Source organism: Bradyrhizobium sp. IC4059 (genome assembly GCF_020193615.1).
Classification (GTDB): Bacteria; Pseudomonadota; Alphaproteobacteria; order Rhizobiales; family Xanthobacteraceae; genus Bradyrhizobium; species Bradyrhizobium yuanmingense.
Map to the genome: position 1 here is coordinate 222690 of NZ_JADYVH010000009.1, position 56377 is coordinate 279066.

At 65.1% G+C, this 56377-nt stretch carries 53 protein-coding genes (1 of these 53 running past the window's edge); 26 read left to right on the top strand and 27 right to left on the bottom strand.

What is annotated here, in order from left to right:
- Positions 1-80: 80 nt before the first annotated feature.
- From I6F12_RS26655 to I6F12_RS26690, 8 genes are all read right to left on the bottom strand, one after another.
- Complete coding sequence (locus tag I6F12_RS26655) at positions 81-848, bottom strand: helix-turn-helix transcriptional regulator (RefSeq protein ID WP_225128460.1); 768 nt, start codon at positions 846-848, stop codon at positions 81-83.
- Positions 849-1080: 232 nt separating this feature from the next.
- Positions 1081-1794: an ABC transporter ATP-binding protein gene (locus I6F12_RS26660; protein WP_036001768.1), complete on the bottom strand. Its 714-nt coding sequence runs from the start codon at positions 1792-1794 to the stop codon at positions 1081-1083.
- Positions 1787-2554 carry an ABC transporter ATP-binding protein gene (locus I6F12_RS26665; protein WP_036001772.1) on the bottom strand — a complete coding sequence of 256 codons (768 nt, stop codon included), beginning with the start codon at positions 2552-2554 and terminating at the stop codon, positions 1787-1789. Before I6F12_RS26665 ends, I6F12_RS26660 begins: the two co-directional genes overlap by 8 nt.
- Positions 2547-3491 (bottom strand): branched-chain amino acid ABC transporter permease, encoded by a 945-nt coding sequence (locus I6F12_RS26670; RefSeq protein ID WP_109142170.1) that lies wholly within the window; start codon positions 3489-3491, stop codon positions 2547-2549. Before I6F12_RS26670 ends, I6F12_RS26665 begins: the two co-directional genes overlap by 8 nt.
- Positions 3488-4405 (bottom strand): branched-chain amino acid ABC transporter permease, encoded by a 918-nt coding sequence (locus I6F12_RS26675; RefSeq protein ID WP_036001780.1) that lies wholly within the window; start codon positions 4403-4405, stop codon positions 3488-3490. Before I6F12_RS26675 ends, I6F12_RS26670 begins: the two co-directional genes overlap by 4 nt.
- A 303-nt stretch (positions 4406-4708) precedes the next feature.
- A complete protein-coding gene (locus tag I6F12_RS26680) occupies positions 4709-4927 on the bottom strand; it encodes a hypothetical protein (RefSeq protein ID WP_036001783.1) in 219 nt (72 codons plus the stop codon).
- Position 4928: 1 nt separating this feature from the next.
- On the bottom strand, positions 4929-5588 hold the full coding sequence (locus I6F12_RS26685) for an acyl-homoserine-lactone synthase (RefSeq protein WP_225157580.1): 660 nt from the start codon (positions 5586-5588) through the stop codon (positions 4929-4931).
- Positions 5589-5671: 83 nt separating this feature from the next.
- Positions 5672-6400 carry a LuxR family transcriptional regulator gene (locus tag I6F12_RS26690; RefSeq protein ID WP_036001794.1) on the bottom strand — a complete coding sequence of 243 codons (729 nt, stop codon included), beginning with the start codon at positions 6398-6400 and terminating at the stop codon, positions 5672-5674.
- Between the two features lie 165 nt (positions 6401-6565).
- Between I6F12_RS26690 and I6F12_RS26695 the strand changes: the two genes are divergently transcribed.
- The 10 genes from I6F12_RS26695 to I6F12_RS26740 all read left to right on the top strand — a co-directional run bounded on the left by I6F12_RS26695 (position 6566) and on the right by I6F12_RS26740 (position 16647).
- Positions 6566-6742 carry a hypothetical protein gene (locus tag I6F12_RS26695; RefSeq protein WP_036001797.1) on the top strand — a complete coding sequence of 59 codons (177 nt, stop codon included), beginning with the start codon at positions 6566-6568 and terminating at the stop codon, positions 6740-6742.
- A gap of 368 nt (positions 6743-7110) precedes the next feature.
- Entirely contained in the window at positions 7111-8049 is a 939-nt protein-coding gene (locus tag I6F12_RS26700) for a LysR family transcriptional regulator (RefSeq protein WP_036001799.1), read from the top strand.
- Positions 8050-8180: 131 nt separating this feature from the next.
- Positions 8181-9056, top strand: a complete 876-nt coding sequence (locus tag I6F12_RS26705) for a shikimate dehydrogenase (RefSeq protein ID WP_225157581.1) — start codon at positions 8181-8183, stop codon at positions 9054-9056.
- 56 nt (positions 9057-9112) lie between these two features.
- Complete coding sequence (locus I6F12_RS26710; RefSeq protein ID WP_225157582.1) at positions 9113-10243, top strand: ABC transporter substrate-binding protein; 1131 nt, start codon at positions 9113-9115, stop codon at positions 10241-10243.
- A gap of 123 nt (positions 10244-10366) precedes the next feature.
- Complete coding sequence (locus I6F12_RS26715; RefSeq protein ID WP_036042799.1) at positions 10367-11242, top strand: branched-chain amino acid ABC transporter permease; 876 nt, start codon at positions 10367-10369, stop codon at positions 11240-11242.
- Positions 11239-12237, top strand: a complete 999-nt coding sequence (locus I6F12_RS26720; protein ID WP_225157583.1) for a branched-chain amino acid ABC transporter permease — start codon at positions 11239-11241, stop codon at positions 12235-12237. Before I6F12_RS26715 ends, I6F12_RS26720 begins: the two co-directional genes overlap by 4 nt.
- Positions 12234-12977, top strand: a complete 744-nt coding sequence (locus I6F12_RS26725; RefSeq protein ID WP_036001814.1) for an ABC transporter ATP-binding protein — start codon at positions 12234-12236, stop codon at positions 12975-12977. The genes I6F12_RS26720 and I6F12_RS26725 overlap by 4 nt, the downstream gene beginning before the upstream one ends.
- A 9-nt stretch (positions 12978-12986) precedes the next feature.
- Positions 12987-13724, top strand: coding sequence for an ABC transporter ATP-binding protein (locus tag I6F12_RS26730; protein ID WP_036020339.1), 738 nt, complete (start codon positions 12987-12989; stop codon positions 13722-13724).
- On the top strand, positions 13721-14779 hold the full coding sequence (locus I6F12_RS26735; protein ID WP_225157584.1) for a Gfo/Idh/MocA family oxidoreductase: 1059 nt from the start codon (positions 13721-13723) through the stop codon (positions 14777-14779). The genes I6F12_RS26730 and I6F12_RS26735 overlap by 4 nt, the downstream gene beginning before the upstream one ends.
- Positions 14776-16647 (top strand): sugar phosphate isomerase/epimerase and 4-hydroxyphenylpyruvate domain-containing protein, encoded by a 1872-nt coding sequence (locus I6F12_RS26740; RefSeq protein WP_225157585.1) that lies wholly within the window; start codon positions 14776-14778, stop codon positions 16645-16647. The genes I6F12_RS26735 and I6F12_RS26740 overlap by 4 nt, the downstream gene beginning before the upstream one ends.
- Before the next feature lie 170 nt (positions 16648-16817).
- Here the strand turns inward: I6F12_RS26740 and I6F12_RS26745 are convergent, their stop codons facing one another.
- Complete coding sequence (locus I6F12_RS26745; RefSeq protein WP_036001824.1) at positions 16818-17990, bottom strand: ABC transporter substrate-binding protein; 1173 nt, start codon at positions 17988-17990, stop codon at positions 16818-16820.
- 321 nt (positions 17991-18311) lie between these two features.
- On the opposite strand from I6F12_RS26745, the gene I6F12_RS26750 reads away from it, so the two are divergent.
- A complete protein-coding gene (locus I6F12_RS26750) occupies positions 18312-19574 on the top strand; it encodes an NAD(P)/FAD-dependent oxidoreductase (RefSeq protein WP_036001827.1) in 1263 nt (420 codons plus the stop codon).
- 220 nt (positions 19575-19794) lie between these two features.
- Here the strand turns inward: I6F12_RS26750 and I6F12_RS26755 are convergent, their stop codons facing one another.
- Genes I6F12_RS26755 through I6F12_RS26765 form a run of 3 tightly spaced genes read right to left on the bottom strand, consistent with a single transcriptional unit; the run spans position 19795 to position 22598 of the window.
- Positions 19795-21006, bottom strand: coding sequence for an ABC transporter substrate-binding protein (locus I6F12_RS26755; protein WP_225157618.1), 1212 nt, complete (start codon positions 21004-21006; stop codon positions 19795-19797).
- Positions 21007-21054: 48 nt separating this feature from the next.
- A complete protein-coding gene (locus I6F12_RS26760) occupies positions 21055-21378 on the bottom strand; it encodes a 2Fe-2S iron-sulfur cluster-binding protein (protein WP_057028474.1) in 324 nt (107 codons plus the stop codon).
- Positions 21379-21389: 11 nt separating this feature from the next.
- Positions 21390-22598 (bottom strand): cytochrome P450, encoded by a 1209-nt coding sequence (locus tag I6F12_RS26765; RefSeq protein WP_225157586.1) that lies wholly within the window; start codon positions 22596-22598, stop codon positions 21390-21392.
- Positions 22599-22681: 83 nt separating this feature from the next.
- Here I6F12_RS26765 and I6F12_RS26770 point away from each other — a divergent pair, with 83 nt between their 5' ends.
- On the top strand, positions 22682-23188 hold the full coding sequence (locus I6F12_RS26770; RefSeq protein WP_225157587.1) for a MarR family transcriptional regulator: 507 nt from the start codon (positions 22682-22684) through the stop codon (positions 23186-23188).
- A 344-nt stretch (positions 23189-23532) separates the two neighbouring features.
- On the opposite strand, the gene I6F12_RS26775 is transcribed toward I6F12_RS26770, so the two are convergent.
- Positions 23533-25380, bottom strand: a complete 1848-nt coding sequence (locus I6F12_RS26775; RefSeq protein WP_225157588.1) for a feruloyl-CoA synthase — start codon at positions 25378-25380, stop codon at positions 23533-23535.
- Between the two features lie 152 nt (positions 25381-25532).
- On the opposite strand from I6F12_RS26775, the gene I6F12_RS26780 reads away from it, so the two are divergent.
- On the top strand, positions 25533-26039 hold the full coding sequence (locus I6F12_RS26780) for a MarR family winged helix-turn-helix transcriptional regulator (RefSeq protein WP_225157589.1): 507 nt from the start codon (positions 25533-25535) through the stop codon (positions 26037-26039).
- A 185-nt stretch (positions 26040-26224) separates the two neighbouring features.
- Complete coding sequence (gene atzF, locus I6F12_RS26785) at positions 26225-28033, top strand: allophanate hydrolase (protein WP_225157590.1); 1809 nt, start codon at positions 26225-26227, stop codon at positions 28031-28033.
- Between the two features lie 15 nt (positions 28034-28048).
- On the opposite strand, the gene I6F12_RS26790 is transcribed toward atzF, so the two are convergent.
- From I6F12_RS26790 to ugpB, 11 genes are all read right to left on the bottom strand, one after another.
- The gene (locus I6F12_RS26790; RefSeq protein ID WP_225113424.1) at positions 28049-28264 is read right to left on the bottom strand and encodes a hypothetical protein; all 216 of its coding nucleotides are present in this window, start codon (positions 28262-28264) and stop codon (positions 28049-28051) included.
- A 100-nt stretch (positions 28265-28364) separates the two neighbouring features.
- Positions 28365-29087, bottom strand: a complete 723-nt coding sequence (locus tag I6F12_RS26795) for a GntR family transcriptional regulator (protein WP_225128439.1) — start codon at positions 29085-29087, stop codon at positions 28365-28367.
- Positions 29084-29479 carry an oxalurate catabolism protein HpxZ gene (gene hpxZ / locus I6F12_RS26800; RefSeq protein WP_225157591.1) on the bottom strand — a complete coding sequence of 132 codons (396 nt, stop codon included), beginning with the start codon at positions 29477-29479 and terminating at the stop codon, positions 29084-29086. The genes I6F12_RS26795 and hpxZ overlap by 4 nt, the downstream gene beginning before the upstream one ends.
- Position 29480: 1 nt before the next feature.
- Positions 29481-30875, bottom strand: a complete 1395-nt coding sequence (locus I6F12_RS26805; RefSeq protein WP_225157592.1) for an AtzE family amidohydrolase — start codon at positions 30873-30875, stop codon at positions 29481-29483.
- 4 nt (positions 30876-30879) lie between these two features.
- Complete coding sequence (locus I6F12_RS26810; protein WP_036001861.1) at positions 30880-31059, bottom strand: DUF4089 domain-containing protein; 180 nt, start codon at positions 31057-31059, stop codon at positions 30880-30882.
- 26 nt (positions 31060-31085) lie between these two features.
- Positions 31086-32915 carry an ABC transporter ATP-binding protein gene (locus tag I6F12_RS26815; protein ID WP_225157593.1) on the bottom strand — a complete coding sequence of 610 codons (1830 nt, stop codon included), beginning with the start codon at positions 32913-32915 and terminating at the stop codon, positions 31086-31088.
- Between the two features lie 94 nt (positions 32916-33009).
- Complete coding sequence (locus I6F12_RS26820) at positions 33010-33909, bottom strand: ABC transporter permease (protein WP_036001868.1); 900 nt, start codon at positions 33907-33909, stop codon at positions 33010-33012.
- A gap of 3 nt (positions 33910-33912) precedes the next feature.
- The gene (locus I6F12_RS26825; protein ID WP_225134372.1) at positions 33913-34926 is read right to left on the bottom strand and encodes an ABC transporter permease; all 1014 of its coding nucleotides are present in this window, start codon (positions 34924-34926) and stop codon (positions 33913-33915) included.
- A 111-nt stretch (positions 34927-35037) separates the two neighbouring features.
- Positions 35038-36657 (bottom strand): ABC transporter substrate-binding protein, encoded by a 1620-nt coding sequence (locus I6F12_RS26830; protein WP_225141183.1) that lies wholly within the window; start codon positions 36655-36657, stop codon positions 35038-35040.
- Positions 36658-37026: 369 nt separating this feature from the next.
- The gene (locus I6F12_RS26835) at positions 37027-37983 is read right to left on the bottom strand and encodes an aminoglycoside 3'-phosphotransferase/choline kinase family protein (protein ID WP_225157619.1); all 957 of its coding nucleotides are present in this window, start codon (positions 37981-37983) and stop codon (positions 37027-37029) included.
- Between the two features lie 249 nt (positions 37984-38232).
- Complete coding sequence (gene ugpB / locus I6F12_RS26840) at positions 38233-39555, bottom strand: sn-glycerol-3-phosphate ABC transporter substrate-binding protein UgpB (RefSeq protein WP_225140624.1); 1323 nt, start codon at positions 39553-39555, stop codon at positions 38233-38235.
- A 296-nt stretch (positions 39556-39851) separates the two neighbouring features.
- Here ugpB and I6F12_RS26845 point away from each other — a divergent pair, with 296 nt between their 5' ends.
- The 10 genes from I6F12_RS26845 to I6F12_RS26890 all read left to right on the top strand — a co-directional run bounded on the left by I6F12_RS26845 (position 39852) and on the right by I6F12_RS26890 (position 51422).
- Complete coding sequence (locus I6F12_RS26845; RefSeq protein ID WP_345944189.1) at positions 39852-40862, top strand: TRAP transporter substrate-binding protein; 1011 nt, start codon at positions 39852-39854, stop codon at positions 40860-40862.
- Between the two features lie 54 nt (positions 40863-40916).
- The gene (locus tag I6F12_RS26850; protein ID WP_225128589.1) at positions 40917-42947 is read left to right on the top strand and encodes an ATP-binding protein; all 2031 of its coding nucleotides are present in this window, start codon (positions 40917-40919) and stop codon (positions 42945-42947) included.
- Complete coding sequence (locus tag I6F12_RS26855; RefSeq protein WP_109142153.1) at positions 42917-44662, top strand: DUF3369 domain-containing protein; 1746 nt, start codon at positions 42917-42919, stop codon at positions 44660-44662. The genes I6F12_RS26850 and I6F12_RS26855 overlap by 31 nt, the downstream gene beginning before the upstream one ends.
- A 40-nt stretch (positions 44663-44702) precedes the next feature.
- Positions 44703-45434, top strand: coding sequence for a response regulator (locus I6F12_RS26860; RefSeq protein WP_036020286.1), 732 nt, complete (start codon positions 44703-44705; stop codon positions 45432-45434).
- A gap of 407 nt (positions 45435-45841) precedes the next feature.
- Complete coding sequence (locus I6F12_RS26865) at positions 45842-46453, top strand: sigma-70 family RNA polymerase sigma factor (protein WP_036020284.1); 612 nt, start codon at positions 45842-45844, stop codon at positions 46451-46453.
- A gap of 485 nt (positions 46454-46938) precedes the next feature.
- Entirely contained in the window at positions 46939-47637 is a 699-nt protein-coding gene (locus I6F12_RS26870) for a cytochrome c biogenesis CcdA family protein (RefSeq protein ID WP_225157595.1), read from the top strand.
- A 30-nt stretch (positions 47638-47667) separates the two neighbouring features.
- On the top strand, positions 47668-48231 hold the full coding sequence (locus I6F12_RS26875) for a thioredoxin family protein (RefSeq protein ID WP_225157596.1): 564 nt from the start codon (positions 47668-47670) through the stop codon (positions 48229-48231).
- Positions 48232-48332: 101 nt separating this feature from the next.
- Complete coding sequence (locus tag I6F12_RS26880; RefSeq protein ID WP_225157597.1) at positions 48333-49304, top strand: hypothetical protein; 972 nt, start codon at positions 48333-48335, stop codon at positions 49302-49304.
- A gap of 356 nt (positions 49305-49660) precedes the next feature.
- Positions 49661-50254, top strand: coding sequence for a L,D-transpeptidase (locus I6F12_RS26885; protein WP_036020272.1), 594 nt, complete (start codon positions 49661-49663; stop codon positions 50252-50254).
- Between the two features lie 130 nt (positions 50255-50384).
- Complete coding sequence (locus I6F12_RS26890; RefSeq protein ID WP_036001959.1) at positions 50385-51422, top strand: amino acid ABC transporter substrate-binding protein; 1038 nt, start codon at positions 50385-50387, stop codon at positions 51420-51422.
- A gap of 169 nt (positions 51423-51591) precedes the next feature.
- Here I6F12_RS26890 and I6F12_RS26895 read toward each other — a convergent pair whose 3' ends face one another.
- Both I6F12_RS26895 and I6F12_RS26900 read right to left on the bottom strand, forming a co-directional pair.
- The gene (locus I6F12_RS26895) at positions 51592-52731 is read right to left on the bottom strand and encodes an acyl-CoA dehydrogenase family protein (RefSeq protein ID WP_225157598.1); all 1140 of its coding nucleotides are present in this window, start codon (positions 52729-52731) and stop codon (positions 51592-51594) included.
- Positions 52732-52876: 145 nt separating this feature from the next.
- Positions 52877-54091: an acyl-CoA dehydrogenase family protein gene (locus tag I6F12_RS26900; protein ID WP_225157599.1), complete on the bottom strand. Its 1215-nt coding sequence runs from the start codon at positions 54089-54091 to the stop codon at positions 52877-52879.
- A 127-nt stretch (positions 54092-54218) separates the two neighbouring features.
- Here I6F12_RS26900 and I6F12_RS26905 point away from each other — a divergent pair, with 127 nt between their 5' ends.
- On the top strand, positions 54219-54764 hold the full coding sequence (locus tag I6F12_RS26905) for a carboxymuconolactone decarboxylase family protein (RefSeq protein WP_057028492.1): 546 nt from the start codon (positions 54219-54221) through the stop codon (positions 54762-54764).
- An 89-nt stretch (positions 54765-54853) separates the two neighbouring features.
- Positions 54854-55348, top strand: coding sequence for a VOC family protein (locus I6F12_RS26910; protein WP_225140618.1), 495 nt, complete (start codon positions 54854-54856; stop codon positions 55346-55348).
- Positions 55349-55399: 51 nt separating this feature from the next.
- Here I6F12_RS26910 and I6F12_RS26915 read toward each other — a convergent pair whose 3' ends face one another.
- Positions 55400-56377 carry the 3' portion of an MFS transporter gene (locus I6F12_RS26915; protein ID WP_036020259.1) on the bottom strand. Its footprint extends 351 nt past the window's final position, so the window shows 978 of its 1329 coding nt (coding positions 352-1329); the start codon falls outside the window, past its right edge; it ends in the stop codon at positions 55400-55402.

Genomic DNA, 56377 nt, shown 5'->3' on the forward strand with positions numbered 1-56377 from the left:
TTGCGACTGCGCAAATCGCCTTTGAGTCCACGTGGAGGCTTTCAAGACTGAGGCGTGAGGCGGCGCATCGCCTGCTGCCGTTACTCGCAGCGACTGGGCGAATGACCGAAGCGCCTGCGAAAGGCCGTCGCGAAGTTCGCCGGATGAGTATAGCCGACCCGATAGGCCGCCTCGGTGACCGACAGGCGCTGGTGAATCAGAAGGGCTCGTGCAGTATCGAGCCGGCGCGCCCTCAGATAGTCGATGGCGCTCTCGCCATAGGCGATCTGGAATTTCTGATTGAAAGATCGCCGGCTCAGGCCTGCGTTCCGCGCCAGCTCGTCGATGCTCCAGGGATAGCCGAGGTCGGCATCCATCCGCTCCTTGACCGATTGCAGGCGCATGCGCTGGAGGTCTGTTGCCGGATCGACCGCGATCCGGCTGCACTCGCCGAACAAGGCATGGACGACGATCTCGGCGGCATGCGCCGACATCAGCAATCGCGCCGCGTTTCCGGCGACCGGCGGCGAGAACATTTCCGCCGCGACGGCCCGCACGCGCGCTGATGCGGCCAGCGAGAGGACGACGGCGCCAGATCCTTCGTCCTTGAACAGCGCCCGAAACGCGGCGCCAAGTCCGAGCTGATCGATGGATGCTCCGGGCAACGCAAGGCCGATGGCGCACCGCATTGAGCGCTTCACGGCGAGGGACTCGCGCACCGCGATCACCCCCATCCGCCTCTCGCCGATCGAGCGCGTCAGAGTGCCGGGGCCAGCACCGGCTTCATCGAACGCCACCGAGATGAACAAGCCCGGCGCTGCGATTGCAGGCCCCTCGGCGTCGGCTCGGAACTCACCTTGGACGACCACGCAGCCCGGATAATCCAGCCATTGGGCTGCCCCTCGCTGTGCGGAACCGACGTCGTCCTCAGGCAACCCGACAATTTGCTCGTAAAAGTCCCGCATCGAATCCACAACGCCGCGTCTTGTTTGACGGCTGACGGCGGCACGCTCAAGAGCTCAGCGCGCTGTTTGGAGGATTTCGAATTTGGATTTGCTCGAAGAGTAGCTCGCATTGCCGCGGCGAAGGGGACGAACGCGTTTAAATTCCCAGATATTTGTGCTGCAGGTCCGGCGCGGCCATCAGCTCGTCGGAGGTGCCGCTCCACACCGTCTTGCCGCGCTCGATGATGTAGTGTCGATCGCAGATGCGGGCGAGATGGTCGACGTTCTTGTCGACGACCAGGATCGACTGTCCGCGGCTCTTGAGTAGCGACAGGCAATTCCAGATCTCCTGCCGGATCAGCGGCGCGAGGCCTTCGGTCGCCTCGTCCAGGATCAGGAGCTTTGGATTCGTCATCAGCGCGCGGCCGATCGCGAGCATCTGCTGCTCGCCACCGGAAAGCTGGTTGCCCATGTTGGACGCGCGTTCGGCGAGGCGCGGAAACATCACGTAGATCGCGGCGAGCGTCCAGGGATTATCGCTGTTGAAGCGATCCGCCGCGGCCGCGACCAGGTTTTCGCGCACGGTGAGGTTCGGAAAGATCTGCCGGCCCTCGGGCACGAGACCAACACCGAGTTTCGCAATCCGGTAGGACGGAAGCTGCCGCACCTCCGCGCCCGCGAAGCGAATGGTGCCCGCGCGCGCCGGCGTCAGGCCCATGATGGAGCGGATGGTGGTGGTCTTGCCCATGCCGTTGCGGCCCATCAGCGAGACCATCTCGCCCGGCTTGATCGACAGCGACAGGCCGAACAGCACCTGGGACAGGCCGTAGCAGGTCTCGATGCCGTCGACCTCGAGCAGCGTGTCAGCCATGATGCGTCACCACATGCTGATCGCCGAGATAGGCGCGCTTGACGTCCTCATTGGCCCGGATCGCGGCCGGGTCGCCGGAGGCGATGACGCGGCCATAGACCAGCACCGTGATGCGGTCGGCCAGCGCGAACACCGCCGGCATGTCGTGCTCGACCAGCACGATCGAGACCTCTTTCCGCAGCTCCTGGAGCAGCTTCACCATGCGCTGGGATTCGGTCACGCCGAGGCCGGCCATCGGCTCGTCGAGCAGCAACAGCTTCGGCTTGCTGGCGAGCGCGACCGCGAGCTCCAGCTCGCGGCGTTCGCCGTGGCTGAGCCTGGAGACCACGATATCGGCGCGATGGCCGAGGCCGACGCGATCGAGCGCCGCCTGGGCGGCATCGCGCAGACCCTTCTCTTTCCGCGCATTGGCGAAGAATCGGAACGAGGTGCCGGCATGCGCCTGCGCCGCCAGCGCGACATTGTCCGCGGCGGTGAAGTCGAGCAGCAGCGAGGTGATCTGGAACGAACGCGCCAGGCCCAACGCGCAGCGGCGATAGGCCGGCAGATAGGTGATGTCGCGCCCCGCCAGCGAGACGCTGCCGGAATGCGGTTCGAGATGCCCGGTGAGCTGGCTGATCAGCGTGGTCTTGCCGGCGCCGTTCGGGCCGATGATGGCGTGCAGCTCGCCGGATGCGACGTCGAGCGAGACGTTGTCGGTCGCGATGATTCCGCCGAAGCGGCGCACCAGCTTTTCGACGCGGAGCAAGGGTTCAGCCACGGCCAGCCCTCCCGAGTGCGCCCATGATGCCGCCGCGGCCGAACAGGACGATGAGCAGCAGCAGCGGGCCCAGGATCAGCGCCCAATATTCGGTGATCTGCGACAGCAGTTCTTCCAGCAGCAGGAACACCACCGCACCCATGACCGGGCCGAACAGCGTGCCCATGCCGCCCAGGATCACCATCACCATGAGGTCGCCGGAACGGGTCCAGTACATCACGGCCGGGCTTACGAAATCGGTGTTGTTGGCGAGCAGCGCGCCGGCAAGGCCGCACATCGTGCCTGATATGACGAAGCAGACCAGTTGGTAACGCTTGGCCGGGAAGCCGATGGCCTGCATGCGCTGCTCGTTGGAACGCAGGCCCTGCACGACAAGACCGAAGCGCGAGTTGACGATGCGCCATATCAGGAGCATGACGCCGAAAAGGCAGGCGAGGCAGAGATAATAGAACTGCGTGCGGTTGCCGAGATCGATCAGGCCCGAGAAGTCGCTGCGCGTGTAGATCGTGAGGCCGTCGTCGCCGCCGTAACGGGCCAGGCCCGAGGCGACATAGTAGGCCATCTGGGCGAAGGCCAGCGTGATCATGATGAAGTAGACGCCACGGGTGCGCAGCGACAGCGCGCCGATCACCAGCGCATAGATCGCCGACGCCGCAATCGCGACCGGAAACTGGATGAAGCCGGACCCAACGCCTTCCTGCGCGAGCATGCCGACGGCATAGCCGCCGATGCCGAGATACGCGGCATGGCCAAAGCTCATCAGGCCCGCAAATCCCATGATGAGGTTGAGGCTCGCAGCCGCCAGCGCCAGGATGATGATGCGGGTGAACAGCGTCAGGATGAAGATGTTGCCGGTCAGATGCGAGTAGAGCGGCAGCAGCACGAGGCCCGCCAGCATCAGGGCCGTGACGGCCTTGCTCACGCTCAAACTCTTCATCGACGGTTGGCCGGAAACAGCCCCTCCGGCCGCACCACCAGCACGATCGCCATCAGCAGATAGATCAGCATGGAGGACAGCGCGGGCGCGGCGGTGGATGCGGCGGCGCCGCTCAGCACCTGGCGGAGCAGGTTCGGAAGGAAGGCGCGGCCGAGCGTGTCGATCATGCCGACGAAGATCGCAGCGAGGAAAGCGCCGCGGATCGAACCGATGCCGCCGATCACGATGATGACGAAAGCGAGGATCAGGATGTTCTCGCCCATGCCGATCTGCACGGTCAGGATCGGCGCCTGCATCAGCCCGGCAAGGCCCGCGAGTGCGGCGCCCAGGCCGAACACCAGCGTGTAGAGCAGCTTGATGTTGATGCCAAGTGCGCCGATCATCTCGCGGTTGGAGGCGCCGGCGCGGATCAGCATGCCGATGCGGGTGCGCATCACGCCGAGATAGAGCAGCAGCGCGACCAGCAGCGCTACCCCAATGATGGCGAGGCGATAGGCGGGATAGTGAATGCCGGGCAGGATCGGCACCGGCACGGTGAGCCAGGCCGGCAGCGGCAGCGCCAGGCCCGCCGGGCCCCAGATCAGCCGCACGGCTTCGTTGAAGAACAGGATCAGGCCGAAGGTCGCGAGCACGTGGTCGAGATGGTCGCGGCCATAGAGATGCCGCAGCGCGCTCACCTCCAGCACGATGCCGAGCACCAGCGTCGCGCCCAACGCCATCAGCGCGCCGAGCAGGAAGCTGCCGGTCCACGCCGCGAAGGTGGCGGCGAAATAGGCGCCCATCATATAGAGCGAGCCGTGCGCGAGGTTGACGAGATCCATGATCCCGAACACCAGCGTCAGGCCCGCGGCGAGCAGGAACAGCAGCAGACCGAACTGCAACCCATTCAAGAATTGTTCGACGACGAGCAGCATCAGGACTCTTTCAGGCGCATACAGACGCGCGCCGATGTTCGAACACTGTCGCCATCAGTGAAAGAGCTCCCCCTGCCTCTTCAAGGCCGAAAAATGGGTAATGGCAGTATCGTTCCGAGGCAAGAGCGATTCGACATCAAACATGCACTTTGTTGCATCTCGGCACGTGCGGCCGGGACGCGCCCCGCAATGCAAAAAAGCTGCCGCGCGGCATGAGGCAACCTGCCGCAGCGAAACGGCATCACCCTCTCACCGGCTGGCGGTGAGAGGGTACGATCGTCGTAAAATCGAGCAGGGCTGCGTCTAGTGCGACGTCATCTGCCGGGGGAGCTCGTCCGGCTCGGCGAGAACGCTGTTGGCCGTCGACGCCTCCAGGGCCGCCATCCGAAACAGATAAGCGAGCGTCGTCAATCCGGTGTCCTCCGCCATTTGCGCCAGTTCGAGCGCCATGTCGGACATGTAGCCGAGATCCTCGTCTTTCATTTGCGCCATGATCTGGCTGTCCCGCATCACGTTCGACATCTCAGGCGCTCTTTCGTTGCGCGGCAACATGACCGCAGAGGTTGGCACGTGCGACGGCATCGAGACGAGGGCCGTCCTGCTGCACGACCGAAGCCGTGCCGATCCGACGATGCAGGGCATCGAGCGTCTCCCGACGAATGTCGATGATCGCCGCCATGGTCCATGCGTTCTCGACCAGAGCCGGTAGGCCGAGCGGCGTCACGACGAAGCCGGCTTCGTGGAAGCGCGGCAGCCACCAGGTCTCCATGATCGCGCTGACCTGCGCGATTCCCTGGTCGAGGCAGAACTCCTGCACCGCAGCCATCAGTTGCAGGTTGAGCGCGCCGTCGCGGCGATCGCGCACGACGAAGTAGCGCGACCATTCCCACACTAGCGGATCGGCGGGCCAGCCGCGAACCGCCGCCAGATGCGGAAACACCTCACTCATCATCGAGGGCTTGGTGGTCGGATAGAGCCGATGACCGCCCACAACGCGGCGGCCCTCCAGCGCCAGCAGGTAGACGGTGTCCTCGTCGTCGTAGGAATCGATCTCACGGCCATCCGGCCTGCGCAGCGTCTCCCAGCGCCGCTCCTCGACGAAGATGTCGTGACGCAGCCGGAAATGCTGCTCGATTACGTCTTCATAAAGGTGACGATTTACCGCGGAAACTGCGTGAATCATGAAAACCCCCATTCATCCTCAATGGGGGGAGATTCTGCGAAAAGACGCAGCTTCGGTATTGGGAAATTTCCCAGTAAGGCGGCTTAAGGATTGATGATCTTGTTCCGAATCGCCAGCGCGACCGCATGCGTACGGTTGACCGCGCCGAGCTTGCGCGCAGCAGTTGCAAGATGCTCTTCGGCGGTGCGCTGGGTGATGTGGAGGATCTCGCCGATTTCCCAGGCCGACTTCCCCTGCGAAGCCCAGGCGATCACCTCGCGTTCGCGCGGGGTGAGGCGCGTCGACGGATGCGGCATCGGCTCGAGCAGACGGCGAATGTGGTCGAAGCCATACATCGCCATCAGATGCAGCGCCGGCTTGCTGCGGGCATTGAGGTCGAGATGGACACCGCCGAGCGAGACCGCCGCCTCGTAGCCGGTGAGGCCGTGGATCGGCACGATGAAGCCGCGCGACATGCGGAACTCGCTGGCACGGTTCATCACCTCGGCCGCATTCGGCTCGAGTTCCGCATCATAGGGCGCTTCCGACCACTCGAACGGATTGACCGACTGCCGGCACAACCGCACCACGGGATCGAAACGATCGTAGTTTTTCTCGGTGTAGAGGCTGAACCATCCCGCAGGCCAGCGTTTGGCGAGCACCATCTGCGCAAACTGCTGATCGGGATTGGGCAACCCCGTCACGATGATGGTTTCGAAGCCGAAGCGACCGAACGCCGCTTCGAGCGCGTTCATGGCCTCTGGTACCTTGCGGTAGGTCTGCAGACCTTCGATGAAGTCGAGCGCCTCCCGGCCATAGTCTACGGCGGACATCGTACGTTTCCTGACCCTCGCGCTTCCGTATAGCACGTATTCACAGACCGCCTCAATTCGCTGTGGCCGTAGTTTCCCGGTGCTCATGCGCTCTGAGGATTTAACTACTTGTGGCAGAATTGACGCCACGATACACCTGAGAACATCCGAAGCGGGAAGCCAACGATGGAAGACGAGGACATCGCCCTCAACAGCGTGCTCGGCCTGGAATTGAACCGCGTGTTTTTTGCCGTCCGCGAAACGGCGAACAAGCAGAAGATCATCGAGTTTGCGCGCGAGGTGCTGCAGAGCGAGCGCGCGGAGCTGGCCGAGAGCGTGTCGCCGGAAGGGCCGGCGAGCTAGAACGCCGTTGCAAAGACGACGCCGGAGCAACAGATCGCGTCACGAGGACGCCTCTCCATCTGACCGCGCGGGTTTTAGTCGAAACACTCTGACTGCGAATTTTGGCTTCCCTTCTCCCCTTGTGGGAGAAGGTGGCGCGAAGCGCCGGATGAGGGGTCTCTCTCCGCGAATCCAACTCCCATTTGAAGTCGCGGAGAGAGACCCCTCACCCGTCTCGCCGCTCTGCGGCGATCCACCCTCTCCCACAAGGGGAGAGGGAAAGCGCCAGCCTCCGGTCACATCGGCGCACACTTGCCGCTGGATGACAGCGCATCTCTCGTGAGATGATCGCCGCGATCTCTTGTCGATGCCAGGAACGGTTCAAGGCCATGATGACGCTGCGCCAGGTCGAAGTGATCCGTGCCGTGATGGTGACGGGCACCATCGGCGGTGCGGCGAAGCTGCTCAACGTCTCGGCGCCGGGGATCAGCCGCCTCGTCAAATACACCGAGCGCTCGCTCGGCATCCGCTTCTTCCAGCGCCAGAACGGGCGCTACTTCCCGACGCCGGAAGCGGAGAACATCTTCGAGCAGATCAACGGCGTCTACAAGAAGGTCGACGACCTCTCCGAGATCATCTCCAAGATCGGCCGCGGCGGCCTGTCGGAGCTGCGCATCGGCTCGGTGCCGAGCATCTCGCAGGTGATGGTGCCGCGTGCGATCGAGCGCGTCCGCCGCCGCTATCCCGATCTCGGCATCGACATCAACATCCTCAAGCTCGAGGAAGCCATCGACTACCTGATGCTCGGCCGCGGCGAATGCGTGGCGATGAGCTATCGGCTCGAGCATTCCGGGCTCGACTTCATGCCGCTCGCTTCGGGCGAGCTCTATTGCATCGTGCCGCCCGGCCACGAGCTCTCCGGCCGCAAGCAGGTCTCCGCCGCCGAGATCACGCGCTATCCGCTGATCGGCATCGATCCCAACGACCCCTACGGCCGGATCATGGCCGGGATCTTCGCGCGCCACCGGCTCGACTACAACATCACGATCCGCGCGCGCTTCGGCACCACCGTCTGCGCGCTAGTGAAGGCGGGACTCGGCATCGCCATCATCGACCAGTTCACCGTCGCCCATGGCGGCTATCCCGGGATCGAGCTTCTGAAGATCGCCGAGCCGACGCGGTTCGACACCTACATCGCAGTCAAGCGCGGCACGCCGCTGTCGCTGCATGCCGAGTATTTCATCGAGGCCCTGCGCGCCGAGATGCGCGCGGTCGAGCCCTCCCGCGGCAGTGGCAAGACCGCCCCTGCCCGCGGGCGGAGGAAATAACATGATGTTAGGTTTGCCAGATAAAAGGGTAATTGTGTTAGGCGGGGGAAAGGCTATCGTCGCAGCTGGAATTGCACGGATTTCCCCGCTAATGGCCGGGGCCGGACGCTCCCTTGAGACGATAGCGAACCATGTCGAAACGCGGATACGCCGCCAGCAAGAAGCTCCTCACGGGCCTGATCGGCGCCCCGATCGCGCATTCCGCCTCGCCCGCCATGCATGAGCGCGCCGCCGAAGCGCTCGGCCTGCGCGGCCATTACCAGCTTATCGAGGTCGCCGGGGCCGATGCGGCCGGACTGCGCATGATGCTCGAGGGCGTCCGGCGGCTCGGCTTTGCCGGCGTCAATGTCACCTACCCCTACAAGGAAGCGGTGGTGCCGCTGCTCGACGCGCTGGCGCCGGGCGCAGCCAGCATGGGCGCGGTCAACACCGTCGTGGTCAGGGACGGCCGGCTGACCGGCCACAACACCGACACCACGGGCTTCGCGCGGGCGGTGACGCCGTTGCTGGCGCCCTCCGGCAACGCCATCGCCCTGATCGGCGCCGGCGGCGTCGGCAAGGCCATCGCGTTTGCGCTGGCGAGCCAAGAGGTGGCTGACATCCGCATTTTCGACAGCGAGCCGGCGCGCGCCGAGAAGCTGGCCACCATGCTCGCCCCGCGCGGCGCCCGCGTCGCCGCCAGCGTCGAGGATGCGCTCGAGGGTGCGACCGGTCTCGTCAACGGCACGCCGGTCGGCATGCTGCCGAACCGTGACACGCCGGTGCCGGCGAGACTGCTCAGGGCGGACCTTTGGGTCGCCGACGCCGTCTACTCGCCGCTGATCACGCCGCTGCTGGCCGCAGCGCGAGAGAAGGGCGCGAAGATCATGACCGGCCGCGACCTCGCGATCTACCAGGCCGCCGACGCCTTCGAACTGTTCACAGGCCTTGCCCCATCCACCGAGATCATGGGAGAGGCTTTCGACGCCGTGATGGCAGCGCGCAGCGCCGCCTATCAGGCAGCTTGAGGCGAAGCGGCCGGATACAAGGCTGCTTGCAAGATTTGAAACGGGAGGAGAGGACGATGAAATCAACGCTAGTGGTGGGCGCATTGCTCACCGTCATGACTGCAACGGGCGCCTTTGCCCAGGCAATCAAGCTCGCCAACGTCGCGGAGCTCTCGGGCGGCGGCGCCACCGTCGGCACGAACTGGAAGAACGGCATCGACCTCGCGATCGAGGAGATCAATGCCAAGGGCGGCGTGCTCGGCCGCAAGCTCGAGGTCAGCCACGCCGACTCGCAGTCCAACCCCGGGGTGGCGCGCGCCCAGGTGCAGAAGGCGCTCGACGCTGAGCCCTATGTGCTGCTCGGGCCCGGCTATTCCGGCTCGGTGAAGGTGACCGCGCCGCTCGCGGCCGAAGCCGGCATCGCGCAGATCATGGGCGGCGAAGCCGCCGAGCTGACGCAGACAGGAAACAAGTTCCTGTTTCGCACCTCCTTCGGCCAGCAATCCTCGATGCCGAAGGTCGCCAAGTACATCCACGACGAGATGAAGGCGAAGACGGTCGCGGTGGTCTGGGTCAACAACGACTTCGGCCGCGGCGGGCGCGACGTCATCGTCAAGGAGCTCGACCGGCTCGGCTCGAAGGTTGTTGCCGATCTGTCGACCGAAGCGGGCCAGGCCGACTTCGCCGCCGACGTCGGCAAGATCAAGGCCGCCAATCCCGACGCCGTGTTCGTCTATCTGAACGAGGAAGAGAGCGCGCGCATCCTCAAAGAGCTGAAGCGCCAGGGCGTCACCGCGCCGCTGATGGGCGAGACCACGCTGATCGGCCAGAAGGTGATCGAGCTGGCCGGCGATGCCGCCAACGGCGCGCGCGGCCATGTCGGCCTCACCACCGACGCGCCGGTCGACCTGGTCAAGGCGTTCCGCGAGAAGTTCTCCAAGAAGTACAATTACGTCCCTGACCATAACGGCCTGAAAGGCTACCTCGCCGTCTACATGGTGAAGGCCACCACGGAAAAGATGGGCAAGGTCGACCCGAAGAAGTTCGCCGACACGCTGCACGGCCTCACCATCAAGACCGCGGACGAGCCGGGCATTTTGATGGACGTCACCTTCAGCGACACCGGCGACATCGACCGCCAGAGCTTCCTGGTCGAGGTCGTCGAAGGCAAGCAGGTGGTGAAGCAGGTGCTGCCCAAGGTGAAGTGAAGCGTGGCCCTTCTCCCTCGCCCCGCTCTACGCGGGGAGAGATCTTTCGTCTCCCTCTCCCCGCCCCTTCGCGGGGAGAGGGAGAAGAAAGAGAGCGGGGAGAGGGAGAGGAAAGAGGGGAACATGTCCAACCTATTCGATCTACTGGTCGCGGGGCTCGCCACCGGCGCCATCTACGCGCTGGTCGCGGTCGGCTTCACGCTGCTGTGGCAGACCTCGCAGACTATCAATTTCGCGCAAGGCGAGTTCGTGATGCTGCCGGCGTTCCTGATGCTGGCCGCGATGCATGTGGGCGCGCCGTTCTGGCTCGCGATCATCCTCGGCATCCTGCTCTCGCTGATCCTGCTCGGGCTCGCCTTCAAGATGCTGCTGGTGGACCCGATGATGCGTCACGGTGTGCTACCGCTGGCGATCGCGACCATGGCGCTCGCGATCGGCATCAAGGAATCGGTCAAGCAGTTCTACAGCGCGGAGGCTTCGCCCTTCCCCTCGATCGTGCCGACCGGCGACATCTCCATCCTCGGCCATGCTGTGTCGCTGCAGAGCATCGGCGTGCTCACTGTTGCCATCCTCGCCGTTCTCGGCCTGACCACGCTGCTGAGCCGTACCTCGCTCGGCCACCAGATGCAGGCGGCGGCGCAGAACCCGACGGTGGCCCGCATCATCGGCGTCCCGGTCGAGCGCATGATCCTGCTGACCTTCCTGATCAACGCCTTCCTGGTGGCGCTGGCCTCGCTGCTGATCACACCGATCTACCTCGCAAAATTCTCGTCCGGCGAGGTGCTGGGCCAGGCCGCCTTCATCGCCGCGATCGTCGGCGGCTTCAACCAGGTGCGCGGCGCCATCGCCGGCGGCCTGCTGATCGGCGTACTCGACAATCTCGCGGCGGCCTATGTCTCGACGCAGTATCGCGCCGCCGTGCCGATGATGTTCCTGATCGCCGTCATCCTGTTCCGGCCGCAGGGCTTGCTCGGCCGTGCCGAGGAGCGCACCGTATGAGCGGCATCGCCAAACCCCTGAAGATCGCGCTCGGCCTTGCCATCATCGCCGCGCTGATCATCGTCCCCATGAACTTCAACCGCTACGGCCTGTTCATCCTGAGCCAATGGGCGGTGATGAGCATCGCCGCCATGGGGCTCAATCTCACGCTCGGCTATGCCGGCCAGGTCTCGCTGGCGCAAGGCGCCTTCGTCGGCATCGGCGCCTATGCGGCCGCGATCATGACCACACATGGCTGGCCGCTGCCGGCGGCGATCCTGGTGGCGATCGTCTTGAGCTTTGCGATCGGCTGGGTGCTCGGCTATCCCGCACTGCGCGTGCAGCACCATTACCTCGCCTTCGTCACCCTCGCCTTTTCTACCCTCGCCTTCCTGGTGTTCCGCAACGAGAGCTGGCTGACCGGCGGCATCTACGGCATCTCCAACATTCCGCGTCCGCACATCTTCGGCATCGCGACCAACAAACCGCTGCCGTTCTACTATGTCTGCCTCGGCTCGCTCGCGATCGTCTCGCTTGCGGTGTGGTGGCTGATCCGATCGCCCTGGGGCCGTGCCTTCATGGCGCTGCGCGAGAATCCGTTGCGCGCGCAATCCCTCGGCGTCGATACCCGCCGCTACACGCTGATGGCCTTCGCGATCGGCTCGGCACTCGGCGGCGTCGCCGGAGCGCTCTATGCGCCGCTGACGCAATATATCGATCCCGTGCCGTTCAACCTGTCGCTCTCGCTCGACCTCCTGCTGATGGTGATCGTCGGCGGCGCCGGCTTCTATTTCGGTCCGTTCCTGGGAGCGATGATCGCGGTGCTGCTGCCGGAATGGTTGCGCTTCACGGAAGGCTACTACCTGATGCTCTACGCCGTCGCCGTGATGCTGCTGCTGATCTGGTCGCCGACCGGCATTCTCGGAATCCTCGATCGATATCTCGCCGAGCGCCGCACCAAGGCGGCGTCCGCGCTGCGCGCCATCGCAAAGTCGCGCCTGGAGACGGCGCAATGAGCGCGGTCCTCGAAGTCACCGACATCAAGAAGAGCTTTGGCGGCATCCACGCCGTCAACGGGGTCTCGTTCGACGTGCGCGAGGGCGAGATCCTCGGCCTGATCGGGCCGAACGGCTGCGGCAAGTCCACGCTGTTCAACTGCATCCTCGGCCAGCTCACGCCGACCGGCGGCGAAGTCAAGCTCGACGGACAGGTCGTCACGGGCCTGCGTCCCTCCGAGCTCAACAAGCTCGGGGTCAGCCGCACCTTCCAGCTGTTGCAGGTGTTCCCAAAGCTCTCGGTGCGCGAGAACCTGATCCTCGCCGGACAGGAGCACCAGGGCAACATGGCCTCGCGCCTGGTCGGCCGCTCCGATGCCGGGCTGACCGAGGCCGCGAACCAGATGATCGGCTTCTTCAAGCTCGACCATCTCGCCGACGAGCCGGCTGGGGGTCTCTCTTATGGTCAGCAAAAACTGCTCGATGCCGCCATGGCCTTCATGGGCGGCTCGCGCCTGGTGCTGCTCGACGAGCCAGCCGGCGGCGTCAACCCGTCGATGCTGGCGGACCTCAAGGAGCGCCTGGTCGCGATCAACCGCGAGAAGAACGCCACCTTCGTCGTGATCGAGCACAACATGGAGTTCGTGATGTCGCTGTGCTCGCGCGTGATGGTGATGGCGGAAGGCAAGGTGCTGGCGATGGGCCGGCCCGACGAGGTCCGCAAGAACCCCGCCGTGATCGAAGCCTATCTCGGACATTAGGAGCGCGTAATGAGCGATCCCATTCTCTCGGTCCACAATCTCGTCGGCGGCTACGGCAAGATGACGATCTTGAACGGCACGACGTTTGCCGTGCCGTCAGCCACGATCACGACGATCATCGGCCCGAACGGCGCCGGCAAATCGACGGTATTCAAGGCCATCTTCGGCCTGCTCAAGCTGCGCGAAGGCAAGATCAGCTTCGCGGGCCGCGACGTCACCAATTTGAGCCAGCGCGCGCTGCTCAACGCCGGCATCTGCTACGTGCCGCAGGGCCGCAACATCTTTCCCGAGCTGTCGGTGCGCCACAATATCGAGCTCGGCGGCGTCGCCGCCGACAAGGGCCTCGACCTGCCCAAGCGGATCGAGGCGGCGCTCGACCTGTTTCCGGCATTGCGGCGCAAGTCCGCGCAGCAGGCCTCGACGCTATCAGGCGGCGAGCAGAAGCAGCTCGAGATCGCCCGCTCGCTGCTGCTCGAGCCGAAGCTGGTGCTGGTCGACGAGCCCTCGATCGGTCTGTCGCCGCTGATGGTGCAGCAGACCTTCGACATCCTCAAGAGCTTGCGCGATCGCGGCGTCACCATCCTGATGATCGAGCAGAACGCGCGCTCGGCGCTGGAGATCTCCGACATCGGCATCGTGCTGGAGCTTGGCCAGACCCGCATGGTCGATGACGCCAGGCGCATTCTGAACGATCCGCGCATCGGGCAGCTCTTCCTCGGCGGCGCCATGGAGGAGAGCGCGGCATGAGCGCGAGAATGCGGATCGCCGTGGCCGGCGCCGGCCTGATCGGCCGCCGCCATATCGAGTTGATCGAGTCCGCCCAGGATTGCGTGCTCGCCGGCATCGCAGACCCCTCGCCCGCCGCGAAGGAATATGCGCGGGCGCATGGCGTGCCCTGCTATGCGGACCATCGCGCGCTGCTGGCCGAAGAGAAGCCCGACGGCCTCATCATTGCGTCGCCCAACACGTTGCACTTGCCGATGGCGCTCGACTGCGCCGAAGCCGGCGTGCCGGCTTTGATCGAGAAGCCGGTGACCGAGACGGTTGCCACCGCGCAACGCCTGTGCGCGGCGGTGAGACGCACCGGCGTGCCGATGCTGGTCGGCCACCACCGGCGGCACAATCCCGTCATCAAGTCGGCCCGCGAGGCCGTGACGAACGGAAAGCTCGGCCAGCTCACGGCCGTGGTCGGGCTGTGGCTCCTCAAGAAGCCCGACGATTATTTCGAGGTCGCCTGGCGGCGTGAGGCAGGCGGCGGGCCACTGCTGATCAATCTCATCCACGACATCGACAATCTCCGCTTCATCTGCGGCGAGATCGTCGAGGTGCAGGCGCTGACCTCGAACAAGGTGCGCGGCTTCGCGGTCGAGGACACCGCCGCGCTGCTGCTGCGCTTCGCCAACGGCGCGCTGGGCACGGTAACCGTGTCGGATGCGACGCCGGCGCCGTGGAGCTGGGAGCTCTCCTCAGGCGAGAACCCGGCCTATCCCAGGCAGGACCAGCCCTGCTACATCTTCGCAGGGACGGCGGGTTCGCTCTCCGTGCCGAACATGGAGCTGTGGTCATACACGGAGCAGCCCGGCTGGTACGCGCCGCTGGCGCGCGGGACCATCGCGCCGCCCGCGTTCGATCCGCTGGTCGAGCAGCTCCGGCATTTCTGCGCAATGATTGCCGGCCGTGAACAGCCGCTGATATCGGTCGAGGACGCGATGGGGACGCTCGCCGTCGTCGAAGCCGTCAGCGCGGCCGCGCGTACCGGGCAAACGATCTCGCCGGGGCGGATCATGGAGCAGGCCGCATGAACAAGCGCTCGATCGCCACCGTCTCCCTCTCAGGCAGCCTCGACGAAAAGCTCCGCGCCATCGCCGCCGCGGGCTTCGATGCGGTCGAAATCTTCGAGAACGACCTGCTGTCGTTCGGCGCCGGCCCACGCGATATCGCGAAGATGTGCACGGACCTCAATCTCGAGATCTGTGCGTTCCAGCCGTTCCGCGATTTCGAGGGCATGCCGGAGCCGCAGCGTGCGCGCAACTTCGCCCGCGCGGAGCGGAAGTTCGATCTGATGCAGGAGCTCGGCACCGATCTGTTGCTGATCTGCTCCAACGTCTCACCCGCCGCGCTCGGCGGCATCGACCGCGCGGCTGACGATTTTCGCGAGCTTGGCGATCGCGCCGCGAAACGTCGTTTGCGCGTCGGCTATGAGGCGCTGGCCTGGGGCCGCCACGTCAACGATTATCGCGACGCCTGGGAGATCGTGCGCCGCGCCGATCATCCCGCGATTGGCGTCATCCTCGACAGCTTTCATGCGCTGGCACCTGGCTTTCCGACCCGCGCCATGGCCTCGATCCCCGGCGACAAGATCTTTCTGGTGCAGCTCTCCGACGCGCCAAGGCTCGAGCTCGACATCCTGTCATTGAGCCGGCACTTCCGCTCCTTCCCCGGCCAGGGCGACCTGCCGGTCGGCGCGTTCATGGCGGCGATCGCAGCGACCGGCTATGCCGGACCGCTGTCGCTGGAAATCTTCAACGACCAGTTCCGCGCCGGCTCGGCCGCACAGACCGCGGTCGACGGCCTGCGCTCGCTGATTCTGCTGGAGGACCAGCTCGCACCGGACTGGCCGAATTTCGCCGGCAAGGCGCTGGCCCCGAAGGCGAAGAGCCGCGGCACCGGCTTCATCGAATTTGCCGTCAACGAGAGCAAGGCCGCCGAGCTTGGCCGCCTGTTCTCGCAGCTCGGTTTTCGCAAGACGGGCCAGCACCGCAGCAAGGCGGTGGAGCGCTGGTCGCAGGGCAAGGTCGAGCTCGTCATCAATTGCGAGACCGACGGCTTTGCGCATTCGCACTATGTCACCCACGGGCCCGGCGTCTGCGCCATCGCGCTCGACGTCGACGATGCCGGCCGCGCCATGCAGCGCGCCGAGACGCTGAAGGCGCGCACCTTCTACCAGCCGGTCGGACCGGGTGAACTCGAGATTCCCGCGATCCATGGCGTCGGCGGCAGCCTGCTCTATTTTCTCGACCAGGCCGGCAAGAACTGGGACACCGATTTCGAGCCTGTTGCAAGCGATTCAAGCGCCGATGCGCTGGTCGCGGTCGACCACATCGCGCAGTCGATGCCCTATGACGAGATGCTGACCTGGCTGTTGTTCTACACCGGCATTCTCGACCTGAAACGCCTGCCGCAGATGGAGATCGCCGACCCCAGAGGCCTCGTGCAGAGCCAGGCCGTCATCAACGCCGACCAGAGCCTGCGCTTCGTGCTCAATGGCTCCTCCGCCAACCGCACCCTGCCGGCGCGCTTCATCTCCGAGTTCTTCGGCTCGGGCGTGCAGCATGTCGCCTTCGCGTGTCAGGATATTTTTGCGACCGTCGCCGCGATGCGCCGGCGCGGCGCGGGCTTCCTGGACATCCCCGACAATTACTACGACGACATCGAAGCCAAATACGATCTTTCACCCGAACTGATGGCGCAGCTGCGCGCCAACCACATCCTCTACGACCGCGAAGGCGACGGCGAGTTCTTCCAGGTCTACACCCACATCTTCGACGAGCGCTTCTTCTTCGAGATCGTCGAGCGCAGGAACTATCAGGGTTTTGGCGCGGCCAACGCCGCCATCAGGCTCGCAGCGCAAGCGCGCGAGGTGCGCCCGGCAAGCATGCCGAGGGTGTAGGCAATTCTGCTTCCCCTCTCCCCTTGCGGGAGAGGGTGGCTCGCCGCAAAGCGGCGAGACGGGTGAGGGGTCTCTCTCCTCACGGACAATCTTGCAAGGGGAGAGAACCCCTCATCCGGCGCTTCGCGCCACCTTCTCCCACAAGGGGAGAAGGGGCTACGTCGCTTGGCTCACTTCATCTTGCACTTCTCGTGGAAGCGATCCTGATCGTTCTCGACGATGGTGGCGACGGTCTTCAAGGCGAGCTGGCCTTCGGAATCCTTGACCACGTCCTGCAGATAGAAGTTCTGGATCGGGATGTGGTTGTTGCCGAACTTGAACGCGCCGCGCACCGACTTGAAGTTGGCCTTCTCCATCTCGGCCTTCATCTCGTCCTTCTTGGAGGTGTCTCCCTTCACGGCGACGACGGCGCTGTTGATCAGGTTCGCGGCGTCATAGGACTGCGCGCCGTAGAAGGTCGGGCGCAGGCCGGGGTACTTCTTGCGGTAGTCGGCGACGAAGCGCTTGTTCTGCTCGTTGGGGAGGTCGTTGACCCATTGCTGCGCGCCGGGCACCCCGAGCGCGTTCTCCTTCTGGAGCGGCAGCGAGAGCTCGTCGATGGTGAAGGCGGTGTAGAGCGGCATCGTGCTCTTCAGCCCGGCCTGTGCATATTGGTTCAGGAATTGCACGCCAGCAGCACCCGGGTAGAACACGAAGATCGACTCGGCGCCGGAGGCACGCGCCTTGGAGAGCTCGGCGGAGAAGTCGAGCTGGCTCGGCCACACCGTATATTCCTCACCCACGACCTGACCCTTGAAGGTGCTCTTGACGCCGGCCAGCATGTCCTTGCCGGCGGCATAGTTCGGGCCGATCAGGAACACCGACTTGACACCCTTCTGGTTCATATAGGTGCCGACCGCCTGCGGGGTCTGGTCGTTCTGCCAGGAGGTCGAGAACACGTAAGGCGAGCACAGCTCGCCCGCGAGCTGCGACGGCCCGGCATTGGCCGAGATCAGGAAGGTCTTCGAATCGACCGCGGTCTTGAGCGAGGCGAGCAGCACGTTCGACCAGATATAGCCGACGATGAAGTCGACCTTGTCGGACTGCACCAGCTTCTCGGTCTTCTGCTTGCCGACGTCGGGCTTCTGCCCGTCGTCCTCGTAGAGCACCTCGACCGGCTTGCCGGCCATCTTGCGGCCGAGATGATCGAGCGCGAGCTCGAAGGAATTGCGCATGTCGTTGCCGATCACGGCGGTCGGGCCGCTGAAGGTCGAGACGAAACCGATCTTGATGGTGTCTCCGGCGAATGCCTGATTTGCCAGCACCAGCGCCGCTGCGCCCGCCAGCCAGAATGCCGTCCTCATAACACTCCCTCCTTAATTATCGGTCCTGGAAGCGGGGTGATCGCCGCTCCAGGCCTGTCTCTATTGAACGCAAAATATGTCGCGCCGCCAATGGCTCAGCGCCCGCCCTGCACCATATTTCGCCCCGATCTGAGATGGCAAGAATTATAATTCTACTCACTTCGGCCGAGGCCGGCCCAGGGCCGGTCCGGGAGGCTGCGGCGCTTTTTCGCGCCGGATCGATACATCAGGCCTATGCGACGATTGATGACCTCTATTGGACCGCGGCGCCCAATCCGCACTTAAATGAAGGCGAGCAGCAGCGAGATCGAGGGTTAAATCATGGCCGCAAATCCCCATCGCGTCGTCATCGTCGGCGCCGGCTTCGGCGGGCTGGAGGCGACTTACCGGCTTGCGGGCGCTCCCGTCGAGATCACGCTGATCGACCGCCGCAATCATCATCTGTTCCAGCCCCTGCTTTACCAGGTCGCGACCGCCTCGCTCGCAACCAGCGAGATCGCCTGGCCGATCCGTCATCTCATGCGCGACCGGCGCGAGGTGACGACGCTGTTCGCCACCGTGAGCGGCGTCGATGCCGAACGACGCTGCGTGCTGATCGACGACGGCAGCGAGGTGCCCTACGACACGCTGGTGCTGGCCACGGGCGCGCGGCACGCCTATTTCGGCCACGATGAATGGGAGCAGTTCGCGCCCGGCCTGAAGACGCTGGAGGATGCGACCACCTTGCGCCGGCACATCCTGGTGGCGTTCGAGCGCGCCGAGCGCGAGATCGATCCAAAGCGGCGCGCGGCACGGCTGACCTTCGTGATCGTCGGCGCCGGCCCGACCGGCGTCGAGCTCGCCGGCACCATCGCCGAGATGGCGCATCACACCCTGCCCGCCGATTTCCGCAACATCGACACGCACAAGGCCCGCGTCGTGCTGATCGAGGCCGGCCAGCGCGTGCTCGCCGGCTTTCCCGACGAGCTATCAGCCTATGCGCAGGCCTCGCTGGAAAAGATCGGCGTCGAGGTCGTGCTCGGGCAGGCCGTCACCGAGATCAATCGCGAGGGCGTCGTGTTCGGCGGCAAACTGCTCGAGGCCAAGACACGGATCTGGGCCGCCGGCGTGCGCGCCTCGCCCGCTGCCGAATGGCTCGGCGCAGCGCACGATCGCGCCGGGCGCGTGCTGGTCGAGGCCGACCTCACCATATCAGGCCATCCCGAGATCTTCGCGATCGGGGATACCGTCAGCATCAACGCCTGGGACGGCAAGCCGGTGCCCGGCATCGCGCCGGCCGCCAAGCAGCAGGGCCGTCACGTCGCGGAGACCATCAAAGCGCGCCTGCGCGGCGCTGCAGCGGGTCCGTTCCGCTATAAGCATTCCGGTAACCTCGCGCAGATCGGCAAGCGGCTCGCAATCATCGATTTCGGCAAGATCAAGCTGCGCGGCACCATCGCGTGGTGGATCTGGGGCATCGCCCACATCTACTTCCTGATCGGCCTGCGCCACCGGCTCAGCGTCGCGCTGAGCTGGCTGTGGATCTACGCGCGAGACCAGCGCGCAGCGCGGTTGATCACGCAGGGGTCGAGCAAGGTGGTGTAGTCTTACTTCCTTCTCCCCTTGTGGGAGAAGGTGGCATAGGCGGCCTTCGGCCGCCGTTCTTAAGAACGCCGAAGCAGAGCTTCGGCTACGGCGCCGGATGAGGGGTTCTCTCAACTCTCGCGATTGTTCGTGAGGAGAGAGACCCCTCACCCGGCTTCGCTTCGCGAAGCCACCCTCTCCCACAAGGGGAGAGGGTGCAATTGCGCCGCGCTCGCGGCCGCTACTTCACCAGCTCGCACCCGCCTTCCGCGAGCGGGCGGAACGCCTGGTCTGCCGGAATCGTCGCGACCAGCTTGTAATAGTCGTACGGATATTTCGACTCCTCCGGCTTCTTCACCTCGAACAGGTACATCGGATGCACGACGCGACCGTCCTGACGGATCGCGGTGTCGCCGAACAGCTTGTCCTTGCCCTTGAACTTCTTCATCTCGGGCACGACCTGCTTGGCATTGTCGCTGCCGGTGGCGGCGACGGCGTTGAGATAAGCGAGCGTGGAAGCATAGACTCCGGCCTGATTGCCGCTCGGCATCTTGCCGTTCATGCCGGGCCGTGCAGCAAAACGCTTGGCGAACGCGCGGGTATCATCGTTCATGTCCCAGTAGAAGGCTTCCATGAGCTGGAGGCCCTGCGCGACCTTGATGCCCATGCCGTGAACGTCGTTGATGAAGAGCAGGAAGGCGACGAGCTTCTGCCCACTCTGCTGGATGCCGAATTCGGCGGCCTGTTTCACCGCATTGATGGTGTCGCCGCCTGCATTGGCGAGCCCGATGACCTGCGCCTTCGAGCTTTGCGCCTGCAGCAGGAAGGACGCGAAATCGGAGGTGCCGAGCGGATGCTTGGACGAGCCGATCACCTTGCCGCCGTGCCCCTCGATGTATTTCTGCGCCTCCGCCTCGATGCCCTTGCCGAGCGCGTAATCGACCGTGAGGAAATACCAATCCTTGCCGCCGCGCGACACCATGGCGGCTGCGGTGGTGTTGCCGGTCGCCCAGGCGTCGTTGACCCATTGGATCGTGTTGGGCGAGCAGGCCTTGCCGGTGAGGTCCGAGCTTGCGGTCGAGGACGCCAGGAAGGTCATGCGGCTGTCGCGCAGAAGCGCGTTGATGGAAAGACCGACGGCCGAGTTCGGCACGTCGACGATCGCGTCGACGCCTTCGACGTCGAGCCATTTGCGCGCGATCGCATTGCCGACATCCGCCTTGTTCTGGTGATCGGCATAGACGATCTCCACCTTGATGCCCTTGCCGCCGCCGCTGAAATCCTCCGCCGCCATGCGCGCGGCCTCGACCGAGCCCATGCCATTGGTGTCCTGGAAGATGCCGGAGATGTCGTTGAGCACGCCGATGCGCACGACGTTGTCCGATATTTCGGCGTTGGCCGCGCCGGTCACCAAGCTCGCAGCCACCGCGAGCGTCCACTTCAGATGTTTCATCATTCCCTCCCTGTTTGATATTTTGCGAAGATCCGACGGCTTGGCAGATCAGACCTGCCGCTCTGGCAACTTCAGGACGAGCCCATCGAGATCGGGCGTGATCGTGATCTGGCAGGACAGTCGGCTCGTCGGTCGCCGCTCAGCGGCGGTGCCGTCGAGCAGCGCATCCTCGTCGTCGGCCATCGCAGGCAGGCGCGCGAGCCAGCTCTCGTCGACATAGACATGGCAGGTCGCGCACATCGCGTTGCCGCCGCATTCGGCCAGAATGCCGTCGAGGCCGTGACGGGTCGCGGCCTGCATGGCGCTCTCGCCGCCTGCGGTCTCGACGCGATCGGACTTGCCGTCGGGATGGATGAAGGTAATGGCAGGCATCAAGCTCCTCGTCAGGCCGGGGTGATCGTCACAGGCAGGCTGTCGAGCCCGCGCAGCGTGTTGTTGAAACGGCGCTTCGGCTCGCCCGTGATCTCGAGCTTTGCGATGCGCCGGGCCAGCGCGGTCAGCATCACTTCGCCTTCCAAGCGGGCGACGAGCTGGCCGACGCACATGTGGATGCCGGAGCCGAAGCCGACATGGCCGGAGGTGCGGCGGGTGATGTCGTAGCGGTCGGGGTCGTCCCAGCGCCTTGGATCGCGGTTGGCGGCGGCAAGGAACATCAGCACCTTCTCGCCCTCACCGATTCGCGCACCGGAGAGCTCGACCTCACGGGTGGTGGTGCGGAAGAAGGTCTGCACCGGGCTCTCGAAGCGCACGGCCTCCTCGAAGGCACCGCGCGCGAGCGTGAGGTCGTCGCGCAGCCGCTGCCATTGATCGGGAAAGCGCGCGAGGCAATACACCGCAGCGCCGATGCCGTTGACCGTCGTGTCGAGTCCGGCCGACAGCAGCGAGCGCACCAGCAGCGGCGCTTCGGTGGGCGTGATGGCGCCCTCGTCGACCTGTGCATGGATGCAGGCGCCGAAGCCGCCGGGCGCCAGATTCTCGCGCTGGCACTGCTCGGCGACATAGGCCTGATGCGGCGCCGATCGTTCGATCGCCTGCTGGCGCAACTGGTTGGGTGGGCCGAACGCGTTGAATACCACGCTTGCGTAGGGAATCAGATGCTCGCGCCCTTCCGGTTTCAGACCCAGCGCATCTGGAAAGATCGACAGAGGATAGGCCTCGGCGAGATCCGCGATCGCATCGAAGCTGCGCATCTGCAGCAGGGCATCGACACGCGCCTCGGCCGCCTCGGCAAAGCGGTCACGGACCTGCTTCATCACGGTCGGCGACAACACTTTTGACAGGACGGCGCGGGTGCGGGTGTGCGCCGGCGGATCGGCCTCGAGGATCAGGCTCGGCGGTCGCCACGGCGCCTCCTTCTTGAAGTCGGAAAGGCCGACGCCGCGGCTGGAGCAGAAGGTTGCGGGATCGTTCAGCACAGCGTGGACCTCGGCATAGCGCGCCACGCCATAGACGTTCCACTTGTCGAGATAGACCACGGGGCCGGCTTCCCGCAGCAGCTCATGCGCCGGATAGGGGTCGGCAAAAAAGCTCATGTCGAAGGGGTCGACGTCGAGATGCGGGACACCCGATCCCGCGCAGCCGGATGCGGTCATGGAAGACCTCCCTCATTTTGATCTTGTGAAAGGACGACGCATGCCCTTAGGTCTTTGGGCCCGCCGCGAGTCAGAAACCCGATATGCCGCCGTCCTCGACTAAAGCCCGCCACAAGCCCGCGCCCCATGATGCAGGGCCGACGCTCGATCTCGACCGTTACGTCCCGGCGTTCATCACCTTCATCGCCAACAAGCTCTCGAACAGCGCGACCGCGTTCTATCAGCGCGAGTTCGGTGTCAACGTCACCGAATGGCGGATCATGTCGCTGTTGGCGATCGAACCCGGCATCCCGGCCTCGCGCATCTGCCACGTCATCGGCTTCGACAAGGGGCCGGTGAGCCGGACGCTTGCCGGCCTCGAAAAGCGCGGGCTGGTGTCGATCCGCACCGACCCGAACGACGGCCGCACCCACTCGATCTCGTTGACGGCAAGGGGCCGCGCCACCCATGACAAGGTGATCGTCGCTGCGTTCGAACGCGAGCGACGGCTGTTGTCCTGCCTCAGCAAGGACGAACGCGAGGTGCTGATCGATCTCTTGCGCCGGCTGCACGAAAATCTCGGCGCGGTGACCGGCAGCATCGACACCTGACGGGTCGCGCGCGGCGCGCAAGCTCCCGTCACTCCCGATCATGCGCCGGCATTTGCCGACGGCACCCCTTCTGCCGCGCATTGCTTCCTCCAGAAAGAACGCGGCGGTTCGCCCGCCGTCATCTCTGTCTGGAACGGTTCGCACAGATTAGTTGCTTAGGCAACAAAAGAATCAGCAGAATATTGCGACAGGGTTGTTGGCGTACCCCACTCGTCATTCCGGGGCGCGCGTAGCGCGAACCCGGAATCCATCGTGCACCACCCCTACGGTGAAATGGATTCCGGGCTCGCGCCAAGAGGCGCGCCCCGGAATGACAGCGGAATATGGCGTCGCTAACTCGGCCTTTACAATCCGATCCACTCACCCGACGCATCATCGTTCAGCCGCGCTACCGCATCGGCGCGGCGCGTCAGCACGGCGCGCTGGTTGATGTAGCCCTTGTCGGTGATCTCGCCGCCGTCGACCGACGGTGGCTCGGCGAGCAGCAGCGCGCGGGTGGCGTGACCGGAGGAGTTGGCGCTCTGCTGTTTCAGCTTCGCCAAACCCTGCGCGATGGCGCTGCGGACCTTGTCGTGCGCCAGCACGTCGCTGGCCGCCGCCGTTTCGGGCAGACCGGCATGGGCGCGGCAAGCGGCAATATTCGGGAACACCAGGAAACGCACCTCGTCACCGCCGTGACCGGCGACGACGATGTCCTGAGCCAGCGGCGCCAGCGCGGCGATGCCGGCAACGCGCAAGCCGCCGACGCTGACCCAGGTGCCGGAATTGAGCTTGAAGTCTTCGGCAACGCGACCGTCGAAGAACAGGCCGCGCTCGGGGCGCGCGCTATCGGCAAGCTTCACCGCGTCGCCGATCAAGTAAAAGCCCTCCTCGTCGAACGCTTGCCTGGTCAGCTCGGGTGCCTTCCAATAGCCGGGCGTGACGTTGGGGCCACGCACCCGCACCTCCAGCTTGTCGCCGGAGGTGACGAGCTTCAGCTCGGTGCCGGGAATGGGCACGCCGATGTTGCCGGAGCGCTCGGCGAGAAAATGACAGTCGGTGGCGAGCGGTGAGGTTTCCGTCGAGCCCCAGGCCGAGACCATCGGCAGCTTGCGGCCGACCGTCTCGAGCGAGAGCTCTTCGAGAGCATCCCACAGATTCTGCGGCAGCGCGGCCCCGGCATAGAAGGCGAATTTCACCTCGCCGAAGAAGCGGCGGCGCAATTCCTCGTCGCTGCGCAGTGCCGCGATCAGCATGTCGAAGCCGCGCGGCACGTTGAAATAGACCGTCGGCATCACGCTTCTGAGGTTGGCGAGCGAGGTCGCGAACAGACCGGGCGCGGGCTTGCCGCCATCGATGTAGAGCGCGCCGCCGTTGCGCAGCACGAGGTTGAAATTGTGGTTGGCGCCGAAGGTGTGGCTCCAGGGCAGCCAATCGAGAATGACGAGATCGCGGCTCCGTTCGAGGAAGGTCCAGGTCTGCGCCTTGGCCTGCTGGCTCGACGTCAGCATGCGCTGGGTGTTGATGACGGCTTTCGGCGTGCCGGTCGAACCCGAGGTGAACAGGAATTTTGCGATCGTATCAGGCGTCACCGCGGCGAAGGCTCTTGCGACGTCAGGCGTCTCGGGCGTTGCCGCAATGGCGTGGAACGCGAGCGCGTCGACGTCATCGGCATTGCCGCTGATGACGTGTGCGCTGTGCAACGGCTTGATGGCGGCCAGCGCTGGCGCGAACGGCTGGAGCGCAGAGACGTAGATCGCGCCCGGATCGAGCAGCGCAATCATGCTCTTGAGCTTGTCGAAATCTTTCGACATCAGCGAATAGGCCGGCGAGATCGCCGCCGAGGGGACGCCGACATGCTGGGCGGCGAGCGCGAGCAGCGCATGATCGATGCTGTTGTCCGAGAGGATCGCGACGGGGCGGTCCGCGCTGAGCCCTTGTGCCAGGACCCAGGACGCGGCGGCGCGCACCTTGCGAAGCGCCTGCGCATAGGTGACGGTGGTCCAGGGCATTTCGACATTGCCGCGCTCGGCGAGGAAGATCGCATCCGGCCTTTGCTGCGCCCATTGCTCCAGCCAATCGCCGGTGCAGCGCGCAGTCTCGCCGAGAGGCTCGGGCGAGCGCAGAACGATGCTGCCGTCGGGCCGATGCTCTGCGACGGTCCTTGGCGTTGCGAACAGGCCTGCAACGTCACCATGTGAGGCGACTGTCATGTGTTTCCTCCTCCATCCCGGTTACAGGATCGACCGCGGCCTCGTTCCGGGCTGCTTTGGCCTATAATGTTGGGCACGCCAATTGTTGTCGTCAACAACAATCTTTCGCTTCGAACCCAGGGGCGCTAGGGTTGCGCGACAGGAGAGACGACGTGACAGCCACAGCATCCCGGGCGGACGGCCGCCACGCCCCACGCAAGCGCGCCGGCAACGGCGCAGCACCACGCGATGGCACCGACGACGTTGGCCTCGACGCGCTGGTCGGCCACGCCGGCTATGCGATACGGCGCTTCCAGATCTGGATCTTTCAGGACTTCATCAAGACGCTCGGCGAGGTCGACATCAGGCCGACGCAATATTCGGTGCTGACCGTGATCGGCGCCAATCCGGGCCTGTCGCAGATGGCGGTGGCCAAACGCCTCGGCATCGAGCGCGCCCGGCTGGTGCACCTGCTCGACAGCCTCGAGCAGCGCAAGCTGGTGAAGCGGATCAAGTCGAAGCAGGACCGGCGCTCGCATGCGCTGCACCTCACCGCGCAGGGCGAGACGGCGCTTGAGAAGTTCAAGCGGCTCGCGGCCGAGCACGAGCGGCACGTCGAGGCGAAGATCGGCAAGGAGAACCGGGCACAGCTCCTCCGGATCCTCTCCGGCTTCACCTGATCCCGACTGCCTATGATTTGGGCAGATAGGTCACTGAGGCGACCGGCCGGGCGCCAGCCGAAATGTCCCCCAAGCCACTGATCGCACGATAAGATCCGGCACGATCATCCTGCCCGGATTCTGTACACAATGGCACATCGCTTGCTTAACTCCGGGCGAAGACGAATTGCCGGAGTTTTGCCGCCATGGGGGCCGAGCAGCCTGAAACGATCGCCGCGATTGTGGCCGCGCACCGCGCGGGGACGCTGACGCCGGCGCAGACGGTCGCGCGGACCTATCAGCGCATCCGCGATCACGACGATCCTGCCGTGTTCATCAGCCTGCGCGACGAGAAGGACGCGATCGCGGAAGCAGAGAAGCTCGCGGCCCGGGCGGATGCTGCCAGCCTGCCGCTTTACGGCGTGCCGGTCGCGGTGAAGGACAATATCGACGCGCTGGGCTTCCCTACCACCGCGGCCTGCCCGGCTTTCTCCTACACGCCCACGCACGACTCGACCGCCGTCGAGCGCCTGCGCGCAGCGGGGGCGATCATCATCGGCAAGACCAATCTCGACCAGTTCGCGACCGGCCTCGTCGGCGTCCGCTCGCCCTACGGCATTCCCCGGAATTCGATCCGCGAGGATCTCATTCCCGGCGGCTCGAGCTCGGGCTCGGCCACTGCGGTCGGCGCCGGGCTCGTGCCGTTGTCGCTCGGCACGGATACCGCCGGCTCGGGCCGCGTGCCGGCGATGCTCAATAACATCGTCGGGCTGAAGCCGAGCCTCGGCATGATCTCGACCGCAGGCCTGGTGCCGGCCTGCCGCACGCTCGACTGCATCTCGGTGTTCGCACTGACCGTGGACGATGCCGCACTCGCGCTGTCGGTGATGGCCGGCCCCGACCAGGCCGATCCATTCTCGCGCGACCGGCCGTTCGGCGCGATCACGCCGATGCCGGCAAACCTGCGCTTGGGTGTGCCGCGCAACGGCCAGCTGATCTTCTTCGGCGACAAGAAAGCGGAAGCCGCCTACAATGATGCGCTGAAGCGATGGACCGCGCTCGGGGCAAAGCTGGTCGAGTTCGACCTCGAGCCGTTCTACGAGACGGCGCGGCTGCTCTATGAGGGCCCCTGGGTCGCCGAGCGTTACCTCGTGATCAAGAACCTGCTGGCGTCCGCGCCAGACACGATCCACCCCGTCACGCGGGAGATCACCGCGGCCGGCGCGCGGCTGACCGCGGCGGAAACCTTCTCGGCGCTCTATCGCCTGCAGGGCCTGCGCAAGATCGCCGAACGCACGTTCGCCAACATCGACGCGCTGGTGCTGCCGACGGCGCCGACGGCCTATACGACCGCGCAGGTGCTGGCCAATCCGATCGAGCTCAACAGCCGGCTCGGCACCTACACCAATTTCGTCAACCTGCTCGACCTCTGCGGTCTCGCTGTGCCGGCTGCGATGCGCAGCGACGGAATTCCGTTCGGCATCACTCTGCTGGCGCCCGCAGGGCGCGACGCGCTGCTCGCGAGCATCGGCCGGGTGTTCCATGCCGATACCAAACTGACGGTCGGCGCGAAGGGTGTGGCACAGGCCCCGCTCGCGCCACTGCCCGCAAGCAACGGCGATGCAATCCCGATTGCGGTGGTCGGCGCGCATCTCACTGGCATGGCGCTGAACGGCGAGCTGACGGCGCTGAACGGAAAGCTGATCGAGGCGACGAAGACCGCGCCCGACTACAAGCTCTATGCGCTCAAGACGACGCCGCCGAAGCCGGGCATGCTGCGCGTTGAGGCCAGCAAAGGCGCTGCCATCGAGCTGGAGATCTGGTCGTTGTCGTCGTCCGCCTTCGGCAAGTTCGTCAACGCGATCCCCGCGCCGATGGCGATCGGCACAATCAGGCTCGCCGACGGACGCAGCGTGAAGGGATTCCTCGTCGAGCCGGAAGTGCTGGGCGATGCGCGGGACATCACGGCATATGGCGGCTGGCGGAAGTTTATGGCTGAAGCTACGACGGCGTAGACAGCGACCGCGGCCTTACACCGGCTTGCGCCAGGCGGCTTCGTTCTTCTTCTCGTAATCGTCGAACGCCTTGACGAGGCCGGACAGCACCTCTGCGGACGTTTCGAACATCGCGGTGAGCTGGGGCTCGTCGACCTTGCGGATGTCTTCGCGCAGATGCGTCACCGTCTCCTGTAGACGCTGCTTCATCTTCTGGGTGTGATGGCGCGGATCTTTCTCGGAGGAGGCCATGGTGTTTTCTCCTTATCGGATCGATGGGAGGAAACGATCGGTGCAAAGCCGGGTTCCTGAGAACCGACGCCTCTCCTTCACCTCGTGGTGAACACGCAACTCACACCGACACCGCGTAGATCTCATACTCCCCGCGCACCAGCTCGATATGCGCACGCATGGCGGCGGCGGCACCCTGCTTGTCGCCGCGCATGATGGCGACGACGACGCGGTCGTGCTCGGCCTGCGACTTGGCGAGACGGCCGAGATTGCGAAACTGGGCGCGGCGGAACGGCTGCACGCGGACGCGGGTCGCGAGCGTGATCTCGGCGATGTAGCCGTTCTGCGAGCCGGCATAGAGCGCGTTGTGGAAGCGCTCGTTGACCTCGTGGAAGCGCTCGGGATTGCCGGTGTAGCTCAGCACCCGCAGCTCCTCGTGGACGGCCTCCAGGCCGTGACGCTCCGCCGCCGACATGCGTTCGGCGGCAAGACCGGCGCACAAGGCCTCGAGCTCCGCCATCGCCTCGAACATGCCTTTCAGCCGCTCGACGGATGGCCGCGCCACCACGGCGCCGCGATGCGGCCGCGCCTCGACAAGGCCGCTCGCCACCAGCTGGCGCAGCGCCTCGCGCACCGGCGTGCGCGAGACGTTGAAGCGCCGCGCGATGTCGGTCTCGTCCAGCGGCGAGCCCGGCGCCAGCGTTCCCCGCACGATCTCGTCGGCAAGCTGCAGCCGCAGCTCCTCGGCGCGCGTGACCTTCAGCAGCGACGGCGATGCACGGTCGACGCGCGGCACCACCGGCTCGGCCGGCAATGCGCCCTGCGGAAGATCATCAAGCGTCATACGGTCTCTTTCGGCTCGTCGATGATGCTGACATGAGCGGCGACGACGCGCCAGCCCTCCGGGAAACGTATCCACGTCTGCATCTGCCGGCCGACCATGCCGGGAGCCGTATCGCGATAGAACAAGGTGGACGCCACGGCCGTGTCGCGGCCATAGCTGGTGATCACGGTTTTGGCGGTGCGGCGGTTCAGCCCGACCGGCGAACGGCCGGCGCGGAAACCGGAGATTGCCTCGTAGCCATAGAGGTTCTCGCCGATGCCGTAGCGCAAGGTGCGCGGATCGTTGCGGAAGAGCTCGCCGAGCACGGCGACGTCGTTGCTGACGAGGGCTTGCTCATAGCGCTCGAACGCGGCTTTGACTTCCGCGATCACCTCGGGGAGATCGATCTGCATCTTAGAACCCTCTCGGCGCGGGCGCAGCGACGACGCCCACCTTCTCCAATGCGTGCGCGACGCGCAGCGCGATGTCCTCGCGCCAGGGCGCACAAATGATCTGCACGCCGATCGGCAGCGGCTCGAGCGGCACGGGGACCGCGACCACCGGCAGGCCGATGAAGGAGATCGGCTGGGTGTGGATTCCGATATTGGCGCGCACCGGCAAATCGACGCCGTCGAGATTGAAATTGACCTGGCCGAGCTTCGGCGCGGTGCAGGGCGTCGCCGGCGCCAGCAGCACGTCGACCGATTTGAAGATCTCGGTGAGTTGCGCGCGATACCAGCGACGGAATTTCTGGGCACGATCGACCAGCGCAGCCGGGACCATGGCGCCCGCGATCAGCCGGTCGCGCACCGCCGGGTCGAAATCGCCAGGGCGCTTGCGCAGGCGATCGAGATGGAGCGAAGCGCCTTCGGTTGTGGTGATGACGTAAGCCGCCGCACGGGCGCGCGATGCTTCGGGAACATCCACCACTTGCGTCGCGCCCAGCGCCTGGGCGACGCGGCTGACGGCTTCGACCGCTTCCGGAAACACGTTCTTCTGGAAGTGTCCGCCGGCGATCGCAACGCGCAGGCCGGAGATGGACTCATCGAGCCGCGGCGTGACGGGCTCCAACCCGCGCGTGGTGCAGGCGCCGTCGTCGGCATCCGGACCCTGCATCGCGTCATAGGCGAGCGCGAGATCGGCGACGGAGCGCGCGAACGGGCCGAGATGATCGAGGCTCGCCACGAACGGGAAGGAGCGCGCACGTGACAGCCGGCCATAGGTCGGCTTCAGGCCGAAGATGCCGCAGAAGGACGACGGCACGCGGATCGAGCCGTTGGTGTCGGAGCCGAGCGCGATCGGCACCAGCGCGCCGCCGACGGCGCTGCCCGAGCCGCCGGAGGAGCCGCCGCTCATCCGCGTGGTGTCGTGCGGATTGCGCGAGGGACCGTCGTGGATGTTCTCGCCCGTGAAATCGTAGGCGTATTCGCCCATGTTGAGCGCACCGACGAGAACGGCGCCGGCCGCCTCCATCCGCTCGATCAAGGTCGCATCGCGCCTGGCGGGCGCGAGGTCGCGGTTGATCTTCGAGCCGGCGCGCGTTGAAAGGCCCGCCACATCGAACAGGTTCTTGACGGCGAAGGGGACGCCGGCGAGCGGACCGACATTCCTGCCCGCGGCGATGTCGGCATCGATCGCGCGCGCTTTGGCGCGGGCGCGTTCGGCGGTGACGTCGGTGAAGGAATTGAGGATGCCGTCATGCCGCTCGATGCGCGCGAGCGCGGCTTCGGTGGCATCGAGCGCGGACATCTTGCGCCCCGCAACCGCACTTGCGATCTCGGAGGCCGTCATCTCTGGCTTGGCGGACATGGCGTCAGGCCGTGAAGATCGGCGCCGGCTCGGTTTCGTCCGGCAGCGCGAATTCGTCGACCAGACGGCCAAGCCGCAGCGAGACCTCGAGGTTGGCGCGAACGGCAGGCCGCCAGGCCTCCTCGATCGGCAGCGCCAGCGCCTTCGACACGGCGTCGATATAATCGTCCAGGGGTTCGGCCATCACGCTCTCAAGCAATCAGTGCAGTCTTAGTGTGTCGGCAACGGCGGATGCGGGATCGCCGTCAGCAGCTCCTTGGTGTAGTCGTCCTTGGGATCGCCGAGAACCTGCTCGGAAGAGCCCTCCTCGACGATCCGTCCGGTCCGCATCACAATGACACGATCGCACAACAAGCGCACCACGTTCAAATCATGCGAGACGAACAGATAACTCATACCTAGCCGCGCCTTGAGGTCCTGCAGCAGGTTGAGGACGACAGCCTGCACGGAGACGTCCAGCGCCGCGGTCGGCTCGTCCAGGATGACGAGCTTGGGATGCAGCGCGATCGCCCGGGCGATACCGACGCGGGCCTTCTGGCCGCCGGACAATTGGTGCGGGAAGCGGTCGAGCAGATTGTGCGGCAGGCCGACCATGGTGGCGAGTTCCTCGCAGCGGGCGCGGAGCGCGTCGCGGCCCTTGATATCGCCAAGCTGCATGATCGGGTCGGCGATCGCGCGCGCGGCGGTGAAGCGCGGGTTGAGGCTGTCGGTCGGGTCCTGGAACACCATCTGGATGCGGCTACGCTGCGGCAGCCGGGCGAAGGCGGCAGGCTGAATGCCGCCGATGTCCTCGCCGTCGAACTGGATCAGGCCGGAGGTCTGGTCGAGCAGACGCATCACCATCATCGACGTGGTCGATTTGCCGCAGCCGGATTCGCCGACCAGACCGACGCTCTCGCCATGACCGATCACGAAGCTGATGCCGTCGACGGCGCGGAACACGTCCGGCTCGACCGGCGGCTTGCGGCCGAACAGCTTGCCGAGCACGGCGGTCGCGCCCTGGCGGGGATATTCCTTGACGAGCTTTTCAACGCGGAGGAGGAGCGTCTTCTCCCTCTCACCGCTTGCACCGCTCTGCTCCCTCTCCCCGTCCTTCACGGGGAGAGGGTTGGGGTGAGGGGCTGCCTCTGCGAACTCGACTCGTGGAGAGTCCCCCTCACCCGCCGCACTTCGTGCGTCGGCCTCTCCCCGCACGCGGGGAGAGGCAAGAGTCTCCTCTTCCGGCAGCAGATCGCGCAAGCTCACCCCGAGCCGCGGCGTCGCGCGCATCAGCTTCTTGGTGTAGGGGTGCTGAGGGTTGGCAAAAATGTCGGCGGCGGTGGCGGTCTCGACGACGCGGCCCTTCTCCATGACGACGACGCGGTCGCAATAGGCGGCAGCGAGGCCAAGATCGTGCGTGATCAGGATGGTCGACATCGCGCGGCGTTTCGTCAGCTCGACGATCAGGTCCATCACCGCCTTCTGCGTGGTGACATCCAATCCGGTCGTCGGCTCGTCGGCGATGAGCAGCTGCGGATTGCAGGCCAGCGCGAGCGCGATGACGACGCGCTGGCACATGCCGCCCGACAGCTCGAACGGATAGGCGTGATAGCGCTCGCGCGGGCGGGCGATCTTGACCTGCTCGAGCGCCTCGATCGCCTTCTCGCCGTGATCTGCGACCTGGGCCTGCTGCACATGGGTGCGCAGCACGTCCTCGATCTGATCGCCCACTTTCCGGATCGGGTTCAGAGCGGCGCGCGGGTTCTGGAAGATCATCGAGACTTCGCGGCCGCGCAAGTCCCGCATCTGGTCTTCTGTCGCCGCCTTGACGTCGATGCCGGAGAACATCACCGAGCCCTCGGCGATCTTGCCGGCGCGGTCGAGGATGCGCATCACCGCGTAGGAGGTCACCGACTTGCCGGAGCCGGATTCGCCGACGATGGCGAGCGTCTCGCCCCTGGCGACGGAGATGTTGACGTGCTGCACCGCCTTGACGATGCCGCGTCGGGTGGTGAATTCGACCGTGAGGTCCTGGACGTCGAGCAGGGGCTGGGCCGTCATGGACGGCTCCCGTCACTCAAACGGTCGAAAACAACCCCATGCACAGTAGAATGGCGACTGAAATCATTGGAGAATTTCTGACGTACGTCTGCCATCACGTCCTCCGCTGGGGATCGACGATGTCGCGGAGGCCATCGCCGAGCAGGTTGAAGCAGAACACGGCGATCATCAGGGCAAGGCCTGGGAAGAGCGCGATCCACCATTCGCCCGACACCATGAAGCCCGCGCCTTCGGCGACCATGATGCCCCATTCGGCGGTCGGCGGACGGACGCCGAGGCCGATGAAGGAGAGGCCGGCCGCGTTGAGGATGGCGTAGCCCATGGTCAGGGACATCTGCACGATCATGATCGGCATGATGTTCGGCAGGATGTGCACCAGGAGGATGCGGAACTCGCCGTTGCCTGACAGACGCGCGGCCTGCACGAAGCCGGCATTGCGGCGGACATTGGCTTCCGCGCGCGCGACGCGGGCATAGAGCGGGAAGTTCACGATCGCGGTGGCCAGGATGATGTTCTGCACGGTGTTGCCGAGCGCGGCGACGATGCCCATCGCGAGCACGAACAGCGGGAAGGCCATGATGGTATCGGCGATGCGGCCGACGATGCGGTCGGTCCAGCCGCCGAAATAGCCGGCCGCGATGCCGGCAAGGCCGCCCATCAGGAACACCAGCGCGACCGAGGCGATCGCGATGAAGAAGTCGAGGCGCGTGGCGACGATGACGCGGCTGAAGATGTCGCGCCCAAGCTGGTCGGTGCCGAACCAGTGCGCCGCCGACGGCGGCTTCAGCGCGGCGGCCGTATCCGAGGCGAGCGGGTCGTACGGCACCACGTAAGGGCCGAACAGCGCGGCGAACACGATGATCAGGAGCAGCGCAAAGGCAAAGCCCGTGACCTTGTTCTCGCCGAGGACGTAGCGGGTCTGCTCGAGCACCGCGACGAGGCCTGATGTGCGGGCGGGGCCAACAGGTTCAACAGCAGGCGCAACGGAGCTCATAACCTAGCCCTCCAGCCTGACGCGCGGATCGATCACGCCGTACAAAATGTCGATGATCAGATTGAGCAGCACGTACATCACCGCCATGGTCAGCACGAAGCCCTGCACCGGCGCGAAGTCGGAGGAGATCAGCGCTTCCACCGCGTAGGAGCCGATGCCCGGCCATGCGAACACTTTCTCGACCAGCACGTTGGCCCCCAGCAGGAACGAGAACACCATGCTGAGCGTGGTGATGACCGGCAGCATCGCGTTGCGGAACGCGTAGGTGACGATCACCGTCGCCGGCGACAGGCCGCTGGCGCGCGCGGTGCGGACGAATTCGGATGCGAGCACCGCGAGCATGGACGCGCGCGTCATGCGTGCGATCGGCGCCAGCGAAAAGATCGCGAGCGTCGTTGCGGGAAGGATGAGTTGGCTCAACGCCGAGCGGAACGCCTCGACATCGCGCGCGATCAAAGTGTCGATCAGATAGAAGCCTGTCACCGTCGGCGGCGCGCTGTAGAACACATCGAGACGGCCGAGCGGCGCCGGCGACCAGCCCAGCCGGAAATAGAAGACATAGACCAGCACGAGGCCGGTGAAGAACACCGGCAGCGACACGCCGGCCGTGGTCGTGATCCGACAGAGATGATCGATCCACGATCCCGGCCGCGTTGCCGCGAGCACGCCGAGCGGAATGGCGATCGCAATGGACACGAAGAGGCCGAGCAGCGTCAGCTCGGCTGACGCCGGCAGGCGGTTACGAATCTCGGTGGCGACCGGCTGGCCCGTCGTCAGCGAGTTGCCGAAATCGCCATGCGCGAGATCGTTGGCATAGCGGAAGAACTGTTCGATCAGCGGCTTGTCCAAGCCGAGCTTCTTGCGGATCTGCTCGACGGCTTCCTTGGTCGCGGCGGGGCCGGCGAAGTAAGCCGCGGGATCGCCCGGCAGCGCGCGCGTCAGCAGGAAGGTGACGATGACGACGCCGATCAGCGAGGGAATCGCGAACATCAGGCGCTTGCCGATCATGGTCAGCATGGTGCTCGCTCCGCTCGCGCGAATGGCGAATAGCGAGTGGCGAATGGATATTCGCTCCTGTCGACCATCACGTCCCCCTACTCGCTATTCGCCACTCCCTATTCGCTTTCCTCACCCCTTCGCCATCGCGCGATAATCCAGCCGCCGGTGGAACCAGTACTGGTAGCCGCTGACGTTCTTCTGCATCGCGACGTTGACGAAGGGCTGGTAGAGCGGGATGCGCGGGACGTCGGCGAAGGCGAGATCGACGAAACCCTTCACATCGGCATCGTAAGCGGCCTTATCGCCGGTGGCGGCCGCCGTGCGCGCACCGTCGATGAACTTGTCCATCGCCGCCGACTTGTAGCTCATGGTGTTGAAGACGGAATTGTTGCCGTGATAGCACCAGTAGAAGAAGTACTCGGGGTAATCGAGCCAGCCCGAGAAGACGTTGGTGAAGAGCGGCATCTCCTTTTTGTTAAGCTCGGTGCGCCAGTTGGCGCCGGGCACCTTGTTGATGGTGGTCTTGATGCCGAGCTGGGCGAGGCTCTCCTGCACGAGGACGCAGAGCGGCTCGTTGACGCCGGCGAAGTTGAGATCGAACGAGATCGTGGTCTCGAAGCCGTTGGCGTAACCGGCTTCAGCCAGCAGGGCCTTCGCCTTCTCCATGTCGGTGTTGTACTTGTGCGGCTGCGGCCAGGCGACTTCGGTGGCCTTGTCCTTTGCGCCGAACATGGGATTGCCGAGACCGAACAGCACGGCGTCCATGATCTTCTGGTACGGCAACGCATAGGCGATGGCCTGCCGCACTTTCGGATTGTCGAACGGCGGCTTGGTGACGTTCATGCCGATATACTGGATGCCGTTGGAGAACGGCAGCGACACCACGTTGAGCTTGCCGTTCGCCTTCATCTCCTGGAAATCCTTGAACGGCAGCTCATAGGAGATGTCGGCATCGCCGCGCTCGAGCAGCGCACGGCGGTTGCCGGCCTGCGGCACCATGCGCCAAATCACGCGCTTGATCTTGGGAAGCGGACCGCCGACCCAATCCTCATTGCGCTCCATGATCACTTCGGTGCCGGCGGTCCACTTCGTGACCTTGTAGGCGCCGGAGCCCGCCGTCTGCTGCTTGGTGTATTCGAGGCCCCAGGGATCCTTCTCGCTGGCGTGCTTCTTCACCAGCTCGGAATTGACGATGCAGGGCACGATCACGGCGAGATCGGGGATCGTCAGCTTGTCCTTCTTCAGGAAGTCGACGCGCACAGTGTGATCGTCGACCACGACGAATTGCTCGGCCTTGGTGAGCGAACCCGCGCTCATCTGGAAGGTCGGGAAGCCGCCGACGCTGACGGCGCGGTCGAGCGACCATTTCACGTCTTTCGCGGTAACAGGCGCGCCGTCGTGGAATTTGGCGTTCTTCTTCAGCTTGAAGGTGACCGACATGTCGTCGATCTTCATGTCGTCGGCGAGCTCGCCCTTGAACTTGTCACGGTCGTAATAGGGCACGCCGCCGGGACCGCTCTTCATCTCGTGGCTGATCAGGCGGTCGTAGCAATTCCAGGAGACTTCATAGCCGGGCACGTTGGTGCCGATGCCATGGATGTCGAGATTGTTGGGGCCGCCTTCCGAGACGATCAGCAAGGTCTCCGAGCGGGCATCGGCCTTGGCCGAGGAGATCACGGACGGCATGGCCGGAAGCGCCGCGCCAGCGGCCAACCCGGAAACGGATTTGAGGAAATCGCGGCGCTTCATGAAATCGCTCCAACACAAAGGTTTTTGGCTGGAACTGGATTCGCAAGGTTTGTGCCAAGGCTTAACGGGAGATTAAATTTCATCTAAGTGGTTGATATCGAAGGCTGTTCTTATCTGACCACTCTGCCCCGCAACGGGCAATTGCATACAAACACGAGCAATTGCGTAAAAATTAGGCTTCTCGGCTTGAGGGCTCATTGTGGAGGCAATCGCCAAACCTTACCATCTGGCGCTCGCGCCGCGGCCCCCAGGAGTCATTCCGGGGCGATGCGCAGCATCGAACCCGGAATCCATCGGGCGGCAGAACGCGCGGCACAATGGATTCCGGGCTCGCCGCTGCGCGGCGCCCCGGAATGACGGAGGGGGCGCTCAGTTGGGCCAGATCAACTCCTGCAGCTCGACCAGATCATTCGCTTTGTCTTGCCAGCCCTCGATGCAGATGTGCGCGTTGAGGTCACTGGCGCGGTGCAGCAGCATCAGGGCCATCAGGCGGCGCTTGAGGGTGAAATCCAGCGTCGTATAGCCAAAGCCTTCGAGCAGGCTCTTCACTCTGCCCGGACGGCCCGCCGCCATGAAGGCGCTGGGGCCGAGCAGATCGTAATGGCGCCACCCCGTGAGCACGTCGCCGAAATCGAACAGGCCGCCGAGCGACCATTGGCCGTCGTCACAGGCGAGCAGAAAGTTCTCGGGGATGTATTCACCGATCAGGATCACCGGCGGCGCGTCCATCGGAATCAGCTTTGCGGCATCGCGCAGGAGATCATCGAGGCCTTCGAGGAATTTTGGTGCGAGGCCGAGACGCTCGTGCCGCCCGCGGCAGCCCTGCATCTGCTGACGCATGAACGCATCCCAGCGCGGCTCGATATGCGCGAGCGGTCCAAGCGGCGCGCGCTGCACGCTCGCAATGGTCTCGCCGATCTGGTGCAGCAGCCGCTCCTTCTGCGGCTCCGGCAGTGATGGCCAGACCTCCGAACCCAGCGTGCCGGCAAGGCGCGTGATGACGAGATAGGGCCAGCCGTCGCGCATCCCCTCCGCGACGATCTCGGGGATCGGCAGGTGCAGACGGCCTTTGAGCTGCGTCAGCGCGGCGCGCTCCGAGACGAACTGCGCTGCGAGCAGCGGCGGAAAGATCTTCAGGACCAGCGTCTCGCCGAGGCCGACCACGAGATTGGTGCCGGTCGCAAACACATGCGGCGAGCCGGCATCGAGGCCATGGCTACGTGCGATGTCGAGAGCGATTGGCAGCCATTGCGCGGAGGCGGAGCGGAAGGCGCGGAAGCTTGCGGCGTCGGTGAAGTGAGGCAGCTGTTGCGGCGTGATTGTCATCTGCACTCGCGTATCGAATGCAGGGGCAACTTTGGTTGACCCGGTGCAAGCCAAGGAAACGGTGCACCTCTCCCGCTTGCGGGGGAGGTCGGCGAAGCGCCGGGTGGGGGCTCTCTCCACGTGGGGACACTCTCCGCAGACTTCAGACAATCCCAACGTGGAGAGAACCCGCTCCCCAACCCTCCCCCGCAAGCGGGGGAGGGAGCGCACCTCGTTCGCAGCGGCGGCGAGACCTAATCGCAACACACCCTACCGCTCGGGACTGGCGCGCTCGAACTGGCGCAAGAGCTTGTTGCCGCGCTCGACGGCGGAATCGAGTGCTGATTGCGCGCTCTTGTGGCCGGCGAAGGCCTGCTCGAGCTCGTCCTCGATCACGCCGCGGATCAGGATGAAGGAGCCGAGCCGGATGCCCTTGGAGTTCTCGGTCGGCGGATTGAGCGTGATCTGCTCGAACGAGATCGCCGAGCCCGGATTGCGCTCGTAGAAGCCTTGCGAGCGCGTCAGCTCGAAGGCGGCGCGGGTCACGGGGAGATAGCCGGTGTTCTGGTGCCAGGCGGCCTGCACGCCGGGCTGGGACAGATAGGCGAAGAAGCGCGCCACGCCCTTGTATTCCTCGCGCGGACGGTCGCGCAGCACCCACAGCGTGGCGCCGCCGATGATCGAGTTCTGCGGCGCGCCCTTCACGTCGGGCCAATAGGGCATCATGCCGTAGCCGATCTCGAACTTCGAATTCGCCTTGATGTCGGCCCGCGTGGCCGAGGAGCCGATGAAGATGCCGCATTCGCCTTTCTGGAATCGCGGCTCGGCCGACTGGCCGCGGCCGCTATAGTCGAACAGTTTTGTCTTTTGCCACTCGGCAAGCTGGCCGACGTGCTTGACCACGATCGGATTGTTGATGGTCAATTCCGCATCGAGGCCTGCAAAGCCGTTGGTGCGGGTGGCCAGCGGCAGATTGTGGAAGGCGGCGAAATTCTCGACATGGATCCAGGACGGCCAGGACGTGGTGAAGCCGCAAGCAGCGCCGCGGTCGCGCAGGCGCTTGGCGACCGCTCCCAGTTCCGGCCAGGTCTTCGGCGGCGCCTCCGGATCGAGGCCGGCGTCGCGGAACATGGTCTTGTTGTAATAGAGGATCGGCGTCGAGGAATTGAACGGAAAGGACAACAGATTGCCGGCCGCATCGGTGTAATAGCCGGAGACCGCGGGCAGATAATCACTGAGCGAGAACGGCTCGCCCTGGTCCCGCATCAGGCTGAACACCGGATAGATCGCGCCCTTGGCCGCGGTCATGGTGGCGGTGGCGACCTCGTTGACCTGGACGATGGCGGGCTGGGTGCGCGAGCGGAAGGCGAAGATCGCCGCCGTCACCGTCTCGGTGTAATTGCCCTTGTAGACGGGCACGATGCGGTAATCGGATTGCGAGGCATTGAAGTCGGCGGCGAGCTTTTCCAGCTGCCGGCCGAGCTCGCCGGACATGGCGTGCCACCAGGCGATCTCGGTGGCAGCCCGCGCAGGGGCAGCCAATGCGAGGGCCGCAAAGGCGGCAACGAGCTGCAAAAGGCGCAAGGCTGACATCAGGATGGCTCTTCCCAGGCCGCGGTCGACGTGGCGGCTGTCCTGCTTAAGGCCCGGCAGTGGCCGTTTCAACCGGGAATGAACGCCGGCCGCGCCGCACAATCAGCCCGCTGGCCGGGGACGGAATGGGGCTTCCCTTAACTTCTGCTGGAGCCCCGTTCCGATCGGAACGGGTTCTAAATTATTAATTTGACGGGTTTTCTTTACGCGAACCGGTATCCACTTCGCTTGAAAACGCTTTAGATTGCATTGAACCTTTTCCTTCCGCCATAGACTCCACCACTGAGGGGTTGAGTGTGCCAGTGTTGAGCCGTGCCGAACTCTCGCGGACCGGGGTGATCTTCGTCGCGCTTCTGCTTGCCGCAGTCTCGTCGAGCATGCGCGCGACGAGTGCGGTTGCGCGCGAATTTCGCGCCGCCGACACCCAGGCCGAGGACTACCCGACCGTCCAGGCGCTGCGCTACATGGGCGCCCTGATCGCCGAGCGCACCAAGGGCCGCCACGAGATCAAGGTGTTCCACTCCCGCCAGCTCGGGGAGGAAAAGGAGACGATCGAGCAGACCCGGGCCGGTGCGATCGACCTCAACCGGACCAATGTCGCCCTGATCGGCAATTTCGTCCCGGCGATGAACGTGCTGGCGATGCCGTTCCTGTTCCGGTCCATCGAGCACATGCAGAAGGTGCTGGACGGGCCTGTCGGCAGCGAGATCCTCGGCAGCTTCGAGCCCTACGGCTTCGTCGGGCTCGCCTTCTACGATTCGGGTGCGCGCTCGATCTATAACGGGGTCCGCCCGGTGAAGACCATCGCGGACCTCAAGGGATTGCGGATCCGCGTGCAGCAGTCGGAGTTGATGAGCCAGATGATGCGCGCGCTCGGCGCCGAACCGGTCGAGCTGCCCTACGGGCAGGTGCTCACCGGGCTTGCCAACCATCTGATCGACGGCGCCGAAAACAACTGGCCATCCTTCGTGACCACGAACCATTACAAGCATGCCGGCCATTACACGCTGACCGAGCACACGATGAGCCCGGAGGTGCTGGTGATCTCTCTGAAGGCCTGGAACAGCCTGTCGGCGGAGGAGCAGACGATCTTTAAGGAGGCCGCGCAGCGCTCCAGCCGGTTCATGCGCGAGAAGTGGCGCGACCTCGAGGAACAGTCGCAGCGCAAGGCGCAGGAAGCCGGCGTCACCATCATCAGGGACATCGACCGCAAGCCGTTCGAGGACGCCATGGCCGCAATCTACGCCAAGGCCGCGCGCGACCCCGCGGCGGCCGCGCTGATCGAACGGATTCGCAAGGTGGAGTGAGGCCTGTTGGCTGCGCTTGGACATAGCGATCACGCGGACAAGCCACCCGGCCCGATCGGGCAGCTGCGCGCGCGCATCGTCGGCCTCTTACGGGCGGTGCCGATCCGCTGGCGCATCCTGTCGATCGCCGCGCTGAACTCCGCCGTGGTCGTGGTGCTGGTGGCGATGATCTGGAACGGCGCCAAGGTGCTCGGCTCGGCCTGGGACGATGTGCGCCAGGTGCGCGAGTCCGACCGGATCCTGGCGCTGCTCGAAAGCGAGACCGGGCGGCTGCAGAACCTGATCCACCGCTACATCAACCAGCCGAGTCCGGACCTGTTCGCCGAGATCCTGTTGCTGCGCGAGGCGGTGCTGGGCACGCTGACCAATCGCGCCGCCAAGGACCCGATGCTATCAGGGTCGGTCGAGGAGCTGGAGCGCACCACCGACCGCTTCCTCAACGGCTTCGGCGAGCTGCGCAGCGTGCAGTCCACCATCGCCAAGACCTATGAGGAGCAGGTGCAGGGCCCGGCCAGGGACATGGCGGGACTCTACTCCATCATCGAGGGTGCCACCGGCCATCGCGACGCGCTGATCTGGCCCTCGCTCGGCAAATCCCGCGAAGCCTTCACCGCGATGCTGGTCGCGGCCAATTCCTATTACCTGTCGCAGTCGTCGGGCGCCGCCGACGACGCGCGCCGCCATACCGAGACGATCGAGAGGACCATCCCGGTCATGATCGATCTCGCCGACAACGACCTGCAGAAGATGGCCTTGCGGCGGCTCGCGGCCCGCACCGCCGCACTTCGCGAGGGCTTTGCAAAACTCTCCGAGCAGCTTGCGAGCCGCACCGAGCTGCTCCGCAACACCATCGACGCCAGCCAGGCCGAGGCGATCGGCGCCATCGACGACCTCTCGACCAAGATGCGCCAGCGCGAGCAGAAGGCGCAGGAGGTGTTCGACCGCACGCTGGCGGATATCTCACGCCGGGTGCTGTCGATCGCGGTGATCTTCCTCGGCATCATCCTCACCGCGGGCGTCCTGATCGCGCTGTCGATCCGCCTACCGCTGCAGCAGATCATGTCCGCGATGCGCGCGATCACGCTCGGCGACCTCGACCGCGAGGTGCAGGGCACGAAAGCGCGCGACGAGGTCGGGGCCATGGCGCGCGCGGTGGAGGTGTTCCGCGAGAACGCGATCGCCAAGCGCCGGACCGAGGACGAGCTGCGCGCGTCCAAGGAAAAGGCCGAGAGTGCCCTGCTCGAGCTCAACACCGCGCAGCAGAACCTGATCGACGCCGAACGGCTGGCCGCGCTCGGTGGCCTCGTTGCGGGCGTCGCGCACGAGGTCAACAACCCGATCGGCATCAGCCTGACGGTGGCTTCGAGCTTTGCCCGGCGCACCGAGATTTTCGAAGCCCAGCTCAAGGGCGAGGGCGGCCTGCGCCGCTCACAGCTGGAGGAATTCGTGCAGTCCTCGCGCGACGCCTCGCAGCAGCTCGTCGCCAACCTGACCCGCGCCGGCGAGCTGATCCAGTCGTTCAAGCAGGTCGCGGTCGACCGCTCCCATGCCGAGCGGCGGCAGTTCTCCTTAAGCGAAGCCACCGACCAGATCATCGCCAGCCTCAAGCCCGTGCTGAAGCGCTCGCCGATCACGCTGGAGGTCGACGTCCCCGAGGGGCTGCTGCTCGATGGCTATCCCGGCTCCTACGGCCAGATCCTGACCAACCTCTTCCTCAACGCCGCCAACCACGCCTTCGCCGACGGCCGCGCCGGCCGGATCGCGATCTCGGCGCGGCCGCGCGGCACCGAGGACATCGAGATCAGCTTCTCCGACGACGGGGCCGGCATGACCCCGGACGTGCAGCGCCAGGCCTTTGACCCTTTCTTTACCACCCGGCGCAATGAAGGCGGCACGGGACTTGGCCTTCATATCGTCTATAACCTCGTCACCCAGCAGCTCGGCGGCCGGATGATGCTGGAATCCAAGCTGGGACAAGGCACTACTTTTCGCATTATCATGCCCCGTGTCGCCAAGGGCGGCGCGCAAAGCACAGAAAGTGACGGATCTTCGCAATGGCCGAACAGGACGATGTCCTCCACCTGATCGACGACACCGGTACCGCGTCGGAGGACAGCAACGCCCGGAAATGGAAGATCGCCGTCATCGATGACGATCCGGCCGTGCATGACGGCACGCGTTTTGCGCTGTCGGACTACAGCCTGAACGGCCAGAGCCTGGAGATCCTGTCGGCCTATTCCGCGGCCGAAGGCCGCAAGCTGATGGCCGAGCACCGCGACGTCGCCGCCGTGCTGCTCGACGTCATCATGGAGACCGACGTCGCCGGCCTCGAGCTGGTCGAGTTCATCCGCAACGAGATCCGGAACGAGACCGTGCGCATCATCCTGCGCACCGGCCAGCCCGGCCAGGCGCCGGAGCGGCGCGTCATCGTTCAGTACGACATCAACGACTACAAGGCCAAGACCGAGCTCACCGCCGACAAGCTGTTCACCTCGCTGACCGCGGCGCTGCGCTCCTACCAGCAGCTCGAGCGCATGGTGCAGACCCGGCGCGGGCTGGAGATCATCATCGACGCGGCCTCGACGCTGTACGACTTCAAGTCGATGCAGCGGCTCGCCGAGGGCGTCCTGACCCAGCTCGCTTCGCTGCTCAACGTCGACTGCGCCGGCATCCTGGTGCTGCGCGACAATGGCGGCATCGATCCCGAGCTCTCGGTGCTCGCCGGCAGCGGCTGCTACAGCCGCTTCATCGGCACCACCTCCTCGAAGGCGCTCGACCCCGAGCTGCGCGAGATGGTGGAGGCCGCGTTCCAGCGCCGCAAGAACGAATTCGCCGACCATCGCAGCGTGATCTATTTGCGCACTGGATCGGGCCGCGAGGTCGTGGTGCTGCTCCAGGCCGAGCGCGAGCTGTCGGAGACCGACCGTTCGCTGGTCGAGATCTTCTCCTCCAGGCTCTCGATCGCCTTCGACAACGTCATCCTCTACCAGCAGCTGCAGGACGCCAATACCCAGCTGGAGGACCGCGTCGCCCAGCGCACCCGCGCCCTGATGCAGGCCAACCGCCGCCTCTCGGCGCAATGGCTGCGGTTGCAGCGCGCCAACGGCTTCAAGAACGAGATTCTCGGCACCGTCGCGCACGACCTGAAGAACCCGCTCGGCGTCATTCTCGGCCGCACCGAGATGCTCAAGGAGCTGATCTCGACCGGCGCCTCGGAAAGCGGGGTCGTCGCCCAGGTCGACCACATCCGCGACGCCACCAAACGCCTGACCACGATGGTCGATCATTTGATCTCGGACGCGATGGCCGATGCCTTCGACATCACCATCCGCCGCGAGCCGGTCGACGTCGCCGCCCTGGTCAAGGAGGTCGCCGAGGCCAACCAGCCGCTCGCGGTCAACAAGCAGCAGGCGATCAGCGTCACCGCGCCGCCCAACATCGTCACCATGTGCGACACCGACCGCATCCGCGAGGCGATCGACAATCTCATCAGCAACGCCATCAAATACTCGCCGATCGGCGGCAAGATCGACGTCACCGTGGTCCACGAGGGCAGCGACACCATCGTCAGCGTCAGCGACGAGGGCGCCGGGCTGTCGCCAGAGGACCTCGGCCGGCTGTTCGGCCGGTTCCAGCGGCTGTCGGCCAAGCCGACTGCCGGGGAGAGCTCGACGGGACTTGGGCTCTCCATCGTCAAGCGTATCATCGACATGCACGGCGGCGAGGTGACCGCCGAGAGCGAGGGCCCCGGCAAGGGCTCGACCTTCACCATCACCCTCCCCGCGACTGAAATGCCGTGATGCCAAAGCCCGTGATGTCAAAGCCCGGGATGCAAAGCCCATGACCCAAAGCCAGCACATCATGATCGTCGACGATGAGGCTCCGGCCCGGGAGATGGTCGGCGATTACCTCAAGATGCATGGCTTCACCGTGACGCTGTGCGACGGCGGCAAGTCCTTGCGCGCCGCGATCCAGGGCAGCATGCCTGATCTCGTCGTGCTCGACCTCAACATGCCCGAGGAAGACGGGCTCTCGATCATCCGCGACCTCAAGAGCCGCATCAACGTGCCCGTCATCATGCTGACGGCGACCGCGAGCCCGATCGACCGCGTCGTCGGCCTCGAGCTCGGCGCGGACGATTACGTGGCAAAGCCCTGCGAGCTGCGCGAGCTGATGGCGCGCATCCGCTCGGTGCTGCGGCGGAGCGGACCGGCCAAGGCGGCAGACGCGCCGGCGGCGAAGTCGGACAAGGAGCAGCTGGTGCGCTTCGGCACCAAATGGCTCGACCTCGAAGCGCAGGCCTTGCGTGACGACGAGGGCAACGAGCATCCGCTGACCGCATCCGAGTTCGGGCTGCTCAAGGTGTTCGCGGCCAATCCGAAGCGCGTGCTGTCGCGCGAGCGCCTGCTCGAGCTTGCCAACGCCCGCGACGCCGAAGCCTTCGACCGCGCGGTCGATCTGCGCATCATGCGCATCCGCCGCAAGATCGAGCCCGACCCGGCCAAGCCTGCCGTAATCCGCACCATCCGCGGCGGCGGCTATCTGTTCTCGCCGCAGGGCGAGAAGGCGTAGGGCGAGCGGCACAACCCGCTCTGCCGTAGCCCGGATGGAGCACAGCGCAATCCGGGGGTGCTGTAGCCGCGGATGGAGTTGCCCCGGATTTCGCTGCGCTTCATCCGGGCTACGAGATTATCGCCCCCGGGACGACAGCGGTAGGTGCGGCGCGACCAAACGCAATCCTCCTAAATTCGTTCCGCGGCGCGCCCGTCCGGCCCCGAATCCCCACCCCGTATTTTCCGTACGTTGAAATCACAAGGTTTTTTGCCCCGAATGTTTCGTCGCACCCTGTCCGGCGAAACAATTTGACGGCGCACGAAACCATTTTCCGCTTTTCGTGCAGACGTCCCGAAACGTTGGCTCATTAACACTTTGACCCAAGGAAACGCCGCTCGGTTGCGGCGCTACGGGGAGCCAAGTCCATGCCGAACGTCATTGCCATCAACGCCCAAGCCAGCCAGAGCATCATTGCCGCTCAGGCGACCTCGGACGACATGCTCCTCGCAAGCATTGCCGACGGCAACCGGACGGCCATGCACATCCTTTACTGCCGGCACAATGTGCGGGTGTACCGCTTCATCCTGCGCATCGTGCGCGACGCCACCACGGCGGAAGATCTGGTCAGCCAGGTGTTTCTGGACGTGTGGCGGACCGCCGGCCAATTCCAGGGCCGCTCGCAGGTGTCCACCTGGCTGCTCTCGATCGCCCGCTTCAAGGCGCTGACCGCGATGCGCCAGCGCCGCTTTGAGGACATCGATCAGGAGGACGTGCGTCAGATCCCTGATGGTTGCGACACGCCGGAGACCTCGCTCGACCGCAGCGACACCAGCGCCATCCTGCGCGCCTGCGTGCAGAAGCTGTCGCCGGCGCATCGGGAGATCATCAACCTCGTCTATTACCACGAGAAGTCGGTGGAGGAGGTCGGCCAGATCATCGGCATCCCCCAGAGCACGGTGAAGACGCGGATGTTCTATGCGCGCAAGCAACTCGCCGATTTGCTTAAGGGCGCCGGCGTCGACCGTTTCGCCGCTTAACAATAATGTTTTCAAGGGGATAGGACCTCCGTTTTGGCCCTCTCCCCGGACACGGAAGCGTTACCACTGACGAAACAATTGAAACAAACGACAACATCAGGCGGAAAAACTTCCCTTCTATAAAGCTCCCATACGGTTTCGTTAAACCTCCCAAGACCTCCAGCGACCCGGACGATGCCCCGTCCGGGTCGTTTTTATTTGGGCCTGAGTGGTTGCCGGCTCCGCGGTCGGTGCGCTCCCTCCCCCGCTTGCGGGGGAGGGCTGGGGAGAGGGTGTTTCCGCAACGGGGCAACTCCCCCCAGAGGAAAGAACCCTCACCCGCCGCACTCTGCGAGTGCGCCGGCCTCTCCGGCAAGCGGGAGAGGCGGGAGCCCGCGGCCACCGTGCTCTGCAAAGCAACAGCCCCCGTCACGAAGCCGTGACGCTGCGTAACGACCGTCCCACCGCACGCGAACAGCCCTCGTGACCTCCCTCACGAGTGCCTCATGCTCGACCTGCTCTTTGCTCTCCTCGCCGGCATCCTCACCATCGCCGCGCCCTGTACGCTGCCAATGTTGCCGATCCTGCTCGGCGCCTCGATCGGGCGCGCGGGGCATCTGCGACCCGCGATGATCGCGCTCGGCTTCGTCTTTTCCTTCTCGATGGTCGCGCTGGCGCTCGGCGCGATCACGCGGGCCTTCGATTTCGATCCGAACGTGCTGCGCGAGGCGGCAGCGGTCCTGCTGCTCGGCTTCGGCCTGTTGATGCTGTGGCCGGCGCCGTTCGAATGGCTGTCGCTCCGGATCAACGGCTGGCTCGATCTCGGCAACATCGGCGCCACGCAGCGCGAGGGCGCGCTCGGTGGGCTGATCCTCGGCACCACCTTGGGACTGGTCTGGACGCCCTGCGCAGGGCCCGTGCTCGGCTCGATCCTGACGCTGGTTGCGACATCGAAGAACGTTGCCTGGGCCGGCACGCTGCTGGTCGCCTATGCCATTGGTGCTGCGATCCCGATGCTGGCGATCGCCTACGGCGGACAGGCCGCGACCACGCGCGTGCGCAGCCTGGCCCGGATCTCGCCGCGGCTGCAGCAGGGCTTTGGCGTCGTCGTGATCGGCTTCGCGGTCGCCGCCTATTTCCAATACGACACGCTGATCTTGGCGTGGCTCACCGGCTTCTACCCCACCGGCCAGATCGGCCTGTGATCACCCTCGTCTTCACTGGAGGACTCGCCCATGACTCTCAAGCTGCTCGCAATGTCTGCTGCACTGATCGGCATCACCGTGACCGGCGCCGTGATTCCCGGCATCTGCGACGAGGCCGCACGCACCGCGCCTGTCGTTACCGCCGCCGCGAACCAGCAGGCCGCGCCCGACTTCACCGGCATCACCAACTGGTTCAACTCGAAGCCGCTTCATATCGCCGATCTCCGCGGCAAGGTCGTGCTGGTCAATTTCTGGACCTATGGCTGCGTCAACTGCGTCAACACGCTGCCGCATGTCACCGGCCTCTACGCCAAGTACCGGGATCGAGGCCTCGTCGTGGTCGGCGTGCACACGCCGGAATTCCCGTTCGAGCGCTCCGCCGCCAACGTGCAGGCCGCGCTGAAGCGCCATGGCATCACCTATCCGGTGGCGCAGGACAATGAGTCCAAGACCTGGAACGCCTATCGCAATCAATATTGGCCGGCGCAATACATCGTCGACCAGAGCGGCAAGATCGTGTTCCAGCACGCCGGCGAAGGCAGCTATGACGAGATCGACCGCACGGTGGCCAAGCTGCTGAACGCGAGCAGCTGACGCCGCACGGTCATCGCGCGGCGGCTTCAATTGTCGCCCTTGTTGCTTGACTCCACGGAGCCGTCCGTGGAGTTTCGCAACCGACGCAATCAGCCCCCGCAATGGACGCGACCACCAGCACCGACATCCGCCTTCGTGAAGGTTCCTCGATCGCGCAGCGGCTGGTCGTGGCCGGCTGTGCGGCTGCCGTTGCGCTCTGCTTCACGCCGGGTCTGTTCACGCAGGACCTCCTGGAAATCACGATATCGACGGTGGCGCTGCTGGTGGGAGCCGGATTCGTCGTCGGCATCATGATGGCGCCGGCGGTGGTGTGGATCATCACGCCGGACGAGATCCTGATCGGCCGGCAACGGCCGTTCGGAAAACTAAGGACGCGCCTCGTCGGGAAGGACGAGATCACGGCGCTGCAGGTCCCCGGCAGCAAGCGGGTGAAGGCCCGCTTCCAGCTCGTCTTCACCCTGGCCTCGGGCGAGCGGCTGACCTCGCCGCCGATTTCCGATGTCACCCATGTCCGCGACACCGTGGCGTGGATCGCAGCGCATTTCGACGTTCCCAATGTCGAGGCGCCGAGCAACCCGCTCGATGCCAGCAATCCCGAGATGCATCTCGGCGAGCCTCTCGAGGCGTTTCCTGCACGGGAGATCCGCATCGTCGCACTGATCGCGGTGGCTTTGTCCGCGGCCCCCTATGCCTACAAGCTGTGGCGCGGCCTCTCGCCGAGCCATGTCGATATCCTGCTGCTGCCGCTGGGCGCGATCGCCGCATTCGCCGTCTATCGCTATGCCAACCTTGCGACCGGCGCGTTCTGGATCATCGGGCCGAACGATATTCGCGTCGAGCGCCTGTGGGGCGACGGCAGCCTGCGCGCCGACCGCATCGCCGGACCCGACGTGAAAACGATCACGGTCGAGCGCCGGGGCCGCTCCGAGGACGAGCATTGCATCGTGGTGATCCGGCTGCATTCGGGGCGGCGGTTTCGCAGCCCCCGCATCGGCTCGCGCGTCGAAGCCCGCGCCGTCGCGGCGGAGATCGTCCGGCGGCTCGGGATCCCGGCGGGGAGCAACAAGATTTAGCTGGCGCAAATTGTCGGCCTCGATCTCACCACGCGTTCGATCTAAGCCTCTCCCGCTTGCGGGAGAGGTCGCCGCGTAGCGGCGGGTGAGGGTTCTATCCTCTGGGGGAGTGTCCCATTGCGGAAGCACCCTCTCCCCAACCCTCCCCGCAAGCGGGGGAGGGAGCGGACCACCACTGCGGTACCACCTATGCTTTTCGCGCCATCCCCTGTTCGTGGCATTGCGCCGAGCCCGTCAAAAAAACCAAAGCATTCTCGTGACATGCCAGGACGGCGCGCCATCAACTTGCCATGAACTTGCCCCTCAGGTTTGATGGTTCCGAATGATTTGCGCTGTGGCAGCGGGGAGAGCTTGAAATGACGAATTTTCGTCGCCTGACCGGGATTTTCGTGGCTGCGATGGGACTGGCCCTGTCCACGCCGCACGCCTTCGCCCAGCAGCCGGACCGCGGCGACGAGCCGGGCCTGATCGCCGATGACGGATACCAGCTCGAGCCGGAATGGCAGAAGCAGGTGGTCTACTTCCGCACCACCGAGCCGCCGGGCACCATCATCGTCTCGACCGCCGAACGTCACCTCTATCTGGTGCAGCCCGGCGGGCGCGCCATCCGCTATGGCATCGGCGTCGGCCGCGACGGTTTCCAGTGGCAGGGGCTGGTGACCATCACCAACAAGAAGGAGTGGCCGGACTGGACGCCGCCGCCGGAGATGATCCAGCGCCAGCCCTATCTGCCGCGCTTCATGGCCGGCGGACCCGGCAATCCGCTGGGCGCCCGCGCCATGTATCTCGGCACCACCGTCTACCGCATCCACGGCACCAACCGACCCGACACGATCGGCACCAAGGTGTCCTCGGGCTGCTTCCGCCTGGTCAACGCCGACGTCGCCGACCTCTACGATCGCGTCCCTGTCGGCACCAAGGTGGTCATCCGGCAGAAGCCCGAGCTCTAAGGTTCATGATCCCGGCATGATTGCTTCGGACGGCCGCAGCGTGCCTTGCGCCAACGCGGTCGTCCGGATCCGGATCATGCACTCCGTCCTCGCCTGATTCCTTTTCCCGATTTTTCGAGAGAGCAACATGATGCGCACTTTTCGTGGCGGCCTGCTGATCGGGGTCGCCATCGCCGTGCTGGTCGCCATCGGCGCGATCATTTACGAGTTTTACGACACCCGCACCCTGAGGCGCACGGTTCGCCGCGGCGAGGTGCTGTGCGGCGTCAACAAGGGCCTGCCGGGCTTCTCGATCCCCGACGACAAGGGCAACTGGACCGGCTTCGACGTCGATTTCTGCCGCGCGGTGGCCGCTGCGATCTTCAACGACCCCGGCAAGGCGAAGTTCGTTCCGCTCGACGCCAACGAGCGTTTCAAGGAGCTGCAGAGCCGCAAGGTGGACATCCTCTCGCGCAACACGACCTGGAGCATGGCGCGCGAGCTCGACTACGATTTGTATTTCCCGGCCGTGGCCTATTACGACGGCGTCGGCTTCATGGTGCCGCGCACGCGCAACAAGGAGACCTCGCTCGACCTGGCAGACAGCAAGGTCTGCGTGCAGAACGGAACCACGACGACACTCAACGTCGCCGATTACTTCCGCATCAACAACATGAAGTATGAAGAGGTGAAGTTCGATAACCTCAACGACGTGGTGAAGGCGTACGACACCGGCAAGTGCGACACGTTCTCCGCCGACGTTTCTCAGCTCTATGCTCTCAGGCTGAACCTGACGAAGCCCGGCGACCACATGATCCTGCCGGACATGATCTCCAAGGAGCCGCTCGCCCCCGTGGTGCGCCAGCGCGACGACGACTGGATGATGATCGTGAAGTGGACGCTTTACGCGATGATCAACGCCGAGGAGCTCGGCGTGACCTCGGAGAACATCGACGAGGCCTTGAAGTCGAAGAAGCCGGAGGTGATGCGCCTCGTCGGCACCGAAGGCCGCTACGGCGAGCAGCTCGGCCTCACCAAGGACTGGGCCGCGCGCATCATCCGCCACGTCGGCAATTACGGCGAGATGTATGACCGCAACATCGGCGAGAAGTCGAAGCTGAAGATCCCGCGCGGCATGAACCAGCTGTGGAACGCAGGCGGCGTGCAGTACGCACCACCGATGCGGTAAGGGGTGTCTCCGGGGAACGTCGTAGGGTGGGTTAGCCTTGCAATTGCGCTAAGCGCAATTGCTCGGCGTAACCCACCATGCTTCCGCGTTTGCCGGACGAAGATGGTGGGTTACGCACTGCAGATGCGCTTCGCGCTTCTGCAGTGCTAACCCACCCTACGAGAGCATCTCAATAACCACGCGACCTGGCCAACTGCTCGGTGTGATAGTTCGCATCGCCGAACAACTCCTCGCAGACGCGGGCGCGCTTCATGAAGAAGCCGATGTCGAACTGGTCGGTCATGCCCATGCCGCCGTGCATCTGCACGCCTTCCTGCACCGCGCGCGTGGCGGTGGTGCCGGCGCGGGCTTTTGCCACGGCGACGGCGGGTGCGGCCTTGACGACGTCGGCATCCAGTGCCTGCAGCGCCTTCATGGTGGCAGCACGGGTGATCTCGATGTCGATGTAGAGCTCGGCGGCGCGATGCTGCAGCGCCTGGAATTCGCCGATCAGCTTGCCGAATTGCTTGCGGCTCTTCAGATACTCGACGGTGCGGCCAAACACTTCATCGCTGAGGCCGACCATTTCGGCGGCCACCGCGCCGCGGCCGATATCGAGCACGCCATCGAGCAGGCCAGCCGCCTGGTCGACCTCGCCGAGCACGCTGTCGGCGGTGACCTCGACATTGGCGAACTCGATCCGCGCCGCATTGTGCGCATCGACCATGATGGTGCGCTCGATCGCAACGCCCTTGGCCTTGGGGTTGACCAGGAACAGCGTCAGGCCCTCGCGTTCGCCGGCAGAGCCCGCGGTGCGCGCGGCGACGATGAGGAGATCGGCGACATGACCGTCGATCACCAGCGCCTTGGCACCGGAGAGCTTGAAGCCGTTGCCGGCGCGCACAGCCTTGAGGCTGGTCTGCAGCGGGCGATGCTTGGCGCCCTCGTCGATCGCGAGCGTCGCGAGCAGCGAGCCGTTCGCGATCTTCGACAGATATTCCGATTTCTGCGCGGCATTGCCGCCGCGGGTCAGCACTGATGCCGCCACCACTGACGTCGCGAGGAAGGGCGATGGCATCAAGGTGCGGCCGATCTCCTCCATGATAATTCCGGCTTCGACGAAACCGAGACCGCTGCCACCGAACTCTTCCGGCACAAGCAAGCCGGCAAACCCCATCTCGGCGAAGGAATGCCAAAGATCCTTGGAGAAGCCGGTGGGGTCCTTGCTGTCGCGCAAGTGGCGCAGGTGCGACACCGGCGCCTTGTCGCTGATCAGCCCGCGCGCGGAGTCGCGGAGCATGGATTGTTCTTCGGTGAGGACGAGGGCCATATGCGTGTTTCCGATTCGAAATCTATCTGGTTCGTCATTCCGGGATGCGCCGCAGGCGCAGGCCCGGAATCCATCGGGCGGCAGAGGGGGAGGATGAATGGATTCCGGGCTCGCGACTTCGTCGCGCCCCGGAATGACGGAAACCTCACGCCCCCGGCAGATCCAGGATGCGCTTGGCGACGATGCCGAGCATGACCTCGGACGTGCCGCCCTCGATCGAGTTGGCCTTGGTGCGCAGCCAGGCGCGCGGGCGCGCGCCCTGCATGGAGCGCTCGCTCTCCCATTCCAGCGCATCGACGCCGCCCGCCGACATCAGGATCTCGTGGCGGCGCTTGTTGAGCTCGGTGCCGTAATATTTCATCGCCGAGGAGAACGCCGGATGCGCCTGCCCGGCCTTGGCGAGATCGACCGCGCGCTCGGCGCAGGCCGCCAGCGCGGCTTCATCGACGTCGAAGGTCGCGATTCTACCGCGCAGCATGGCGTCGTCGAGCCTGCCCTGCCCATCGGTGCCGACGGAATCGGCCGCGATCTGGCCGAGCGGCCGGCCGACGCCGCGCTCGCCCATCCCCGAGATCATCGCGCGCTCGTGCTGGAGCAGATATTTCGCGACGTCCCAGCCGCGGTTGATGGTGCCGACGACATGCGACTTCGGCACGCGGACATTGTCGAAGAAGGTCTCGCAGAACGGCGAGTAGCCCGAGATCAGCAGGATCGGCTTGGTCGAAACGCCCTTCGAGGCCATGTCGAACAGAATGAAGCTGATGCCGTCATGCTTCTTCGCGGCCGGGTCGGTGCGGACCAGGCAGAAGATCCAGTCGGCGTAATTGGCGTAGGACGTCCATATCTTCTGGCCATTGATGATGAAGTCGTCGCCATCGCTCTCGGCGCGGGTCTGGAGCGAGGCGAGGTCGGAGCCGGCGTTCGGCTCCGAATAGCCCTGGCACCAGCGGATCTCGCCCGCGGCGATCTTCGGCAGATGCTCCTTCTTCTGGGCCTCGTTGCCGTATTTCAAGAGCGCCGGCCCAAGCATCCAGATGCCGAAGCTCGACAGCGGCGGCCGCGCGCCGATCCGCGCCATCTCGGCGCGCAGCACCTTGTGCTCGGCAGCGCTCAAGCCGCCACCGCCATATTCCCGCGGCCAGTCGGGCACGGTCCAGCCCTTGTCGCGCATGCGCTCGAACCAGATGCGCTGCGGCTCGGACGAGAATTTCGCGTTGCGTCCGCCCCAGACCACGTCGGCATCGGACGTTGCGGGCTTGCGCATCTCCGGCGGGCAATTGGCCTCCAGCCAGGCGCGGGTCTCGTTGCGGAATGTTTCGAGATCGGCGAATTCAGAATCGCTGGTTTTGAGATCGGTCATTGGTCGTTTCCATCACCCAACATTCGAATTGTTGACAGCGAGTCTGGGCCAAGCCCCCGCGGAATTCAACCACTTATCGGTTATAGTCATTGCTGCGGCGAGCCTTGAAAACAAAGAGGAAACCACAATGCGCCTAAAACTTCTTTCGCCTGGCGAAATGAACGAGAGCCAGCGGCAGACCTATGACGAGTCGATCGCCGGCAAGCGCGGCAAGCCGCCGCCTCCGATGATGGCTTGGCTCAATAGTCCCGAGATGGCCCGGCACGCCACGCGGCTCGGCGAGGTCATGCGCTTCGACACGATCTTCCCGGCCAAGCTGTCGGAGATCGCGATCCTGGTGACGGCGCGGCACTGGACCGCGCACTACGAATGGTATGCGCACAAGCGCCTCGCGCTCGCCGGCGGCATGAAGCCCGAGATTATCGACGCGATCCGCGACCGCCGCACGCCCGAGTTCGATGATCCCAAGGCTAAGATGATCTACGATCTCGCGAAGTCGCTGCACGAGGGCCATGGCGTCGAGAAAGGTCTCTACGACGAAGCGGTCAAGCTGCTCGGCGAGCGCGGCGTCGTCGAGGTCATCGGGCTGTGCGGCTACTACACGCTGGTGTCGATGACGCTGAACACGTTCGAGTTCGGCCTGCCCGAGGGCGAGGTGTCGGAGCTGGCTTAGTTTCCCATTCAGAAACGATGGGTTTCGAGTTTGGCCGTAGCACTGGCTCGAAGCGGGGCTTACGTGCATGTTTTCGAGGGAGCATTCACATGTCGCAAAGCCCCACCATTCCTGCCGGCACCAGGATCGGCCACGTCCACCTTAAGGTCGCCGATCTCGATCGTGCGCTCGGCTTCTATTGCGGCGTGCTCGGCTTCGAGCTGATGCAGCGGATGGGCTCGGGGGCGGCCTTCATCGCGGCCGGCGGCTATCACCACCACATCGGGCTCAACACTTGGGAGAGCAAGGGCGGCTCACCGCCGCCGCCTGATGCGACCGGGCTCTATCACACCGCGATCCTGTTTCCGACGCGCCCTGCGCTGGCGGATGCGCTGCATCGGGTGCTCACGGCCGGGATTGCCCTCGATGGCGCCAGCGACCATGGCGTCAGCGAGGCGCTCTACCTGCGCGACCCCGACCAGAACGGCGTGGAGCTGTATTGGGACAAGCCGCGGGAGCAATGGCCGTTCGGGCCTGACGGGAAGCTCGCGATGTTCACCAAGCGGCTGGATGTCGAAGCGCTGTTGCGGCAGCGGCAGGGGTGAGATGGGCCCGGCGCCACCAGCGCCGTTGCCCACCCTGCATGCGCTGCGTGATCAGCGCCCTGCGTCCATGTCCCCCGCCTCGCGCTGGCCGCTGAGCCAGAGCGCGAGCAGGGTCCAGAACGCGCCGGACAGCAGATACGCACCCGAGGCGATGACGCCAAGATTGGTGGCGAGCAGCAGTGCGACCAGCGGGGCGAAGCCGGCGCCGAACAGCCAGGCCATGTCGGAGGTCAGCGCCGACGCCGTATAGCGATAGGCCTGCCGGAAATTCGAGGCGATCGCGCCCGACGACTGGCCGAATGACAGGCCGAGCAGGATGAAGCCGATCACCATGTAGATGGTCTCGCCGAACGCGCCGGCGTCGAGCAGCTGCGGCGCGAAGCCGCTATAGACCGCGATCGCGATCGCCGATCCCATCAAGAGCGACTTGCGCCCGACGCGGTCGGCAATGATGCCGGAGGCCACGATCGCGGCGACGCCGAACACGGCGGCGACGATCTCGATGATCAAAAAGCGCACCGGGCTTTCGTGGGTGAACAGGAACACCCAGGACAGCGGGAACACCGTGACCATGTGAAACAGCGCGAAGCTCGCCAGCGGCGCGAAGGCCCCTAGCATGATGGTCTGGCCTTCGCGCGCGACCGTCTCGGAGATCCGCGCCGGCTGGAGTTCGCGCGTCTCGAACAGCGTGGCGTATTCTTCCGTCGTCACCATACGCAGACGCGCGAACAGCGCGACGACATTGATGGCGAAGGCGACGAAGAACGGATAGCGCCAGCCCCAGTCGAAGAAGTCATCGGCCGAGAGGAGGCCGGCGAAATAGGCGAACAGCGCGCTCGCCACGATCAGCCCGAGCGGGGCGCCGAGCTGCGGCACCATCGCGTACCAGCCGCGCTGGGAGGCCGGCGCATTCAGCGCCAGCAGCGAAGCCATGCCGTCCCAGGCGCCGCCCCAGGCCAGACCCTGCGCGATGCGCGCCAGCGCCAGCAGCCAGATCGCGGCGACGCCGATCTCCTGATATCCGGGCAG

What these genes read in the sequence shown, in the direction of transcription:
- I6F12_RS26660 (WP_036001768.1), bottom strand. Translation starts at nt 1,794, where the DNA reads ATGGCTGACACGCTGCTCGAGGTCGACGGCATCGAGACCTGCTACGGC.
- I6F12_RS26670 (WP_109142170.1), bottom strand. Translation starts at nt 3,491, where the DNA reads ATGAAGAGTTTGAGCGTGAGCAAGGCCGTCACGGCCCTGATGCTGGCG.
- I6F12_RS26675 (WP_036001780.1), bottom strand. Translation starts at nt 4,405, where the DNA reads ATGCTGCTCGTCGTCGAACAATTCTTGAATGGGTTGCAGTTCGGTCTG.
- I6F12_RS26680 (WP_036001783.1), bottom strand. Translation starts at nt 4,927, where the DNA reads ATGTCGAACGTGATGCGGGACAGCCAGATCATGGCGCAAATGAAAGAC.
- I6F12_RS26685 (WP_225157580.1), bottom strand. Translation starts at nt 5,588, where the DNA reads ATGATTCACGCAGTTTCCGCGGTAAATCGTCACCTTTATGAAGACGTA.
- I6F12_RS26690 (WP_036001794.1), bottom strand. Translation starts at nt 6,400, where the DNA reads ATGTCCGCCGTAGACTATGGCCGGGAGGCGCTCGACTTCATCGAAGGT.
- I6F12_RS26695 (WP_036001797.1), top strand. Translation starts at nt 6,566, where the DNA reads ATGGAAGACGAGGACATCGCCCTCAACAGCGTGCTCGGCCTGGAATTG.
- I6F12_RS26700 (WP_036001799.1), top strand. Translation starts at nt 7,111, where the DNA reads ATGATGACGCTGCGCCAGGTCGAAGTGATCCGTGCCGTGATGGTGACG.
- I6F12_RS26705 (WP_225157581.1), top strand. Translation starts at nt 8,181, where the DNA reads ATGTCGAAACGCGGATACGCCGCCAGCAAGAAGCTCCTCACGGGCCTG.
- I6F12_RS26710 (WP_225157582.1), top strand. Translation starts at nt 9,113, where the DNA reads ATGAAATCAACGCTAGTGGTGGGCGCATTGCTCACCGTCATGACTGCA.
- I6F12_RS26715 (WP_036042799.1), top strand. Translation starts at nt 10,367, where the DNA reads ATGTCCAACCTATTCGATCTACTGGTCGCGGGGCTCGCCACCGGCGCC.
- I6F12_RS26720 (WP_225157583.1), top strand. Translation starts at nt 11,239, where the DNA reads ATGAGCGGCATCGCCAAACCCCTGAAGATCGCGCTCGGCCTTGCCATC.
- I6F12_RS26725 (WP_036001814.1), top strand. Translation starts at nt 12,234, where the DNA reads ATGAGCGCGGTCCTCGAAGTCACCGACATCAAGAAGAGCTTTGGCGGC.
- I6F12_RS26730 (WP_036020339.1), top strand. Translation starts at nt 12,987, where the DNA reads ATGAGCGATCCCATTCTCTCGGTCCACAATCTCGTCGGCGGCTACGGC.
- I6F12_RS26735 (WP_225157584.1), top strand. Translation starts at nt 13,721, where the DNA reads ATGAGCGCGAGAATGCGGATCGCCGTGGCCGGCGCCGGCCTGATCGGC.
- I6F12_RS26740 (WP_225157585.1), top strand. Translation starts at nt 14,776, where the DNA reads ATGAACAAGCGCTCGATCGCCACCGTCTCCCTCTCAGGCAGCCTCGAC.
- I6F12_RS26745 (WP_036001824.1), bottom strand. Translation starts at nt 17,990, where the DNA reads ATGAGGACGGCATTCTGGCTGGCGGGCGCAGCGGCGCTGGTGCTGGCA.
- I6F12_RS26750 (WP_036001827.1), top strand. Translation starts at nt 18,312, where the DNA reads ATGGCCGCAAATCCCCATCGCGTCGTCATCGTCGGCGCCGGCTTCGGC.
- I6F12_RS26755 (WP_225157618.1), bottom strand. Translation starts at nt 21,006, where the DNA reads ATGAAACATCTGAAGTGGACGCTCGCGGTGGCTGCGAGCTTGGTGACC.
- I6F12_RS26760 (WP_057028474.1), bottom strand. Translation starts at nt 21,378, where the DNA reads ATGCCTGCCATTACCTTCATCCATCCCGACGGCAAGTCCGATCGCGTC.
- I6F12_RS26765 (WP_225157586.1), bottom strand. Translation starts at nt 22,598, where the DNA reads ATGACCGCATCCGGCTGCGCGGGATCGGGTGTCCCGCATCTCGACGTC.
- I6F12_RS26770 (WP_225157587.1), top strand. Translation starts at nt 22,682, where the DNA reads ATGCCGCCGTCCTCGACTAAAGCCCGCCACAAGCCCGCGCCCCATGAT.
- I6F12_RS26775 (WP_225157588.1), bottom strand. Translation starts at nt 25,380, where the DNA reads ATGACAGTCGCCTCACATGGTGACGTTGCAGGCCTGTTCGCAACGCCA.
- atzF (WP_225157590.1), top strand. Translation starts at nt 26,225, where the DNA reads ATGGGGGCCGAGCAGCCTGAAACGATCGCCGCGATTGTGGCCGCGCAC.
- I6F12_RS26790 (WP_225113424.1), bottom strand. Translation starts at nt 28,264, where the DNA reads ATGGCCTCCTCCGAGAAAGATCCGCGCCATCACACCCAGAAGATGAAG.
- I6F12_RS26795 (WP_225128439.1), bottom strand. Translation starts at nt 29,087, where the DNA reads ATGACGCTTGATGATCTTCCGCAGGGCGCATTGCCGGCCGAGCCGGTG.
- hpxZ (WP_225157591.1), bottom strand. Translation starts at nt 29,479, where the DNA reads ATGCAGATCGATCTCCCCGAGGTGATCGCGGAAGTCAAAGCCGCGTTC.
- I6F12_RS26805 (WP_225157592.1), bottom strand. Translation starts at nt 30,875, where the DNA reads ATGTCCGCCAAGCCAGAGATGACGGCCTCCGAGATCGCAAGTGCGGTT.
- I6F12_RS26810 (WP_036001861.1), bottom strand. Translation starts at nt 31,059, where the DNA reads ATGGCCGAACCCCTGGACGATTATATCGACGCCGTGTCGAAGGCGCTG.
- I6F12_RS26815 (WP_225157593.1), bottom strand. Translation starts at nt 32,915, where the DNA reads ATGACGGCCCAGCCCCTGCTCGACGTCCAGGACCTCACGGTCGAATTC.
- I6F12_RS26820 (WP_036001868.1), bottom strand. Translation starts at nt 33,909, where the DNA reads ATGAGCTCCGTTGCGCCTGCTGTTGAACCTGTTGGCCCCGCCCGCACA.
- I6F12_RS26825 (WP_225134372.1), bottom strand. Translation starts at nt 34,926, where the DNA reads ATGCTGACCATGATCGGCAAGCGCCTGATGTTCGCGATTCCCTCGCTG.
- I6F12_RS26830 (WP_225141183.1), bottom strand. Translation starts at nt 36,657, where the DNA reads ATGAAGCGCCGCGATTTCCTCAAATCCGTTTCCGGGTTGGCCGCTGGC.
- I6F12_RS26835 (WP_225157619.1), bottom strand. Translation starts at nt 37,983, where the DNA reads ATGACAATCACGCCGCAACAGCTGCCTCACTTCACCGACGCCGCAAGC.
- ugpB (WP_225140624.1), bottom strand. Translation starts at nt 39,555, where the DNA reads ATGTCAGCCTTGCGCCTTTTGCAGCTCGTTGCCGCCTTTGCGGCCCTC.
- I6F12_RS26855 (WP_109142153.1), top strand. Translation starts at nt 42,917, where the DNA reads ATGGCCGAACAGGACGATGTCCTCCACCTGATCGACGACACCGGTACC.
- I6F12_RS26860 (WP_036020286.1), top strand. Translation starts at nt 44,703, where the DNA reads ATGACCCAAAGCCAGCACATCATGATCGTCGACGATGAGGCTCCGGCC.
- I6F12_RS26865 (WP_036020284.1), top strand. Translation starts at nt 45,842, where the DNA reads ATGCCGAACGTCATTGCCATCAACGCCCAAGCCAGCCAGAGCATCATT.
- I6F12_RS26870 (WP_225157595.1), top strand. Translation starts at nt 46,939, where the DNA reads ATGCTCGACCTGCTCTTTGCTCTCCTCGCCGGCATCCTCACCATCGCC.
- I6F12_RS26875 (WP_225157596.1), top strand. Translation starts at nt 47,668, where the DNA reads ATGACTCTCAAGCTGCTCGCAATGTCTGCTGCACTGATCGGCATCACC.
- I6F12_RS26880 (WP_225157597.1), top strand. Translation starts at nt 48,333, where the DNA reads ATGGACGCGACCACCAGCACCGACATCCGCCTTCGTGAAGGTTCCTCG.
- I6F12_RS26885 (WP_036020272.1), top strand. Translation starts at nt 49,661, where the DNA reads ATGACGAATTTTCGTCGCCTGACCGGGATTTTCGTGGCTGCGATGGGA.
- I6F12_RS26890 (WP_036001959.1), top strand. Translation starts at nt 50,385, where the DNA reads ATGCGCACTTTTCGTGGCGGCCTGCTGATCGGGGTCGCCATCGCCGTG.
- I6F12_RS26895 (WP_225157598.1), bottom strand. Translation starts at nt 52,731, where the DNA reads ATGGCCCTCGTCCTCACCGAAGAACAATCCATGCTCCGCGACTCCGCG.
- I6F12_RS26900 (WP_225157599.1), bottom strand. Translation starts at nt 54,091, where the DNA reads ATGACCGATCTCAAAACCAGCGATTCTGAATTCGCCGATCTCGAAACA.
- I6F12_RS26905 (WP_057028492.1), top strand. Translation starts at nt 54,219, where the DNA reads ATGCGCCTAAAACTTCTTTCGCCTGGCGAAATGAACGAGAGCCAGCGG.
- I6F12_RS26910 (WP_225140618.1), top strand. Translation starts at nt 54,854, where the DNA reads ATGTCGCAAAGCCCCACCATTCCTGCCGGCACCAGGATCGGCCACGTC.